53 protein-coding genes (2 of these 53 cut by a window edge) are annotated in these 57,271 nt (G+C 55.4%); 32 read left to right on the top strand and 21 right to left on the bottom strand.

The features are described from left to right. From DY252_RS16300 to DY252_RS16280, 5 genes are all read left to right on the top strand, one after another. A protein-coding gene (locus tag DY252_RS16300) for a quinone-dependent dihydroorotate dehydrogenase (RefSeq protein ID WP_064788428.1) crosses the window boundary here: on the top strand, positions 1 to 448 show its final stretch. 683 nt of this gene lie to the left of the window's left edge; only the last 448 of its 1,131 coding nucleotides appear in the window; its start codon lies off the left edge, out of view; it ends in the stop codon at positions 446 to 448. A 72-nt stretch (positions 449 to 520) separates the two neighbouring features. Next, entirely contained in the window at positions 521 to 1,402 is an 882-nt protein-coding gene (locus tag DY252_RS16295) for a TIGR01459 family HAD-type hydrolase (protein WP_064788427.1), read from the top strand. Then, positions 1,399 to 1,980, top strand: coding sequence for a hypothetical protein (locus DY252_RS16290; protein ID WP_082923423.1), 582 nt, complete (start codon positions 1,399 to 1,401; stop codon positions 1,978 to 1,980). Before DY252_RS16295 ends, DY252_RS16290 begins: the two co-directional genes overlap by 4 nt. After that, a complete protein-coding gene (locus tag DY252_RS16285; protein WP_064788425.1) occupies positions 1,961 to 2,155 on the top strand; it encodes a hypothetical protein in 195 nt (64 codons plus the stop codon). Before DY252_RS16290 ends, DY252_RS16285 begins: the two co-directional genes overlap by 20 nt. Positions 2,156 to 2,284: 129 nt before the next feature. Then, the gene (locus DY252_RS16280) at positions 2,285 to 2,758 is read left to right on the top strand and encodes a pyridoxamine 5'-phosphate oxidase family protein (RefSeq protein ID WP_064788424.1); all 474 of its coding nucleotides are present in this window, start codon (positions 2,285 to 2,287) and stop codon (positions 2,756 to 2,758) included. On the opposite strand, the gene DY252_RS16275 is transcribed toward DY252_RS16280, so the two are convergent. From DY252_RS16275 to DY252_RS16260, 4 genes are all read right to left on the bottom strand, one after another. Further along, entirely contained in the window at positions 2,755 to 3,426 is a 672-nt protein-coding gene (locus DY252_RS16275) for a hypothetical protein (RefSeq protein ID WP_129542750.1), read from the bottom strand. The two genes, DY252_RS16280 and DY252_RS16275, sit on opposite strands and share 4 nt — an antisense overlap. Continuing rightward, on the bottom strand, positions 3,398 to 4,060 hold the full coding sequence (locus tag DY252_RS16270; RefSeq protein WP_064788422.1) for a hypothetical protein: 663 nt from the start codon (positions 4,058 to 4,060) through the stop codon (positions 3,398 to 3,400). Before DY252_RS16270 ends, DY252_RS16275 begins: the two co-directional genes overlap by 29 nt. 150 nt (positions 4,061 to 4,210) lie before the next feature. Then, positions 4,211 to 5,092 (bottom strand): DMT family transporter, encoded by an 882-nt coding sequence (locus DY252_RS16265; protein WP_064788421.1) that lies wholly within the window; start codon positions 5,090 to 5,092, stop codon positions 4,211 to 4,213. A 46-nt stretch (positions 5,093 to 5,138) separates the two neighbouring features. Beyond that, on the bottom strand, positions 5,139 to 6,077 hold the full coding sequence (locus DY252_RS16260; RefSeq protein ID WP_064788420.1) for a LysR family transcriptional regulator: 939 nt from the start codon (positions 6,075 to 6,077) through the stop codon (positions 5,139 to 5,141). A gap of 97 nt (positions 6,078 to 6,174) precedes the next feature. Here DY252_RS16260 and DY252_RS16255 point away from each other — a divergent pair, with 97 nt between their 5' ends. Beyond that, a complete protein-coding gene (locus DY252_RS16255; RefSeq protein ID WP_064788419.1) occupies positions 6,175 to 7,023 on the top strand; it encodes an SDR family oxidoreductase in 849 nt (282 codons plus the stop codon). Between the two features lie 108 nt (positions 7,024 to 7,131). Here DY252_RS16255 and DY252_RS16250 read toward each other — a convergent pair whose 3' ends face one another. Beyond that, complete coding sequence (locus tag DY252_RS16250) at positions 7,132 to 7,986, bottom strand: D-amino-acid transaminase (protein WP_064788418.1); 855 nt, start codon at positions 7,984 to 7,986, stop codon at positions 7,132 to 7,134. Between the two features lie 397 nt (positions 7,987 to 8,383). On the opposite strand from DY252_RS16250, the gene DY252_RS16245 reads away from it, so the two are divergent. After that, positions 8,384 to 9,148: an arylamine N-acetyltransferase family protein gene (locus DY252_RS16245; RefSeq protein ID WP_165374916.1), complete on the top strand. Its 765-nt coding sequence runs from the start codon at positions 8,384 to 8,386 to the stop codon at positions 9,146 to 9,148. Positions 9,149 to 9,266: 118 nt separating this feature from the next. On the opposite strand, the gene DY252_RS16240 is transcribed toward DY252_RS16245, so the two are convergent. Together DY252_RS16240 and DY252_RS16235 are read right to left on the bottom strand one after the other, a co-directional pair. Continuing rightward, the gene (locus DY252_RS16240; RefSeq protein ID WP_231959682.1) at positions 9,267 to 10,067 is read right to left on the bottom strand and encodes an alpha/beta fold hydrolase; all 801 of its coding nucleotides are present in this window, start codon (positions 10,065 to 10,067) and stop codon (positions 9,267 to 9,269) included. A gap of 257 nt (positions 10,068 to 10,324) precedes the next feature. Next, positions 10,325 to 10,711: a c-type cytochrome gene (locus DY252_RS16235; protein WP_064788611.1), complete on the bottom strand. Its 387-nt coding sequence runs from the start codon at positions 10,709 to 10,711 to the stop codon at positions 10,325 to 10,327. Between the two features lie 161 nt (positions 10,712 to 10,872). Between DY252_RS16235 and DY252_RS16230 the strand changes: the two genes are divergently transcribed. The 5 genes from DY252_RS16230 (at position 10,873) to DY252_RS16215 (ending at position 16,067) form a co-directional block, all read left to right on the top strand. Further along, on the top strand, positions 10,873 to 11,460 hold the full coding sequence (locus tag DY252_RS16230; RefSeq protein WP_064788416.1) for a HupE/UreJ family protein: 588 nt from the start codon (positions 10,873 to 10,875) through the stop codon (positions 11,458 to 11,460). Positions 11,461 to 11,670: 210 nt separating this feature from the next. Further along, complete coding sequence (locus DY252_RS16225; RefSeq protein ID WP_231959681.1) at positions 11,671 to 12,198, top strand: sigma-70 family RNA polymerase sigma factor; 528 nt, start codon at positions 11,671 to 11,673, stop codon at positions 12,196 to 12,198. Then, on the top strand, positions 12,195 to 12,332 hold the full coding sequence (locus tag DY252_RS22190) for a hypothetical protein (protein WP_156518940.1): 138 nt from the start codon (positions 12,195 to 12,197) through the stop codon (positions 12,330 to 12,332). The genes DY252_RS16225 and DY252_RS22190 overlap by 4 nt, the downstream gene beginning before the upstream one ends. Positions 12,333 to 12,336: 4 nt before the next feature. Next, a complete protein-coding gene (locus tag DY252_RS16220; protein WP_064788415.1) occupies positions 12,337 to 13,437 on the top strand; it encodes a FecR family protein in 1,101 nt (366 codons plus the stop codon). A 227-nt stretch (positions 13,438 to 13,664) separates the two neighbouring features. After that, complete coding sequence (locus DY252_RS16215; protein WP_064788414.1) at positions 13,665 to 16,067, top strand: TonB-dependent siderophore receptor; 2,403 nt, start codon at positions 13,665 to 13,667, stop codon at positions 16,065 to 16,067. A 78-nt stretch (positions 16,068 to 16,145) separates the two neighbouring features. Here DY252_RS16215 and DY252_RS16210 read toward each other — a convergent pair whose 3' ends face one another. Together DY252_RS16210 and DY252_RS16205 are read right to left on the bottom strand one after the other, a co-directional pair. Continuing rightward, the gene (locus DY252_RS16210; protein WP_064788413.1) at positions 16,146 to 17,309 is read right to left on the bottom strand and encodes a hypothetical protein; all 1,164 of its coding nucleotides are present in this window, start codon (positions 17,307 to 17,309) and stop codon (positions 16,146 to 16,148) included. A 220-nt stretch (positions 17,310 to 17,529) separates the two neighbouring features. Continuing rightward, positions 17,530 to 18,201, bottom strand: coding sequence for a TetR/AcrR family transcriptional regulator (locus DY252_RS16205; RefSeq protein WP_008890172.1), 672 nt, complete (start codon positions 18,199 to 18,201; stop codon positions 17,530 to 17,532). A gap of 165 nt (positions 18,202 to 18,366) precedes the next feature. Between DY252_RS16205 and DY252_RS16200 the strand changes: the two genes are divergently transcribed. Both DY252_RS16200 and DY252_RS16195 read left to right on the top strand, forming a co-directional pair. Beyond that, complete coding sequence (locus tag DY252_RS16200) at positions 18,367 to 19,503, top strand: efflux RND transporter periplasmic adaptor subunit (protein WP_231959680.1); 1,137 nt, start codon at positions 18,367 to 18,369, stop codon at positions 19,501 to 19,503. Positions 19,504 to 19,514: 11 nt separating this feature from the next. Continuing rightward, positions 19,515 to 22,661: an efflux RND transporter permease subunit gene (locus DY252_RS16195; RefSeq protein ID WP_064788412.1), complete on the top strand. Its 3,147-nt coding sequence runs from the start codon at positions 19,515 to 19,517 to the stop codon at positions 22,659 to 22,661. 247 nt (positions 22,662 to 22,908) lie between these two features. Here DY252_RS16195 and DY252_RS16190 read toward each other — a convergent pair whose 3' ends face one another. Continuing rightward, positions 22,909 to 24,498 (bottom strand): FGGY-family carbohydrate kinase, encoded by a 1,590-nt coding sequence (locus DY252_RS16190; protein WP_064788411.1) that lies wholly within the window; start codon positions 24,496 to 24,498, stop codon positions 22,909 to 22,911. A 215-nt stretch (positions 24,499 to 24,713) separates the two neighbouring features. Here DY252_RS16190 and DY252_RS16185 point away from each other — a divergent pair, with 215 nt between their 5' ends. Continuing rightward, positions 24,714 to 25,475, top strand: coding sequence for an HAD family hydrolase (locus tag DY252_RS16185; RefSeq protein WP_082923421.1), 762 nt, complete (start codon positions 24,714 to 24,716; stop codon positions 25,473 to 25,475). Between the two features lie 6 nt (positions 25,476 to 25,481). On the opposite strand, the gene DY252_RS16180 is transcribed toward DY252_RS16185, so the two are convergent. Then, a complete protein-coding gene (locus DY252_RS16180; RefSeq protein ID WP_064788410.1) occupies positions 25,482 to 26,213 on the bottom strand; it encodes a FadR/GntR family transcriptional regulator in 732 nt (243 codons plus the stop codon). Between the two features lie 162 nt (positions 26,214 to 26,375). Here DY252_RS16180 and DY252_RS16175 point away from each other — a divergent pair, with 162 nt between their 5' ends. From DY252_RS16175 to DY252_RS16165, 3 genes are all read left to right on the top strand, one after another. Beyond that, positions 26,376 to 27,365 carry an aldose 1-epimerase gene (locus DY252_RS16175; protein ID WP_064788409.1) on the top strand — a complete coding sequence of 330 codons (990 nt, stop codon included), beginning with the start codon at positions 26,376 to 26,378 and terminating at the stop codon, positions 27,363 to 27,365. A gap of 99 nt (positions 27,366 to 27,464) precedes the next feature. Next, positions 27,465 to 28,181, top strand: coding sequence for a FadR/GntR family transcriptional regulator (locus DY252_RS16170; protein ID WP_064788408.1), 717 nt, complete (start codon positions 27,465 to 27,467; stop codon positions 28,179 to 28,181). A gap of 124 nt (positions 28,182 to 28,305) precedes the next feature. Next, on the top strand, positions 28,306 to 29,220 hold the full coding sequence (locus DY252_RS16165; protein ID WP_064788407.1) for an SMP-30/gluconolactonase/LRE family protein: 915 nt from the start codon (positions 28,306 to 28,308) through the stop codon (positions 29,218 to 29,220). 69 nt (positions 29,221 to 29,289) lie between these two features. Here the strand turns inward: DY252_RS16165 and DY252_RS16160 are convergent, their stop codons facing one another. Continuing rightward, on the bottom strand, positions 29,290 to 30,054 hold the full coding sequence (locus DY252_RS16160) for a 2-keto-4-pentenoate hydratase (RefSeq protein WP_064788406.1): 765 nt from the start codon (positions 30,052 to 30,054) through the stop codon (positions 29,290 to 29,292). 275 nt (positions 30,055 to 30,329) lie between these two features. On the opposite strand from DY252_RS16160, the gene kdgD reads away from it, so the two are divergent. The 5 genes from kdgD (at position 30,330) to DY252_RS16135 (ending at position 35,254) form a co-directional block, all read left to right on the top strand. Then, positions 30,330 to 31,256: a 5-dehydro-4-deoxyglucarate dehydratase gene (gene kdgD / locus DY252_RS16155; protein WP_064788405.1), complete on the top strand. Its 927-nt coding sequence runs from the start codon at positions 30,330 to 30,332 to the stop codon at positions 31,254 to 31,256. 246 nt (positions 31,257 to 31,502) lie between these two features. Then, positions 31,503 to 32,495 (top strand): TRAP transporter substrate-binding protein, encoded by a 993-nt coding sequence (locus tag DY252_RS16150; RefSeq protein ID WP_064788404.1) that lies wholly within the window; start codon positions 31,503 to 31,505, stop codon positions 32,493 to 32,495. Positions 32,496 to 32,591: 96 nt separating this feature from the next. After that, positions 32,592 to 33,137: a TRAP transporter small permease gene (locus tag DY252_RS16145; RefSeq protein WP_064788403.1), complete on the top strand. Its 546-nt coding sequence runs from the start codon at positions 32,592 to 32,594 to the stop codon at positions 33,135 to 33,137. Position 33,138: 1 nt separating this feature from the next. Beyond that, positions 33,139 to 34,425, top strand: a complete 1,287-nt coding sequence (locus DY252_RS16140; protein WP_064788402.1) for a TRAP transporter large permease — start codon at positions 33,139 to 33,141, stop codon at positions 34,423 to 34,425. Between the two features lie 34 nt (positions 34,426 to 34,459). Then, on the top strand, positions 34,460 to 35,254 hold the full coding sequence (locus DY252_RS16135) for an NAD-dependent epimerase/dehydratase family protein (protein ID WP_064788401.1): 795 nt from the start codon (positions 34,460 to 34,462) through the stop codon (positions 35,252 to 35,254). Between the two features lie 115 nt (positions 35,255 to 35,369). Here DY252_RS16135 and DY252_RS16130 read toward each other — a convergent pair whose 3' ends face one another. Beyond that, entirely contained in the window at positions 35,370 to 36,713 is a 1,344-nt protein-coding gene (locus DY252_RS16130; protein WP_064788400.1) for a flagellin N-terminal helical domain-containing protein, read from the bottom strand. 487 nt (positions 36,714 to 37,200) lie between these two features. Between DY252_RS16130 and DY252_RS16125 the strand changes: the two genes are divergently transcribed. From DY252_RS16125 to DY252_RS16110, 4 genes are all read left to right on the top strand, one after another. Further along, complete coding sequence (locus tag DY252_RS16125) at positions 37,201 to 37,725, top strand: RNA polymerase sigma factor (RefSeq protein WP_064788399.1); 525 nt, start codon at positions 37,201 to 37,203, stop codon at positions 37,723 to 37,725. A gap of 75 nt (positions 37,726 to 37,800) precedes the next feature. After that, entirely contained in the window at positions 37,801 to 38,865 is a 1,065-nt protein-coding gene (locus tag DY252_RS16120) for a FecR family protein (protein ID WP_064788398.1), read from the top strand. A gap of 126 nt (positions 38,866 to 38,991) precedes the next feature. Continuing rightward, the gene (locus tag DY252_RS16115) at positions 38,992 to 41,397 is read left to right on the top strand and encodes a TonB-dependent receptor (RefSeq protein WP_064788397.1); all 2,406 of its coding nucleotides are present in this window, start codon (positions 38,992 to 38,994) and stop codon (positions 41,395 to 41,397) included. A gap of 79 nt (positions 41,398 to 41,476) precedes the next feature. Further along, positions 41,477 to 41,893 (top strand): hypothetical protein, encoded by a 417-nt coding sequence (locus tag DY252_RS16110; RefSeq protein WP_064788396.1) that lies wholly within the window; start codon positions 41,477 to 41,479, stop codon positions 41,891 to 41,893. Between the two features lie 18 nt (positions 41,894 to 41,911). Here DY252_RS16110 and fhuB read toward each other — a convergent pair whose 3' ends face one another. The 4 genes from fhuB to DY252_RS16090 are packed head-to-tail and all read right to left on the bottom strand — an operon-like array spanning position 41,912 to position 46,662. Further along, entirely contained in the window at positions 41,912 to 43,933 is a 2,022-nt protein-coding gene (gene fhuB / locus DY252_RS16105) for a Fe(3+)-hydroxamate ABC transporter permease FhuB (RefSeq protein ID WP_064788395.1), read from the bottom strand. Continuing rightward, entirely contained in the window at positions 43,930 to 44,865 is a 936-nt protein-coding gene (locus tag DY252_RS16100; protein ID WP_064788394.1) for an ABC transporter substrate-binding protein, read from the bottom strand. Before DY252_RS16100 ends, fhuB begins: the two co-directional genes overlap by 4 nt. Before the next feature lie 12 nt (positions 44,866 to 44,877). Next, the gene (locus DY252_RS16095) at positions 44,878 to 45,843 is read right to left on the bottom strand and encodes an iron-siderophore ABC transporter substrate-binding protein (protein WP_064788393.1); all 966 of its coding nucleotides are present in this window, start codon (positions 45,841 to 45,843) and stop codon (positions 44,878 to 44,880) included. A 42-nt stretch (positions 45,844 to 45,885) separates the two neighbouring features. After that, the gene (locus tag DY252_RS16090) at positions 45,886 to 46,662 is read right to left on the bottom strand and encodes an ABC transporter ATP-binding protein (protein ID WP_064788392.1); all 777 of its coding nucleotides are present in this window, start codon (positions 46,660 to 46,662) and stop codon (positions 45,886 to 45,888) included. A gap of 304 nt (positions 46,663 to 46,966) precedes the next feature. Here DY252_RS16090 and DY252_RS16085 point away from each other — a divergent pair, with 304 nt between their 5' ends. Next, positions 46,967 to 47,857 (top strand): SMP-30/gluconolactonase/LRE family protein, encoded by an 891-nt coding sequence (locus DY252_RS16085; protein ID WP_064788391.1) that lies wholly within the window; start codon positions 46,967 to 46,969, stop codon positions 47,855 to 47,857. A gap of 181 nt (positions 47,858 to 48,038) precedes the next feature. Further along, positions 48,039 to 49,613, top strand: a complete 1,575-nt coding sequence (locus DY252_RS16080; protein ID WP_064788390.1) for a YbaY family lipoprotein — start codon at positions 48,039 to 48,041, stop codon at positions 49,611 to 49,613. A gap of 82 nt (positions 49,614 to 49,695) precedes the next feature. On the opposite strand, the gene DY252_RS16075 is transcribed toward DY252_RS16080, so the two are convergent. Together DY252_RS16075 and DY252_RS16070 are read right to left on the bottom strand one after the other, a co-directional pair. Then, the gene (locus DY252_RS16075) at positions 49,696 to 50,202 is read right to left on the bottom strand and encodes a GNAT family N-acetyltransferase (RefSeq protein WP_064788389.1); all 507 of its coding nucleotides are present in this window, start codon (positions 50,200 to 50,202) and stop codon (positions 49,696 to 49,698) included. Positions 50,203 to 50,225: 23 nt separating this feature from the next. Then, positions 50,226 to 51,359: a type III PLP-dependent enzyme gene (locus DY252_RS16070; protein ID WP_008890144.1), complete on the bottom strand. Its 1,134-nt coding sequence runs from the start codon at positions 51,357 to 51,359 to the stop codon at positions 50,226 to 50,228. Positions 51,360 to 51,950: 591 nt separating this feature from the next. Between DY252_RS16070 and DY252_RS16065 the strand changes: the two genes are divergently transcribed. The 3 genes from DY252_RS16065 (at position 51,951) to DY252_RS16055 (ending at position 54,295) form a co-directional block, all read left to right on the top strand. Next, on the top strand, positions 51,951 to 53,189 hold the full coding sequence (locus tag DY252_RS16065; RefSeq protein ID WP_064788388.1) for an ArsB/NhaD family transporter: 1,239 nt from the start codon (positions 51,951 to 51,953) through the stop codon (positions 53,187 to 53,189). An 8-nt stretch (positions 53,190 to 53,197) separates the two neighbouring features. Then, positions 53,198 to 53,611, top strand: coding sequence for a DUF3830 family protein (locus DY252_RS16060; RefSeq protein WP_064788387.1), 414 nt, complete (start codon positions 53,198 to 53,200; stop codon positions 53,609 to 53,611). Between the two features lie 90 nt (positions 53,612 to 53,701). After that, complete coding sequence (locus DY252_RS16055; protein WP_064788386.1) at positions 53,702 to 54,295, top strand: DedA family protein; 594 nt, start codon at positions 53,702 to 53,704, stop codon at positions 54,293 to 54,295. Positions 54,296 to 54,361: 66 nt separating this feature from the next. Here DY252_RS16055 and DY252_RS16050 read toward each other — a convergent pair whose 3' ends face one another. Together DY252_RS16050 and DY252_RS16045 are read right to left on the bottom strand one after the other, a co-directional pair. Continuing rightward, positions 54,362 to 56,008, bottom strand: coding sequence for a U32 family peptidase (locus DY252_RS16050; RefSeq protein ID WP_064788385.1), 1,647 nt, complete (start codon positions 56,006 to 56,008; stop codon positions 54,362 to 54,364). 212 nt (positions 56,009 to 56,220) lie between these two features. After that, on the bottom strand, positions 56,221 to 57,271 hold the 3' portion of the coding sequence (locus DY252_RS16045; protein ID WP_064788384.1) for an alanine/glycine:cation symporter family protein. 470 nt of this gene lie beyond the right edge of the window; only the last 1,051 of its 1,521 coding nucleotides appear in the window; its start codon lies off the right edge, out of view — the gene reads right to left on this strand; its stop codon occupies positions 56,221 to 56,223.

Raw genomic sequence — 57,271 nt, 5'->3', positions numbered from 1 at the left:
GGTGACCAAGGTCAAGCTGGATGGCATGATCGTTTCAAACACCACGATTGATCGGCCTGTCGGGCTTAATTCCTATGATCAGGATGAAAAAGGCGGCCTGTCCGGCCCGCCTTTGATGGCACCTTCGACCAAGGTTCTGGCGGACTTCTATCGCCTGACCGAGGGCAAGGTACCGCTGATCGGAGTTGGCGGCATTGCATCGGGCAAGGATGCCTATGAAAAGATCCTGAACGGCGCTTCGCTGGTGCAGCTTTATTCGTCGCTGGTCTATCACGGGGTTGAGCTCGTCGCAGACATCAAGGAAGACCTGTCGCGGCGTCTGCGCAAGGATGGCTTTGCCAATGTCGCGGATGCGGTCGGGGCGGCCTTCCCGGAAATTTCGGGCAAGAACATCCCGGTCGATGAAGCCCGTGCTGCGCGTGAGGCCGAGGCCGCCAAGAAAAATTGAGCCTGTGGTTTGTGGTTTTGCCCATGCCGATATCCCCCATGGCAATTTTTATCGTTAAACAGGAACACCCGAATGCAAACCGCCTCCTATGAAATGATCAATGGCCTGTCCGAGGTGATTGGCAAATATGATGCCGTGATCCTTGATCTGTGGGGCGTGGTGCATGACGGGGTGACACCCTATCCAAGCTCGATCGCCGCGATGACAGCGCTCAAGGAAGCCGGCATTCCGGTGGCGCTTCTGTCCAACGCACCGCGTCGGTCCTCGGTCGTGATCAAGCGCATGGAAGATATGGGCATCTCGCGTGATCTGTATGGTCCCGCAGTCGCATCGGGCGAGGTCGCCTATGCCCAGCTGGTCGCGCGCTCTGATCCCTGGTACGCCAAGCTAGGTCGCAAGGTCCTGATGGTGGGGCCGGTGCGCGACATGTCGATGTTTGAACAGCAGGATGTCGAGATCGTCACCGAGGTCGACGATGCTGACTGGGTTCTGATCACGGGTCCCAACGAGGACCATGACCCGGTGTCGAAATACGAAGACTTGCTCCATGCGCTTAAGGCCCGCGACCTGCCGGTGCTGTGCCCGAACCCCGACCGCGAAGTGATCCGTGGCGGCAACCGCATCATCTGTGCCGGGGCGATTGCCGGGCGTTATGAGGAACTCGACGGCAATGTCCGCTGGGAAGGCAAGCCACTGGCAAGCGCCTATGACTTCTGCCTGCAGGCGTTCGACAAGGGCCCGGATGCCAAATTGCTGGTGGTGGGCGACAGCATCTCGACCGACATCGCCGGATCGAACAATGCAGGTCTGGATGTCGCGCTTGTGACTGGCGGCATCCACGCCGAGGAACTGGGGGCCCCACGTGGTACTTTGCCGGAACGCGAAAAGCTTGATGCGCTTCTGGCGGCAACGGGCCGACACATCACCTATGCGATGGGGGATTTCTGCTGGTGAGCGAGTTCTACCGACCTGAGTTGGTTGAGGCTCTTAATTTGCTGGCAGAGGCATCTGATGCTGTCGCAGAGCTTGGTCATCAGAGGCCGGTACTTGTCGGTGGTGCAGCCGCAGAACTCGCAACGTTGGGAGAGCTGATTTCTGGGGATCTTGATATTGTCACACCGTGGCAGCAAGAGTTCGAGGACGCCTTGGAAGCAGCAGGGTTTGTTCGGAGTATAGGGCCGGGTTCATTTTCACGAGGATTTCAGCACCCATATCTCGATATCGGTGTGGAGGTTGTCGGGAGTACGCTGTTGGATGGTCGCGGAAGCTATGACCGTGTTTTTCTTCTGCGTCTCGAAAGTGGTCGCGCTGTTAGTGTCATTTGTATTGAGGATTTGATCGCGGACCGGATGGCTCAATACAACTCCCCACCGAACTATGATTTGCAAGCTTTGGATCAGGCAGAAAAGCTCTACCAACTTGCGTTTGACCTAGATAAAGCTTATCTTGATAAGCGAATTACCGAAGAAACAGCCGGTGATTTTGATTTGGCATTTTTGGAAAAGAAGGCTGATGCGCGAGATAACGATTAAGGAGTTGGCAGCGAAAGTCAGTCAGAAGAAAGCCGAGATGGGCTATTCTGGCGGTGGTTTCGTGCAGCCAAATTCTGGTCGTCGACGCACTGAAAGCAAGCGTGCATTACTTCGAAATATTGAGGCCGCTGCCAAGGCGCGCGGTGAAGAGCCGACTTTCAAGGCCAACTATTAAACCGTTTTAATTGCTGCTGACGTCGCTGTTGAGTGTGCCCGCTTTTCGATAGGAAAGCGGGTTTTATTTTGTTTGCGATTGGTGGGTGGTAGGGTGATCGTGCTCCCAATACCATAAAGGAAACGCCCCATGCGCCCCATGCTGACCGATGACATCCGCGACTATGCCAATCGTTCGGTATTGTGCTGGCTGGCAACAAGTTCTGAGGCCGGGCCGTCGGTCAGTCCCAAGGAAATCTTTGCCTGCTTTGGGGATGATCGGATCATCATCGCCAATATTGCTTCCCCGCAATCGGTGCAGAATATCGCGCGTGATCCGCGTGTGTGCGTGAGTTTCGTCGATGTGTTTTCACAGCGCGGCTGGCAGCTTTATGGCGACGCGACCTTGCTGCGACGCGGGAATGACGGGTTTGAAGATCGCCAAGCGATCCTGCAGGAGATGGCAGGCGAGGCGTTTCGGGTGGCGACCCTGTTTGATGTCACGGTTACCAAGGCGCAAGAAATCCTGGCGCCCAGCTATCGGTTCAAGAAGGACGTGAATGAGGCCGACATGCGCGAAAGTGCGATGCGGACCTATGGCGTCAAACCGCACGCTATCTTTTAAGATGCCGGTTCTCTAAAATAATAACTATATGAGTCAGGATCGGACGTATAGCTTGTTGACGAAAACAGGCTGAAGCCACGCTTGTCGTAGACTTCCATATCAACACGGGTACCGATGCCTCGTAATCCGATCTCGCGTTTGGTTGTCCAGATACCGTCTTGATAGCTGTTGGTAACGGTCGTGATGTCACCGTCATCTTCGATATACTTGCATTCTCCGAGTACAAATTTGCACGCCCCTGATGGGGCTGGTCTCAGATGAAATGGATCTGCTGAATAGGAATGTGAGGTGCTCTTGCCGTTGGTTCGCATACGATACGGCTTTGTGAAGGCAGATGACGAGGTTGTTTTGTAGTAATAGTATTCTCCTAGCTTATAGAGGAAATCATATGTCCATGATTTACCGTCATGTTTCATGACGCGGTAATTCTTCGGAACATCTGAAATGCTCAGCGAGATGTCATTGGCGTCCGCTGGGGAGAGGATATTACCCTTATTGGTGCTGAGAACATCTGCAAGCTTTTGATCATGGCTTGCAGAATTCTGCGGGCCTTTGGGAAGGCTGTAAGAGAAACATCCAGTCAACAAAACGGCGTTGCCAACTGTCAGCATGACCATGATCAGCAGCTGTCGGATGCATCTAGTTTGATGTTTCTTCAAGGATTTCATAATCGTAACCCTCCCTTCCGAAGCCGTATGCTGTTGAAGAATAGAGCTTTATGCCATTTTTATCTAAGATGACGTTTTGGTAAGCATAGCCGCGCGTGCCGATGACTTTCCGTTTGTTTACCCAGACGCCGTTAAGAAACTTGCGATCAAATGCGCCGTATTTTTGATCCGGTTTAGCTTTGAGCTCACAGGGGCCTAGCTCAAAAAAGCATTCGCGTCGCACATTTAGAAAGCGTCCGCTGTCTATTTCTGATTCGTAAATACGACCCTTGATCCGGAACTCGCTTGTCCGGTTTGGCGTGGCTTCGCTGCGTACCGTGAAATAGTGATAGCCATCTTCTATTCGGTTGAATTTTACTTCCGTGCGCCCACCTCTCGTCGAGAAATAAACACGGGAAAAGTCTGGCGTAATATCAGAAAGATCGATTTTGGCTACGTCTTCCGGATAGAGGATATTGCCAGCGTGCTCTTCGAGTATTCGATTGACGTGATCGGTAATGAATAGGGGCTCTTGATACTCGGGGAAAAGCTCTTCTGAGATCGAATACGGTGCTGAAAGTTCCTGCGACTGAGCGTAGCTGGCGGGAGCGGCACAAAGTACAAGAAGTAACATTTTCGCCAAACGGCCAAACATTCCTCTGCTCACTCTGCTTCGTGTGTCCTGAGAATGGTGCATCGCTGGTGCCCGCTTAATTTAAAACCAAATGGCAGCAAAGTCTTGAATATCAAAATCTATCTTTGCGTGCAATTGGTCAAGAAATGCGCGCAGTATTCGAGTTGATTCTTAGCTTTCTGCCGCCACCTTGCTTTCACGGAAGATGACGAACAGGCCGCTGGCGGTAATGATGGCTGCGCCGACAAAGGTCAGCATATCGGGCGTTTCACCCCAGAACAGCCAACCCAGCGCTGTGGCCCAGATGAGGGCTGTGTAGTCAAAGGGCGCGACAGTCGGGGCCTCGGCGAAGCGGAAGGCCTGGGTGATCATGGTGATGCCCGAGGTGCCGAAAAACGCAATTGCCAGAAACAGCCAGATGTCTTCCGCGCGTACCGGGCTCCAGACAAACATCACCGGAATGCTCGTCAGGATCGCGCTGGTCAGGCTGAGATAAAGCAACAACGTCCACATGCTTTCACGCGCGTCAACAAAGCGCGCACTTAGCATCAGAAGCGCATAGGTGAACGCGGTTGCCACGGGCAGAAGCGAAATTAGCTCAAACGTTGCCGCACCCGGCCGGACAATCACCAATACCCCAACAAAACCAACACTGACCGCAAGCCAGCGCCGCCACCCGACGCGGGCAATGAAAATGGCCGACAGGGCGGTAATAAACAGGGGGGCGACAAAGGCGAGTGCAGTGGCCTCGGCCAGACCAAGGTGATGGATGCTGGTAAAGAACATCACGGTGGCGGCAATCCAGACGACACCACGCATGAAATGCACGTGAACCCGGCTTGACCGCAAACTGCGAGAACCGCCCATTTTGAGCGCCACCAAAAAGGCAAAGGGCAGGGCGATGATGTTGCGCAGGAAGATGATCTGGATCGGGGAATAATGATCCATCAGGCTTTTGGCCAGCGCATCATTGATACACAGCGCTGCCACCCCGCCACACATCGTCATGATGCCGGCAAGGTTGTTCTGGCGTGAAGTGTTGCTGGACGTCATCGCCCCTGTCCCCGCGTTTTGATCCGGTTTTTATCATTTTTCAAAATCAGATATCCCTTTCCAGATATCCGGTTCGCAACGCAGGGTCGAGCGATTTCATCACATCGATAAAGGCGCGTAAGGGTGGGGGAACCCGCCGGTGATCCGGGTAATACAGGAAAAGCCCCGGAATTTCGGGTAACCAGTCATCGAGCACAGTGACAAGATCACCATTGGCGATGGCACGCGCGGCATAAATCTCTGAAACGTAGGCAATGCCAAGCCCCTGTCGGGCGACATCGACCATCAGATCATGACGATCGAGCGTCAGCGGGCCGGACACATCAATCGAGATTTCCTGTCCCTGCTTTTCAAAATCCCAGTGATAGATCTTGCCGCTGGGAAAGCGATGGCGGATGCAATCATGGCTGTGCAAATCATCGGGCACGATGGGGCGGGGGCGGGTTTTGAAATAATCCGGTGACGCAACCGCGACAAAGCGAAATGGCGGGCCAAAGCGCACCGCCACCATATCAAGTGGCACGGCTTCGCCCAGCCGTGCCCCGGCATCAAAACCACCTGCGACGATATCGACAAGCCGTCCCTCGGTCACCAGATCAATCGCCACATCCGGATATCGTTTGCGCATTTCCGGCACAACATGACCGGTCAAAAGGCGCGCGGCCCCATCGGATGTGTTGATGCGCACCGTGCCAGACGTCCCGCCGGTGCGAAAGCTTTCGACCGTGCCCATGGCTTCTTCAAGGGTGAGTAGTGCCGGGCGCAACCGGTCCAAAAGCTGTTCGCCCGCCTCGGTCAGGGACACACTGCGCGTGGTGCGGTGAAGCAGACGGATATCAAGGTTGCTTTCCATGTTGCGCAGTGCGTGGCTGAGCGTGGAGGGCGCAACGCCCAGCGCATCGGCGGCCTTCCGGAAACTGCGATGGTCGGCAACGGCGATGAAAAACCGCATGTCGTTTAAGGTCGGCTGGCTGATTACTGGCATATTTTCACTAACCCATCCGAATTAAGCGGGATTATTGCATCAATCATTGGTTTCTATAGTCCCCCCCATGTTCAGAGCAAGACAGAAAGGAACTGACATGGACAAGACATGGTTGATTACCGGTGCATCGTCCGGGTTTGGTCGCGGGCTTACGGAAAAGGTATTGGCGCGCGGTGATCGCGTGATCGCAACCGTGCGACGCACAGGGTCGCTTGACGATCTGGTCGCGCAATATGGCGAACGGCTCAGTGTCGCTTATCTTGATGTAAGCGAACCAGATGCGGTGCAGAGGACTGTTGACAAGGCCTTTGCCGATTGCGGACGGATTGATTTCATCGTCAGCAATGCCGGCTTTGGCATCCTGGGGGCGGCCGAAGAAACCAGCATTGATCAGATGCGCCAGATTATTGATACCAACCTTCTGGGATCAATTGTTGTGATCAAGGCTGCCTTGCCACACCTGCGCGCGCAAGGATCGGGTCGTGTCATTCAGGTATCGTCCGAAGGCGGTCAGATCGCCTATCCGGGCTTTAGCCTGTATCACGCGACCAAATGGGGCATTGAGGGCTTTGTTGAATCGCTGGCCAAGGAAGTCGCGCCATTTGAAATTGAATTCATGCTGGTCGAACCCGGTCCGTCGCGCACCGCGTTTATCGGCTCCATCATCCAGCCAGATCCGATCAGTGATTATGACGGCACCCCGGCCCATGACCTCAAGGAAGCCGCCTTTGGCGGTGGCTGGGTGATCAAGGGTGATCCGGATCGCATGACAAATGCGATGATTGCGGCGGCAGATGCACCGAAAATGCCATTTCGTTTGTTGCTGGGGTCAGATGCCTATGACGGCGTTCATGCCGCACTGACCGAAAGGCTTGCAGCGCTTGAGGCCGGAAAAGACATCACCATCTCCGCCGATTTTACCGAGGAAGAACTTGCCGCAATGTAGGATCTTTTTTCGCAGATACCCAACGCAAAAACGCCGCCCGAAAGTGGGCGGCGTTTCGCAGTTTGATCGGCTTTGAGGAGACGATCATATGGATGTATTGGCAGCCGATCAGATCGCCATCTTGCGGTTGGCGTCGATATAAATCTCGCGCAGGCGCTTGGCGACCGGGCCGGGAACACCATCGCCAATCGGCTTGTCATCAATTTCGACAACCGGGCAGACAAAGGCCGAGGCCGAGGTTGAGAACGCTTCAGCCGCATTCTGGGCTTCTTCCACGGTGAAGTGGCGTTCTTCGACCTTGAGCTGAAGCTCCTCGGCGCATTTCAGGACCGCGGCACGGGTGATGCCGTGCAGGATGTCGGTCGACAGTTCACGCGTAACGATGGTGCCGTCCTTGGTGACGATATAGGCGTTGTTGCTTGACCCTTCGGTGACATAGCCATCCAGCACCATCCAGGCATCGTCCTTGCCCTTGGCCGCCGCATCGGTCTTGAGAAGCGATGCATAAAGCAGCTGGGTGGTCTTGATGTCAGACCGGCGCCAGCGGATGTCGGGGAAGGTCACGATCTTCTGGCCGCGTTCGGCAAGGGCTGATTTGATCAGCGATTTGCTTTGGGTGAACATCACGATGGTCGGCGGCGTTTGCGGGTCGATCGCGAAATCACGATCACCGGCCGAACCACGTGAAACCTGAAGGTAGATCAGGCCTTCGGTGATGTCATTGAGCTTCACCAGTTCGCGGTGGGCTTCAAGAAGCTGATCGATATCGGGCTTGAACTGGAATTTGAGCTCGGCAAGCGAGCGTTCGAGACGCTTCATGTGACCCATGAAGTCAATCAGCTTGCCATCAAGGACCGAGGTCACTTCATACACGCCGTCGGCGAACAGGAAGGATCGGTCAAAAATCGAAATCTTTGCTTCGGTTTCGGGCAAAAACTCGCCGTTCACATAAACAGTGCGCATCGTAACTTTCCTGTCTGGCAAGCGGACCCTTCGCGATCCGTCTTGGGTGGATAAAGCGACGTTTCCAAAGGTCGGCCTTTTGATGCGATCTTGTTTTGATGCATGGCGACCATCTGTTTTAACGTTTCAAGAGTCTCAAATATCACAGGGGGACGCAATCTGTCGCGCAAAAGCTCTATATCGTGCGTGTAAAAGGTGAATTGTTGCTTGAATGGGCCGTGAACATGGGGTGAATGCTGTGAGTGTGGCCGTGATTGTCGATATTATTCGCAGATTATTCGATTTAAAATTTTTCGATTTTTTGCGTTTGACCGTAACATAGGTTGAGGTTTTATCGTCCTGCTTCATGAGATCAAACGATGATGAAAAGACATCGTCAAAGGAATGGAGCCTTGTGATGAATAGCCACCAGCCCGTCACCCATAACGCCCCGGTCGCAACAGACCATAACGTTTTGCAAAGCCGGATCAATGCCAGTTGGGCCGCCCCGATCAGCATCGATCCGGAGCGCGTCGATCAGAAGCTGATCCATGACGGGCGGGGTGGCTATTGTTTTGAGCAAAACGGCCTGTTTCGCCGGGTGTTGCGCAGCCTTGGCTTTGACGTCGAAGGTCTGGCCGGGCGGGTTTTATGGGGCTATGGCCCGAATGATTTGCCCCGTCCGCGCTGCCACATGGCCAACCGGGTGATGATTGATGGCGAAGCATGGCTGGCCGATGTTGGGTTGGGCGGCTGTGTGCCAACCGGGCCGTTATTGCTTGATATCGAAACGCCACAAGCAACCCCGCATGACACATACCGCGTGACCAAGGGCGCGCACAGCTATCGGGTTGAACTGGAACGTGATGGTGTGTGGAAGGCGGTACATGAGATCGATATCGCACCTGTTTCGGATATCGATTACGAGGTCATGAACTGGTACGCATCCGATCACCCCGAAAGCGGGTTTTGCAAGACCCTGATGGTCGCCAGATCTGCCCCGTTTGCGCGCTTTACGTTGCTGAACAACCGCCTGACCATCCGGCTGGTCACCGGTGAGGAAGAGCAACACACGCTCAGCGTTGGCGATATTCCGCAGACGCTCAAAGACATCTTTGGCATCGCGCCGGACCCGGCCTGGCGCGGCGCCTTTGCCAGACTGGTCAATCACAGTCACGGATAACCGATTGTGCGGTGTTTATCCGGCTATGAATGATCAAGGGCGGGGAGTTTTGCTCCCCGCCCGCTGATTCCGGATCTGGTTTGGGTGTCTGTCGACCGTGATGGTCTATATTCCCGGATTACTCCGGGTGGGCGGCCTCAATGATCAGGTCGGCGACTGCCTGCGGATGGGATACCATGACAACGTGCGAGGCATCATTAACCACAACTGTTTTACGTGCATCTGCCCGTTCTGCCATAAAGGTCATGGCTGCTGGCGGGATGTTTTTATCGGCAGTGCCAAAGATGTGATAGGACGGCAGATCCTTCCATGCGGCCTGCTGTGCCGGTTCATTGAGCGCAAAGTCGGTGACAGGGCGCTGGGCGGCTGCCATCAGGCGGGCCTTTTCCGCCGGTACGTCAGCAGCAAATTGCTGTCCGAATTTTGCCTGATCAATATAAAGATCATTGATCCCGTTACCGATTGCGACCGGTGCTGCCAGTGCTTCGCCCAATGTGCTGCCGGGGAACTGGCCGGCAAGTTGGGCAACGGTTTCACCGGGTTCGGCGGCAAAGGATGCCACATAGACCAGCGATTTGACATTTGCGGCCCCCGAGGCGGCAGCGCTGATGACCATGCCGCCATATGAATGGCCGACCAGAACCGTTTCACCATCGATACTGTCAATGACGGCGCGGGCATAGGCGGCATCACCGGACACACTGCGCAGCGGGTTGGCAACACTGACGACCGGATAGCCGTCGGCAAGCAGAATGTCGGTCACACCATCCCAACTGTCAGAGGCGGCAAAGGCGCCATGGATCAGAACGATGGTCGGGCGGTTTGTCGGTGCGTTGTCATCTGCAAAGGCGCCGACGGGCGCGGATAACAGACCCAGGCCAAATGCGGTGGCGGTGAGCAGTTTTTTCAGGTTGGTCATTTTCATCTCTCCTTGTACCGGCTTCGGATCGCGAAGCGCTGTAATGCTGATAGAGATGTGGATACCTTGATAAATTAAACATCGCAATAATAAATCGTGCACGATTCAATTCTGCGCGATCACATAATCGTGAGCGCCGCATCAAATGGCGGCAGTCCAGGGATCGCGGCAATGGAAACAGGTGGCAAATTACGGGCCGGTCATGTGAACGCGTCTGGACGTTGGACCCGGACCAAGGCGCCAAGATCGCAGCTTTGTTATTGGCCAACCTTTGCGTTGGCCGCGTTCGTCAGGCTTTCCATATAGCTCAGCAGATCGGCGATGCTTTGCGAGGTAAAGGAAAATTCCGGCATGGTCATGTTGTCATGCGATACCGTGATGCCTTCGGCCAGGGCTTCTTCAAGGTTTTCCAGCGGCCAGCGTTGCCCGAAACTGGCAAGGGCCGGGGCGGTGGTCACGTTTGGATCGGGCAGGGGATCGCCTTCGAATTTGGTGTGACAGCGCAGGCAGGTCTGTTCGGCAATCGATTGGCCGCGTTCGACATCGCCATAGGCCTCGCCCTTGTGCGCCATATAGTCGCTAATGCCCCACATGCCCAAGGCCACAACACCGGTCAACAGGATGACAAGGCTGGTTTTCTGCATGGCGGGCTCCCCGATGGCGTTTTTTTCGTGTCTGATGATCAATTGTATAACAAGGCAAGGTAACGAATTTCCTAAAGTTAATGTCGTTGCTTTATGATGTTGGTAAGAATAAAATTGAAAACGTCATACGATGTTAGTCGATTTCATTCAGGGGGATAGAAATGAGGAATTCACCGCTTTACGCATTTGCACTTTCGATTCTGGTCGCGACGCCTGCCTTGGCCCATACGGGGGCCGGTTCGGTTTCCGGATTTGCGTCAGGTTTTGGCCATCCTATTGGCGGTCTTGATCATTTGTTGGCAATGATTGCTGGTGGTATTCTGGCCTCCCAGCAAGGTGGCAAGTCACTCTGGCTTTTGCCGGTTTCTTTTGTGGCGATGATGGTTGTCGGGGGTGCCCTGGGAATTGCAGGCGTTGCGGTGCCGTTTGTTGAGCTGGGCATTGTGGGTTCTGTGATCGTGCTGGGTGCCGTTATCGCGCTTGGCAAGCATATGCCAACGGGCGCTGCGATGGCGTTGGTTGGGGTTCTGGCGATCTTCCATGGTCATGCGCACGGCACGGAAATGCCGGTTGATGCCAGTGGTTTTGAATATGGTCTTGGCTTTGCGCTTGCGACGGCCATGTTGCATGCGGTTGGTCTTGGCCTTGGTCTTGCTGCTCAGAAGGCGGCCGAGAAATTTGCACCTGTCGCCGTTCGGATCGGCGGCGGTGTGATCGCGGCAGCCGGTCTGGCATTGTTTGCGGCATAAGCAGCAAGAATACGCTGGGCGCGTTTCTGATGGCTGAAATTTATGAAAATGCGGGCGATGTCATGCGGCCGCATTTTTTTTGATCGATGTGGTGCCTATGACCGATGGATAGGGAGCACAATACAAAGTTGATAATCAGTATCATTTGCGCTAAGCGTGTCATCCCATGCGGGCACGGGGCTTGCCCGCCATGTGCAAAGGACATTCTGATTGGCTTCAAACGCGACATCAAATGTGACGTCATTGGCGCTGTTCATGCGCCAACGATCCGCACTTGTGAACTATGCCAGCAGCATCATCGGCAGCCGCGTGCAGGCCGAAGATCTGGTGCAGGAAGCATGGTTGCGGTTTGATGCGGCGACCAAGGGGCGGTTTCTGGATGATACCACCGGCTATCTGTACCGGATCGTGCGCAATCTGGCACTTGATAGCAAACGCCAGATTGCCCGTGAAAGCAGTCTGACGGCGGCATCTGATTATGACGTTGCCGTGCAAACGCGCGCATCCGACAGCCCGGACCCGGAAACGGTTGCGGTGTACAAGGATGAATACGCGATTTTGATGCAAGCACTTTCCGAACTGCCCGAACGCACGCGCATTGCGTGTGAAATGCATCGAGTGGGTGGCGCAAAGCTGCGCGAGATTGCCGATTATCTCGATATTTCAGTGCCGCTTGCGCATAAGCTTGTATCTGAGGGCATTGATCATTGCCGTGAACGGCTGGGTGGCTGGCCATGAGGATCATTCATTGCCCAACCAAACAGTTTGGCCTTGCAGAAATTTGCGCCATAACCCGCACAGATGGTGACGCGTTGCGTGATATCGGCTATATCGCCCTGATCGCACCAGGCGGTGCAACGGGGGCGCAATAGGGTGATGGCAGAGATAACCGATCCAGTTCAAAAACAGGCGGGCAAGGCCGCGACCGAATGGTTGATCCGCCTGCAGGAAGATCCGGAAAACCTGGAACTGCAAGCACGGTTTGCCGACTGGTGTGCCGAGGATCCAGCCCATCTTGATGCCTGGAACGCCACGCAAAAGACCGCCGATCTGATGGCAAATGCCAAGCCGTCTGGGACGGCCGATTGGCAGGCGTTCCTTGATGCGCGCCGTGAGGCTGGCGACAAAGGCGGTGCCCACGGCCAACAGAATGACGCGGTCGCGGCGCTTTTGAATATTGATTACGAAAAGGCTGTTGCCGAGGGCAAGGTCATCTCGGCGCAAACCCAGTTTCAAAAGCGCGGCAATATGTCCTGGCGCGGGATCGGGCTTGGCGGGGTGGCGGTGGCTGCATCACTTGTGGCCGCCATCATCGGGCCGGATATCGCCACCCATATGCAGGCCGATCATGTGACATCGACCGGTGAGATGCGCACCATCACGCTTTCTGATAACAGCACGGTGACCCTTGCGCCGGAAAGCGCGATTACGGTGCATTTTGACGGGTCAACACGCTTTGTCGAATTGCTCGATGGGGAGGCGTTCTTTGATGTCACCCCGGACCCGCAAAAGCCGTTTCGCGTCGGCGCGGATGAGGTGATGGTCACGGTGCTTGGCACTGGGTTTGATGTTTCCGAAGGCAATGCGGTCTCCATGGTTGGCGTCGAACATGGGCGGGTTCAGGTCGAAAATGCCGCCAATGTTCCGGCGGTTTTTGAAATTCTTGAAGCCGGGCAGAATGTCCGGGTCGGGCAGGACGGCACGGTGATCCGTCATCCTTCGCCGACCAGCCAGATCGGCGCCTGGCGCAAGAACCAACTGATCGCACAGGATCAACCATTATCCGAAGTTGTCGATCAGCTCCGGTGCTATTTCAAGGGCACCATCCTGATCACCGATGAGGTCCTGGCCGCCCAGACGGTTACAGGCGTTTATCGCCTTGATGATCCGGTAACGGCCTTGCGCGGTATGGCGCGGGCGCAAAAGGCAACGGTGCGTGAGATCACCCCGTGGGTTCTGGTCGTCTCGAAGTCCTGATGGCGGTGGGGGGCCGGATTTCGGCACCCGTTTATAGTCACCTGCCAGAAAAAATAATGCCTTTCAAATCCGCAGAATTTTGCGGGTTTGGGGCCATCCTGATGATTTCCCATAAAAATTTTTGAAAAAACAGAACCGGCATCCGTTTTGTCTTTTATGCGAAATTGAGAAGCGTTTGCATTCTCAATTTGTTTCAGGCATAGGACATGAAACGGAGATAGAAGAAAATGATGAATGGGGGTGCAGCCCGGCTGCAAAATCGTGGTCGTGTTGTGGTAATTGCCAGTGCCTTGATGATGACAAGTGCCTTGGCACCGGTCGTGTTTGTATCGACTGCCAGCGCACAGGTCAGTGCCAGCGGGATCGACGCAGAACATGCGTTTGACATTCCGGCACAATCACTGACCAGTGCCTTGGCCCAGTTTGGCGTGCAGGCCAGTGTGCAGGTCACCGTCGATGGTGCGCTGGTACGTGGGCATGAAGCGCCGACCATTAATGGCACGATGCGCGCAAGCACAGCCCTTGAAGCGCTTCTGCGTGGTTCGGGTCTTGATTACGACGTCACCAGTGATGGCACGGTTGTGATCGAGGCCGTGACCAGCAGTGCCGGCGAGGAAGTCCTTGATACGCTGCGCGTTGAGGCCAATGCGGCAGAGGCCGCCGATCCGACCAAGGCCATCACCGACAGTTTTGTTGCGAACCGCACGCGGACGGCATCAAAAACCAATACGGCAATCATTGATGATCCGGCCTCTGTTTCCGTGATCACCCAGAAAGAGATGGAAACGCGTAATGTCCAACGTGTTGCCGAGGCACTGGGCTACACATCCGGTGTGACGGTCGATGAGTACGGGTCGGATCAACGCTCCGATTTTGTCCGCATCCGCGGGTTCTATCAATCAACGCTTGGCTATTATCGCGATGGCCTGCCGATGCGGGTGTATAACTTCACCAATGGCCGAATGGAACCTTATGGCCTGCAGCAGATTGATATCCTGAAGGGATCAACATCGAGCCTGTTTGGCTTGAACGGCCCGGGTGGTCTGGTCAATGCGACGACCAAGCGTCCGCAGGACGAAGCCCATGGTGAGGTCTTTACGACCTTTGGTGAAGACCATCTGACGGGTGGCGGAGATGTTGGTGGCAAGGTTGCGGAGGACAGCAACTGGAGCTACCGCTTGACTGCGTTGTGGCAGGATGCGGCGAATAGTCAGGATTACTCACAAGATGATCGTCTCTATATTGCCCCGGCCTTTACCTTTAAGCCCAAGGCAGGCACGGAATTGACGATCCTGACCAACTACAACAACCGCAAAAGCACGCCGGGTTACGGCTTTCCGCGCGGTGTAGATGTTGATCCGGACACGTTCCTGGGTGAGCCCGGCTTCCATACCTTCAATACCGAAGAAACCAATGTCGGGTATGAGTTTTCGCACGCGCTTAACGATAATCTCGAGTTTCGCCAGAACGCGCGCTACAACCATGTCGATCTAACCTATCAGCATCTTTATTCGACTGGTGATCCGACGAGCTCACGTACCGGCACGGATACCCGTGGGGAGCTCAACCGGTTTTCTGTCGACAACCAGGTCGAATACGATACGTCCTGGGATCGCTTTGACAGCAAGTCGCTGGTCGGGTTCGATTACACCTATGGTTATAATGATGAGCGGGCCTATACCGCATCAGCACCGGGCATAAGTGTGACAAATCCAAGCTATTGTGGTGTGTCTTGCGTCAGTCTGAGCTTCAATACGGATGCTCAGACCGAACAGAATAGCTATGGCCTGTACGCGCAAGAGCAGCTTACCATCGATGATGACTGGATTCTGACGTTTGGCGGTCGATATGATTATGTTCAAACCGACCTAGACTCTTTGGGAACGAGTGGCCTGACCACGATCGAGCGTAACGATGAAGCCTTCACCTCGCGTCTTGGTCTGACCTACAAGGTTACTGATGGCTTGTCTGTTTATGGTAACTATTCTGAATCGTTCCAGCCGATTTATTCGGATGCCGGTTACTATGATAACGGCCCGGAACCACAGGAAGGCGAGCAGTATGAGGTTGGTGTCAAATACCAGCCCGAAGCCTTCGATGCCCTGTTCACCGCAGCCCTTTTCGATCTGACCCAAACAAATGTTGTGCAGTGGATTTCACAGACCGAACGCAATCAGGTGGGTGAAGTCAATTCGCGCGGGCTGGAGCTTGAAGGCAAGTTTCAGCTCTTTGACAACATGAATGCGACGCTGGCCTACACCTATATGGATGCCGAGGTCACCAAGGACGCGACTGAGTCCAACATCGGCAAGCGCCCGGCATCGGTTCCCGATCAGGTGGCATCTGCCTGGCTTGATTACACCATCCCGGGGCAGGACTCGGTTGGGGATCTGACCTTTGGGGCTGGTGTTCGGTACGTCGGCGGGACCTATGCGGATAACGGCAATACACTGCCGATGAGCGCATATGCGGTTAGCGATGCCATGATCAATTACATGGTCACCGACAATGTCAGCCTTGCTGTCAATGTCTCCAACCTGTTTGACCGTGAGTATGTCGCCTATTCCTACAGCGAAGATTACTATGGCCCAGGCCGAACCGTCCTCGGGACGCTCAAATATAGTTGGTAACTGCATAACGACTTAAAGAAACGGCCGCCTGTTGTGACGACTGGCGGCCGCTTTGTTGTGTCAGGGCGGGGGTAAAGGCTAGCTGCCATCGGCTGTACGAAAGACCGTCAGGCCGTTGACCACAACCCGCCCATCGGGCAGCAACTGACCATCATATTCGGTGGTGCCTTGTGGGCCCGGGCGTCCGGCGGCAAGGCCGTTTACGGCAAAGGGTACAAGCGCGCCAAGGATGGTTGGGTTATCCGGCGTTCCCAATAGATCGACCAGCTTTTCTTGCCCCAGAAGTCTGAAATCAAAATCGCCGATGAAGCCATAACGTGCCGCGGCCTGGGCCAGGAATTCGCCAGAACCCAGCGCCTCAAGCCCGCGGGATTCAATATAGAACTCGTCAACCTTGACCGGGGCGCCATTCTGGGCGGCCTTTTTCCACAGTGCATCGCCAATCTGGCGGCGGGCAAAGCGCGGGGCGGTGCCGGTCAGGATATCGTGGAAACCCTTTTCGATAATGGGCTGGGCATCCGACCAGGGCAGGCCGGCACTGCTGGTTTTCACCCGCACCGTGCGCGGCTGGATCAGGCTTGGCAGCCACAAACCATCATGGGAATAATCCAGATGGGTCGCGCCATCGTCGTCGGGATAAAGCGTGAAGTTCGCCGATTTGATCGAGCCGCGTTTTTCGCGGTTGGGGCCGGTCCATTCGGCTGCCTGCCAGGCGATCTTGGCCATTTCGGGCAACCATTGAATGATCAGGCCATTGATCAGCCAGTGCTTGCGCGAAACCGGTTCGTCGCCCACCAGGAAATCGGCAAAGCCGTCAAAGGTAACCGGAACATTGCGCGCGGTATCCCAACGCAGATAACCCCCGGCATTGCGCAGCGTCAGGTCACGCTGATCGCTGGTTGCCTCGGCCAGCATTTTTGCCTGTTCGGGCAGTTTGACATCAAGGTCAACCTGACTGGCCGTATCGGTATCGCGCACGGTTACCAGAACGTCATCCATCGCCAGCTGGCGCGGGGTCGAATAGCCGCTGAGATCAAGGGAAACCGCGTCAAAAACCAGTTCGACCGCATCGCCATCTATCATGCGGGCATCGACCTCGGTCGCGGAAATGCCCGATTGCATCAGGATCGCATCAACGGCCGTCCGGGCATCTTCAACGGAAATAGCGTCGGCACGTGTGGTCAGGCCGGCAATCGAAATTGCCAGAACGCCAAAGCCGGTAAGTGCCTTTCGCAACTGCATGACGGGATCCTTTTGCTTGCCAGAAGGGGGAAATACACCCTCTGTTGGTAACGCACGCCAGAGTTTACCCCAAATTTGGTAATGTTAGGGCAACGTAATTCAGATGTAATGCAGATCACCCGCCACCCATCGGGAATTTTCGCCACGATGGGTCACACCTGACAGGATGCTGTCAGGAGGGGCTGGCTATAAAGCCGGTCATTGACGACGGACGGGGAGGTTATGTGTTCGCGCAGTCGAACGTGTCACGCGCTTGCGGTGTTGCGACACCACACAGGAAAGTTTCAACCGCACGTGAAACGCGTTCGTTAATTTGCTGGTCGGTCATGGGCGGGCGCGGATTGTGTTTCATGATCCGCGACAGCCAGTCGCCAATGACCATGGATTCAAACATTTCGGCCGAATGATCTGCGTCTTCGATTGTTATATTGCCAAGCTTTTGCTGCCGCGACAGGTAATCGGCAAGGTGTTTGCGTGTGCTGTCGGGGCCAACTTCAAAGAATTTTTCGATCAAGGGTAGAAAATGTTGGCCCTCGGAATACTGAATCTGGGTGAAGCGGGCGACTTCCTCGGTTACAATCTTTTGGGCCAGTTTTGTGCCGAAGTCCGTCAGGGCATCACGGGGAGGGAGATCGGTTTCCAGTGAAATATGCAGTTCGGCTGAGAATTCTTTGCATTGCTCGGTCATCACCGCTGCGAGCAAGCCATCCTTTCCGCCAAACGCTTCGTAAAGGGTCGTACGCGACCCGCCAGATTTTGAAATCACGTCATTGAGGGTCACGCCAGCAAAGCCACGTTCAAGCAATAACGCCCATGCAGCATCCATCATTGCACGACGGCGTGCAGTGCCGCGAGAATGTTGTTTTTCAAGCTTTTCGGGCGTTTCACTCATCTTTCTTGGCTCTGCTGTTTTTGGCTCTTGATCGTGCAGCGCACAATGTGTACTGTACCGTACAGTATTTATAAAAGCAATGGCAAAGCGCACACCACACGGCTTTGCGCGGACTTAGAAGGAATAAGCATTTTGTCCATGCGATCTTGTTTGAAATTCGCTGGTATGGCAGCGCTTGTCGTGCTTGTAGCCGCCTGCAGCGAGCAGAGCGAAGGCGACCAACAGGCAGCCGCCCAGCAACAGCCACAGGCGACCCCGGTCGGTACCGTGACGCTGAACGCGCAGACTGTTGGCCTGGTCGAGGAAATGCCCGGTCGTACCGTTGCCTTCCGTCAGGCAGACATCCGCCCGCAGGTCGATGGCATTATCAAGGAACGCAACTTCACCGAGGGTGCGTTTGTTGAAGCCGGTCAGCAGCTTTATATGATTGATCAGGAAGTTTACCTGGCGCGCGTTGATGCCGCACAGGCCGAACTGACCCGTCAGCGCGCAACCCTTGATCAGACGACCAAGACGCGTTCGCGCTATGACCCGCTGATCAAGTCGCAGGCCGTCAGCCAGCAAACCTATGACGATGCCGTCGCCGCCGAAGCACAGGCAAAGGCAGCGGTTGCCGCGGCGCGTGCCGAGCTTGAACAGGCGCGGATCGATCTGGCCTATACTACGGTCACCGCACCGATTTCCGGTCAGATCAGCTCGTCGGATTATTCCGAAGGTTCGCTTGTGACCGCCAATCAGTCGGCAAAGCTGACCACCATCACCCAGCTTGATCCGATCTATGTCGATGTGACGCAGGCCGGTGGCCGGTTGCTGAAAATCAAGGAAGCCATTCGCAATGGCCGCATCAAGGGTGTTGAGAACGGCCAGATCGAGGTTGCCCTGATCGTTGATGCTACCGGTGAGGAATATCCGCACAAGGGAACCTTGCAGTTTTCGGATGTGACGGTGAACGAAACCACCGGGACTGTGCGTTTGCGTGTGGTCTTCCCGAACCCGGATGGTACGCTTCTGCCTGGTATGTTTGTCCGTGGACAGGTCCGTCAGGGCCAGCTTGAGGACGCCTTCCTTGTGCCGCAGAAAGCGGTGATGCGCCGTCCGGATGGCTCGGCTTATGCCTATGTCGTCGAGGATGGCAAGGTTGCCTCCAAGGATTTGACGATCGAGCAGTCGCAGGGACAGGATTGGCTGGTGACGGCCGGTATCGAGGATGGCGCGCAAGTCATTGTCGATGGCATCCAGCGAATCGGACCGGATGCGCCAGTGACGCCGCAGCCCGTTGAAACCGCCAAAGCCGCCGAATAAGGACTTATTCAATGGCAAAATTCTTTATTGATCGCCCCGTCTTCGCCTGGGTTATTGCCCTGGTGATCATGCTGGCGGGGGGCTTGTCGCTTTGGCAGTTGCCCATCGAACAGTATCCGTCGATTGCACCACCATCTGTCGAGATCGGGGCAACTTATCCCGGTGCCTCGGCGCAAACTGTTGAAAACACGGTCACCCAGGTGATCGAACAGCAGATGAACGGCCTTGATTACCTGCGCTATATGTCCTCGACCTCGTCGGGGAACGGGCAGGCATCGATTACGCTGACCTTTGAACCCGAAGCTGATCCGGATATCGCCCAGGTGCAGGTGCAGAACAAGCTGCAGGCTGCCATGTCATCGCTTCCGACCGAAGTGCAGGAGCAGGGGGTGACCGTCAGCAAATCATCGGGATCGTTCCTGATGGTTGTCGGCTTTGTGTCGGCTGACGGGTCGATGAATGCCCAGGACCTTGCGGACTTTGTGGTATCATCGGTCGAAGATCCGATTGCGCGTGTGAACGGTGTTGGCTCGGTCCAGGTGTTTGGGGCCCAGCATGCGATGCGCATCTGGCTCGATCCGAACAAGATGCTGTCCTATAACCTGACGGTGATGGATGTTAACAATGCCATCGAGGCACAAAACACCGAAGTCACTGCCGGTCAAATCGGCGGAGCACCGTCGGTTTCGGGCCAGCAGATCAACGCAACCATCACCGCCCAAAGCAAACTGCAAACCGTTGACGAGTTCGCCAACATCTTGCTTAAGGTCGAAACCGATGGTGCGCAGGTGCGCCTTGGCGATGTGGCCCGTATCGAAATCGGTGGCGAAAGCTATGAAGTTGTTGCGCGCTACAATGCGCAGGCTGCAACCGGTATCGGGATCAACCTTGCAACCGGTTCCAACGCGCTTGATACCGCAGATGCGGTTAAATCCCGTCTTGCGGAACTCAAACCGTTCTTCCCGCAAGGGATCGAGATTGTCTATCCCTATGACACGACACCGTTCGTTGAGGTGTCGATCGAAGAGGTGGTCTATACCCTGTTCGAGGCGATTGTCCTCGTGTTCCTGGTGATGTTCCTGTTCCTGCAGAACTGGCGGGCAACGCTTATTCCGACGATTGCAGTGCCGGTTGTTTTGCTCGGCACCTTCGGAATTCTTGCGGCATTTGGCTATTCGATCAACACGCTCACCATGTTTGCCATGGTTCTGGCCATCGGCCTTTTGGTCGATGACGCGATTGTTGTGGTCGAAAACGTCGAACGTGTAATGGAAGAAGACGGTCTTCCGCCGCGTGAAGCAACGCGAAAATCCATGGGACAGATCACCGGTGCCCTGATTGGTATTGCGCTTGTGCTTTCGGCGGTGTTTGTGCCGATGGCCTTCTTTGCCGGGTCGACAGGGGCGATTTATCGCCAGTTCTCGATCACGATCGTCTCGGCAATGGTGCTGTCGGTTGTTGTCGCGATTGTTCTGACACCGGCGCTTTGTGCGACGATGCTCAAACCCGGCCACACCGATCCGACCAAGAAGAAAGGCCCGTTTGGCTGGTTTAACCGAGGCTTTGAACGGACCAACAACTTCTATCAAGGCAGCGTTGGCCACGTTGTGAACCGCAAATGGCGCTATTTGTTCGTCTATGCGATTCTTGTTGGTGGCCTTGCAGCTTTGTTTGGCCGACTGCCGGGCTCCTTCCTGCCGGAAGAAGACCAGGGCATCATGTTTGCCATGGTGCAGTTGCCTGCTGGGGCATCGCAGGAACGCACGGTCGATGTTCTCAAGAAGCTTGAAAAACACTTCATGGAGAACGAGGCGGAAAATATCGATGGTCTGTTCACGGTTGCCGGCTTTTCGTTCGCCGGGAGTGGGCAGAACGCCGGTATTGCCTTCGTGAACCTCAAGGACTGGTCGGAACGTACCCGCCCGGATCAAGCGGTTGATGCGGTGATTGGTCGTGCCTATGGCGCGTTTGCCCAGATCCGCGAAGCCATGATCTTTGCCTTTGCGCCGCCTGCGATTATCGAACTTGGTACCGCGAACGGTTTTGACCTTCAACTTGTTGACCGCGGTGGCAATGGTCACGACGCCCTGATCGCGGCCCGTAACCAGCTTTTGGGCATGGCATCACAGGACCCGCGTCTTGTTGGTGTGCGCCCCAACGGCCTGAATGATACGCCGCAGTTCAATGTCAATATTGATCAGGAAAAGGCCAGCGCCCTTGGCGTCAACCTTGCCGAAATCAACCAGACACTGGCGGCTGCCTGGGGGTCAAGCTATGTCAATGACTTCATCGAAAACGGCCGTGTTAAACGGGTTTACATGCAGGCAGACGCCAAATACCGCATGATGCCCGAAGACATGGATTACTGGTATGTCCGTAACAATCTGGGTGAAATGGTGCCGATTTCGGCTGTTTCTACCAGTGAATGGACCTATGGTTCTCCACGTCTGGAACGCTTTAACGGTCTGTCGTCGCTTAATATTCAGGGGTCTGCGGCACCGGGTGTCGCATCCGGGGATGCCATGGCTGCGATGGAACAGCTTGTCTCGCAGCTTCCGGGCGATATCGGCCTTGAATGGCAGGGGCTGTCCTATGAGGAACGCGAAGCGGGCGAGCAGGGACCGGCATTGTATGCCCTGTCGATGATCGTCGTCTTCCTGTGTCTGGCAGCGCTTTATGAAAGCTGGGCCATTCCGATTTCGGTGATGATGGTCGTACCGCTGGGTGTCCTTGGTGCTGTGATCGCAGCGATGCTGCGTGGTCTGCCCGATGACGTTTACTTCCAGGTGGCGATCCTGACCACGATTGGTTTGTCGGCCAAGAACGCCATCCTGATTGTCGAGTTCGCCCGCGAACTTTACGACGAGGGCATGGGGCTTCTTGAGGCAACTGTCGAAGCAGCGCGCCAGCGTCTGCGTCCGATCATCATGACGTCGATGGCCTTTACCCTTGGTGTCGTGCCGCTGGCGATTTCGACCGGTGCCGGTGCCGGGGCCCGCGTGGCCGTGGGTACCGGTGTGATGGGCGGGATGATTGCCGCAACCGTGCTTGCGATCTTCTTTGTGCCTTTGTTCTTTGTTCTGATTGTTGGCACCTTTGCCAAGAACCGGAAGAAAAAGGGCGAAGTCCAGGCTGCCCACGAACATCCGGCTGAATAAAATTTAAGGCCAGCCTTATCAAAAAGGCTGGCCTTAAACGGCATCGCGCCGTGACGGTGCAGAATTTGATTTTCTGCATGATCCCCCGACCCCGCCGTTGCGCGTGCGAAAGAAAGGGCCGATGCGTTTGCATCGGCCCTTTTGTTTTGACCGCAACCCCCAATAAGGTCAAGCGCCTTTTGGATAGGGTGTGCCGCACCAAACCCGCACGAACGGCGCAGATATCACACTTTTGAGCGGGCAAAAATCAGGATTTGCTCATGCCATCAAGGGACTGCCGATGGGCGTGCATCTGATGGAAAATCGCGTATCTGCGGTCATGATCCGCTTTCGCCGATGGATCGGGCGCGTGGGCGGTTTCCTTGCCTGCCATCTGGCGTGCGGCCCGGGCAAGACCGCCTTTTGCATCAAGCGCACCTGCGGCCAGCATCGCCGATCCCAGCAGCACCGGCTCCTCGCAATCAGACATCACGACCGTGCATCCGGTGACATCGGCATAGAGTTTCACCAGTACCTTGCTGGCGGTGTGCCCGCCGCTCAGATGGATGTGGGTGATGTCATAGCCGGTATCATTCATCGCATCGATGATATGGCGCGTGCCATAGGCAATCGCGCACGCAGTCGCCCAATAAAGCTTCAGGAAGCTTTCCTCGCTTTGATCAAGTGTCAGACCGGAAATAACGCCAAGCGCCTCGGGATCGGCCAGCGGTGATCGGTTGCCATGGAAATCAGGCAGAACATGCAGGCGCGGCGCCAGATCGGTTTTTTCTGCCATCATCGGCATCAGTTTTTCCCCGGCAAGCTTGTGGGCATCACGGCCCATGTCATGGGAAAACGGATGCATGGCAACGATATGATCCAGCAACGCACCGGTCGCGGATTGCCCGCCTTCATTAAGCCAAAGGTTCGGGGCAATCGCCCCGAAATAGGGACCCCAGACGCCTTTGATAAAGCGCGGTTCCTTTGACAGCGCCATGTGACAGGTCGATGTCCCCGCGATCATGGCAAAATGCTGATCAAGGTTGCCGTCCAGATATTCACCAAGTGTGCCCAGCGCCCCGGCATGGGCATCAATCAGCCCCGCACCCACCACACAATCTGTGGTCAGGCCAAGATCAGCTGCCCCCTGTTCGGAAAGGGATCCGATCAGTTCGCCAACTGCAAGCGCACTGTCATGCATGTTGATCTTGTCATTGAGGTCTTCCATGTCGATCGCGTTTAAGAAATCGCGATCCCATGGTTCATCCTGATGGGCAAGATAGGTCCATTTGCATGTCACCGTGCAGCAGGACCGGGCGTTGCTGCCGGTTGCGCGGAATGACAGGAAATCGGCCAGATCATACGCCGCGCCCATTTTCTGCCAGGCGGCATTGTGATGGCGTTTCAGCCACATCAATTTGGGGATTTCCATTTCGGGCGACATGGTGCCGCCAATATATTCCAGCACCTTGGCGCCGGTGGCGGTGCATTCCTCGGCCTCGCGCACGGCCCGGTGATCCATCCAGACAATCACATCCCAGTTGTCCGCACCATTGGGCGTGACGCCCAGCGGTTTGTTATCCTGATCGCGGATCACGAGCGAGCATGTGGCATCAAACCCGATGGCGGCGACCTTTTGTGCAGGGACCCCGGATTTGGCCATGGCATCCCGCACCGACTGACAGACCGACTGCCAGATATTTTCAGAATCCTGTTCGACGAAATCGGGTTTCGGGCGGTTCATCGCAATCGCGTGTGCAGCACTGCCAAGCAATTTGCCATTGGCGTCAAACACGCCGGCGCGTGCACTTCCGGTGCCGACATCGACACCGACAAAACAGGGGTAAGTGGGACTCATGATCGGGTACTCCTCCGCATATCCCCTAGCTTTTCGGGATTTCTCCGATGCCGGGTGATCTTTTGTTTGGGCTGTTGTTTCGTCTGTTTTGGGCTCAATTTTGCCTGAGTTGATCAAAAGTTCATTAATTGGTCAAATGTTCATTTTTGTTGACGCTGAACTTATCTCTTAGCTACGCTGTAGCGATAACATAAATCACACAAGCCAGGTTCAACATGGCCCGAGGAAACAATGTCCAAGGCCCGACCGATGATGTCGGGGCCGGTATCGTAACGTCAGCATCAGAGATCCAAGGTCTGTTTGACGCCTGTCGTGTTGTCCTGTTTGACTGTGACGGCGTTCTGGTCAATAGCGAACCGATCTCGCTGGCAACCCTTGTCGATGTGCTGGATCATTTTAACGCGCCGCTCAGTCTGCGCGACGTATCGGACCGATTTACCGGACGATCAAGTTCCGCACCGATTGAATATATCAAAACCCAGACGGGGCGCGATGTCAGTGCGGAATTCAAACCGTATTACTATAAAATGCTGTTTGACCGCTATGACCGCGACCTGACCAAGATTGACGGGATCGAAACCGTCCTGACTGTTCTTCAGGCACGGGATATTGCTTTTTGCATTTCATCAAGCAGTTCTGTCGAACGGCTTGAAAAAACCATGCAGGTCACGGGCCTTGGTCCTTGGTTTGACGGGCGTGTTTATAGTGCGGATTTCGTTGAAAACGGCAAACCGGCCCCGGATCTTTTCCTGCATGCGGCCGATGCCATGGGATATGCCCAGGGTGATGCCATCGTGATCGAGGATTCTGTTGCCGGGGTGACGGCGGCGCGGGCGGCAGGCATGAAATGCATCGGCTTTGTCGGCGGCGGGCATTATGCCGATGACCGTGAAGGGGCCAGCCAACGACTTTATGAAGCAGGCGCCGATATTGTTATTTCCGACATGTCGATGTTGGCACAGGCGATTGCGGTTTAGTGCCGCCTACCGCTGGGTCAGAAGTTTCTGATAGCGGGTCTGGCTTTGGCTGAGGTGATCGCGCATCGCCTTGCGGGCAGTATCTTCGTCACGCGCGGCAATCGCATCATAAATCCGGCGATGTTCGCCGGTGATCATCTGCATATAGGCCTTCTGGTCTTCGGCCTCGGGCGGGCGGCGACGCAATTGCGCACGCGGGATGGTTTTATCGCCCAGATGTTCGAGGAACTCGGCAAAGCGGCGATTGTTGGTGGCGGATGCAATCGCGCTGTGAAATTCGAAATCGGCCTGTTCGGTTGGCTCGCCCTTTTCAAGGGCGCGTTCCATTCTGGCCATCGCCTCGTAAATCTTGGTTTGCTGTGCGACAGAGCTTCGGATGCAGGCAAGTCCGGCCGCCTCGATCTCGACCGCCATGCGCAGTTCAAGAATTTCCAGAACGTCGGACACTTGCGCGTAATCAACCGCAAAGATCGATTTATCATTGGCCCGCGTTTGCGGTGACAGAACAAACACTCCGGCCCCCTGACGCGGCTCCAGCAACCCGTCGGCCTTAAGGGCGGCAATTGCTTCGCGGATCACGGTGCGGCTGACGCCAAACTGTTCGGTCAGAACCGGTTCGGTCGGCAATTTGCTTCCGGGTTCGCGTTGCCCGCTTTCGATCTCTTGGCGCAGGCTGGCAATGACTTTTTCGGTCAGCGATACTTTGCGCGGGGCGGCTGACACACGTGGCTTGTTCATTTTGCGTATCCGATAATTCCGGTGTAAAACAACCGGATATAAAAATGGCAGGTTGGCGTTAATCTTTGTTTGCGTCATTACAGTTACCATCTTCAATTAATCGAACGATAGTGGTTCTGTAAAGTCATCATATGATTTTGGTTGGATTTGAGGCACACAGGAATGGCCAAAAAAGGCGAACCTGAATACCGTTGGAACAGTGGTCCTTTTCAGATCGGGATTGTCCCAGACGGCGGGGCAATATCGCGGATTGACTGGATCCGCCCGGATGGCAAGGGCATTATCAATTTGTTGCGTCCGGTCACCCCGGAGGCGATTGCATCGGGCAATCCGTCAAATTTGGGCTGTTTTCCGATGGTGCCGTTTGCCAACCGACTGGCCTTTGCCGAGTTCGAGTTTGATGGCCGCATCGTCAAGGTCCCGGCCAACCGCCCGCCCAGCCCGCATGCCATTCACGGCTTTGGCCGGTCTTCGGAATGGCAGATCGAACGTCCGACTGTTGATACGCTGCGCTTCAATCACAAGCATGACGACCCGCAAAGCGGCTTTGTTTATGTCGCCTGGCAGGAAATCAAGGTTACCGAGGGGGATGTGACCATCGAAATTGGTGTGCGTCATCTGGGCCGAACACCGATGCCCTATGGCATTGGCCTGCACCCCTGGTTCCCGGGCGGCGAAGACGTTTCGGTCGCCTTTATCGCGTCTGACAGTTTCGCCACGGACGAGGATATGCTACCAACCGCGCGCACGGTTATTGATCTGGGCCGCGATTTTTCCGATGGTCGCATGATCCGCCATAACTTGGCACTTGATGCCCATTATGCCGGTTGGCACCTTGAAGCCGACATGGTCTGGCAGGATGCCGGTTACAGTGTGAAGATGCTGGCAAGCGACAGCCTGTCAAACGTGCAATTCTATATCCCGGAAGATGGCAAGACATTCTGTGTCGAGCCGGTCTCCCACGTGCCAAACGTTCATAACCGTCCGGAATTCAAGGAGCTCGGCGATCTTGTCGTGCTTGATAACAACCAGACGCTGACCGGGACCATGACGCTGATCCCGACCTTGCTTGAGACACCCGATAACGACTTGGTCGACGAGGATGAGGTTTTCGGCAAACCGGGCAACCGCGACTATTCGCTGGTGGATTGATCCGAAACGGCGGGCAGATCGGCAAAGGCTTTACCGACCAGAAGTTTATCGATAAAAACTTACAAGTAAGTTTTACAAGATAACAAGTCCGGGGGACGGATGTCGGAATTGCTTTTAAGGGTTCAGAAGCGCGAAAAGCTTGCCGATCAGCTTTATGGTCAGATCCTTGAACAGATCATCTCGGGCAACCTTGCCGAAGGTGCCAAGCTGCCCTCGGAAAATGAAATCTGTGCGTCCTTTGGCGTGTCGCGTCCGGTTGTGCGCGAAGCTTTGCGCAAACTGCAATCTGATGGACTGGTCTATGCCCGCCAGGGTGTTGGGTCGTTTGTAAAAAAACGCCCGCCACAAGGTTTGATCGAGTTTGGCGGAGTCAGTGATGTCGCGGGGCTTCTGCGCTGCTTTGAAGCACGTTCCGCGATCGAGGGCACAACGGCCCGCATGGCTGCCGAACGCTCCAGCCCCCGCCATCATCGCGAAATTGAAAATGCGCTCAAGATGCTCGAAGACGGGGTATCGGCCGGTGATATTGCCGATAAGGCCGATCTGGCCTTTCACATGGCAATTGCACGCGCCAGCGGCAACGAGATTTTCGTTACCATCCTTAACTCCCTGCATGAAGTGATGTCCAAATCCATGCGCGTGGCGCTTAATATCACGCGCGGTGGCTCGGCCGAGCGTGCGCAAAAGGTGCTTTCCGAACACCGCCAGATCTATGATGCGATCCTTGGCCATGACGGCAATAGTGCCGAACTGATGATGCGCTATCACCTGCATCAGGCCCGCCAACGCGTCACCGATCACGCCCGCGACAAGTAAACAAATGTGCTGCCTGGCCTGACGGATACGGGGACGGGCGGGCACAAATCCTGTTGACGAACAGGGCCCCGGACTGGCAAACCAGACACAACAAAAATTAATCATATGAATTTGGGAGTGTGCGATGACCGGTGGTGTAATGTATCAGCCGGAAATTCTCAGTGATGAGACTTTCACTTTGGCGGAATGCCCCAATTGGGATGCGGCCAACAATCGGCTTTACTGGACAGACATCCTTAATTGCAAACTGCACGCGCTTGATGTTGCCACGGGCCTGCGCAAAACATGGACCTTTGACAGCGAGCTTGGCTGTTTCGGGCTGACCGACCAGGGCCGCATTATCGTGGCCCTGCGCAAGGATATCCTTTTCCTTGATCCGAAAACCGACGCGCGCGCCCCGCTGTGTCGCATTGAAGACGGGATCAACAGCCGCACCAATGATGGCAAGATCGGCCCGGATGGCGCGTTCTGGGTCGGCACCATGGATGACAATCCTGAAAAGATGCCTATTGCCTCGCTCTATCGAATTACGGCTGATGGCAAGATCGAGGAAAAGGCAACCGGTTTCAAAATTTCCAACGGCATTGCCTGGTCCGCTGACGGGGCGAAAATGTATCACTCGGACTCACGCGGGCCGTGGGTCAATCGCTGGGATTTTGATGTTGCCACGGGCAATATTTCCAACTGCACGCGTTACCTTGATCTCGATGATCGGCTTGGCCGTCCCGATGGTGGCGCTGTGGATGCCGAAGGATGCTATTGGTCGGCGGGGGTGTCGGCGGGCAACCTTAATCGCTTTGCCCCGGATGGGACGCTTTTGAAATCGATCCCGATGCCAATGCCCAATCCGACCATGCCGTGTTTCGGCGGGCCGGACATGAAGACGCTGTATGTCACCAGCCATCAGGAAGGCTATAGCCCGGAAAAACGCGCCGAATTCCCGCATGCCGGGAAGCTGGTCAAGCTGCGCGTTGAAGTGCCCGGTGTGCCGGTGACCAAGTTCCGCGAAAATAGCGAGCGCCGTGCGTACCCCCGCTAGTAGGCCCACTAAAACCAAAAAGGCCATGCAGGGAAATCTGCATGGCCTTTTTCTTTGGGATCAGTTTGATCAGACCTTTTTGATTTCAGCCGTGACGGTGCCAAGCCCCTCAAAGATCGCCTCGATCTTGCCATGCGGGGTAATGGTCGGAAGCGCGCAGGCGCCGGTGGTGATCACGTCACCTGCCTTCAGGCTTTTGCCGCGCTTGGCAAGGAACCCGACCAGATATTCCAGCCCGCCAAAAATCTCTGGCCAGGCGTCTGGATCATCATTGCTGGCAAGGACTTCACCGTCACTTTTGGTGGTGACTTTGCCGCCGATAAAACCAAGATCGCGCCAGCCGTCAATTTCAGCACCCAGGATGAAGTGGCTGGTCGAATTCAGGTCGGCCAGTGTCTGGATCGGGTCCTGTTTTTCATGATAGCGGCGGTCGGCAATCTCGATTGCCAGATGCATGCTTTTGATATGATCAAGGATATCGCTTGATGTCGCATCCGGGGCAGGGGTGCTGTCCATGACAACCGCAATTTCCGCCTCGATATTGGGAAAATGGATGTCGTCGGTGGTCAGTGTCGCGCCATCGCCAAGAATACGCCCATCCAGCAACGGCCCCACCAGCGGGCCATCGGCACCGATCTTTTCCTGTGCCGCACGGGTCGCAACTGCAAGCTTCCAGCCCGCCTGCGCAATGCCGACCGCGGCAAGGGTGGCGTCCTGAATGGCATAGGCCTCCTCAAAGGTTTTGGGCGCAATGTCAGCAGGCAGGGGATCAATCAGGGTGTGGGTGGTAAAGGCATCGGCAAGGATGCGGCTGGCGGCGGTGATATCAGTCATTCCCGGTCTTCTTGTTTGTGGCAATTGATTTGGTCGCCAGAGCCTAGCGGGCTTTGTTGGCAAAGTCATCATACCAATTGCCGCGATTCGGTGAAATCGACCAGATCTTCCTGATTCATTCCAAAGTCGTAAATTGTCGGAATGCCCTAGAAACCCATATTTTCCGGTGTTTCTGGCGATTCTAAAAAGTTTGAGTATTATGTTTGACAAAGTGATATGATGAATTTATAGAATCGTCATAGTTATTTGACGTATTCAGACATTAGGGACGCTTGATGCACTATCTAGAGATGAAAAAGGCGATTGGCGCCGGGTTGCTTTCTTTTCCGGTGACGCCTTTTGATGCCGAAGGCGCGCTTGATCTTGCGACCTATCGCACGCATGTCGGCTGGCTGTCGCAATATCCGGCAACCGCCCTTTTTGCAGCCGGTGGTACCGGGGAATTCTTTTCCCTGACCCCGGCCGAGGTGGTCGAAACCGTGCGTGCGGCCAAGGAAGTTGCGGGCGACACCCCGATCATCGCCGGGTGCGGGTATGGCACGGCCATGGCGGTTGAACTTGCCAAGGCCTGCGAGGAGGCCGGTGCGGATGGTCTTTTGCTGTTGCCGCAATATCTGGTTGGTGCCGAACAGGAAGGTCTGTTTGCCCGCGTGAAGGCGGTGTGTGATGCGGTCGATATCGGCGTGATTGTCTATAACCGCGACAATTCGATTATTACGGCTGAAACACTTGCCAAGCTGTGTGATGTCTGCCCGAACCTGGTCGGGTTCAAGGATGGTCATGGCAATATCGAAATGGTCACCAAGGTTTGCACCGTGATCGGGGATCGGCTGTCCTATATCGGCGGCATGCCGACAGCCGAGGTCTTTGCCAAGGCATACAAGGCAGCTGGTGTGACAACCTATTCATCGGCGATCTTCAACTTCCTGCCGCAACAGGCGCTTGATTTCTATGATGCGCTTGGCCGCGATGACGACGCCGCGATGAGCCGCGCACTGACCGAATTTTTCTATCCGTACCTTGATATCCGCAATCGTGGAAAGGGCTACGCCGTTTCCATCGTCAAGGCGGGCATGCGGGTGATCGGGCGCGATACCGGCCCGGTGCGCAGTCCGCTGACCGATTTGACCGATGCGGAACATGACATGCTGGCCGATGTGATCCGCAAGGCTTATGGCGACGCGGCCCTTCGCGCTGCCTGATGGCGGGTCGCCAACGCGACATATGACTTGTTATTTCCCGGCGGGTTCGCCTGCCGGGGCGGCAGAATGGGACACTAAAACTGCAATCGGTTATCGGAAATTTGATACCGTTCGCAACTTAGTTGTTAACAAATCTTACAGTTATGTTTACAAGTGCTGGATTGTAGGATTAAATGATAAGAACAAGACCCAAAAGGGCAAAATGCTTCAATGAAATAGACAACAGATTGTCTGGGAGGACCTAAAATGAACAAGTTTATCAAAACCACAACGCTGACGATTGCGGCGGCTGCCGTCTCGGTGGCGCTGGCATCCGGTGCGCAGGCCGCCGAATGGCGCGGCTGGAACATTCATCCGCCGGAATACCCGGTTTCGACCGGCATGGAAGAATTCGCCAAGCTGATCAATGAAAAGTCCGGCGGCGATCTGGAAGCCAAGGTTTATCACGGCGGCGTTCTGGGCGATCAGCCTGATGCGATCCAGCAGGTCCGTCTGGGCGGTCTGGACTGGGCTGTTTTCAACCTCGGCCCGCTGGGTGAAGTCGCCCCCGAAGCCAACGTTGTGTCGCTGCCTTTCATCTTCAAAAGCGTCGATGCCATGCATGACGTCATGGATGGCCCGGCTGGTCAGCAGATCGCCGATGGCCTGATCGAAGCTGGCTTGCAGCCGCTTGGCTGGTATGACTCTGGTGCGCGTTCGTTCTATAACTCCAAGCGTCCGATCAATACCCCGGCGGACCTTGACGGTTTGAAATTCCGCGTCATGAGCAACGATCTTTATGTTCAGATGGTTGATGCGCTGGGCGGTAACGCGACCCCGATGGCCTATAGCTCGGTCTATCAGTCGCTGAAAACCGGCGTGATTGACGGTGCGGAAAACAACTACCCGTCTTATGACAGCTCCGGGCATTTTGAGGCGGCGAAATACTATTCCGTCACCCAGCACCTGATCCTTCCGGAATGCCTGTGCATGAACAAGGCGCTTTATGACAGCCTGTCGGACGAGGAAAAGAAAATCGTCCACGAAGCAGCTGAAGCATCTGTCACCGTACAGCGTGCCGCATGGGCCGATCGTGCAGAGCAGTCCAAGGAAAAAGTCATTGCCGCGGGCATCGAAGTCAACGAGATCGCCGATAAGCAGGCTTTCCAGGATGCCATGCAGCCGGTCTATGACAACTTCCTGAAAGCCAACCCGGATCTTGCCGATCTGGTCAAGGCGATCCAGGACGCGCAGAAATAATGCCTTAAATATCTGAAGGGCGGCGATAATATCGTCGCCCTTCTTTTTGGCTGCGCTTAGTATATTCGTCGTTTATCTGTTTCTGGTAGCGCGTAGATGTTTTCTCGTTTTGTTAATGTGATTGATCGCTTGGGCGGTGGGATTGCCGGGGTGCTGAACCTGATTGGTGGTTTGGCCCTTGTCGCACTGATCCCGAGTTTCGCCTGGCTGGTGTTCGGGCGTTATGTCCTCAATGAAACACCGACCTGGGTCGAACAGGTTTCGCTTATTCTGATTGTGCTGATTACCTTTCCGGTAGCAGCTGCGGGCATCCGCGACAACAGCCACCTTTCCGTTTCCTTTTTCCGCGATGCATTGCCGCCGAAAATGGCCGCCATTGTTGCGGCCATCGGATATGGCGCGTCGGCCTGGTTTGGCTATTGGATGCTGATCGGGGCGATGGATCTGGTTGCGTTTAACTGGGCCAAGACCATGCCGATCATTCATATTTCAGATGGCTTGCGGTCCGTTCCGATGGCAGTGTGCGGTGCGGGGATCATGTTTTACAGCGTGGTTCATATCCTCAAGATCGCGGTGCGGTGGAAAACCATTTCCCAGGCCCGCATTTACCATGATGATCTTTTGAATGAGGACGTGAAATAACATGGGCATGACCATTCTTCTGGGCGTGTTTGCCATTGGTATTCTGATCGGCATGCCCGTTGCCATTGCACTTGGCATTGCCGCCCTTGGCGCGTTCTTTGTCGAAGGCCTTCCGACCCTGATTGCGTTTCAGCGCATCGGATCGGGGATCTCGGCCTTTTCGCTTCTGGCCATTCCGTTCTTTATTTTTGCCGGTGAATTGATGCTTCACGGCGGGATTGCGACGAGGCTTGTGCAATTTGCGACCGCCTTGGTCGGCAGCCGTCGCGGCGGCCTTGGCATTGTGAATGTGTTTTCATCGATGCTGTTTGGCGGCATTTCCGGTTCTGCTGTGGCCGATACGTCGGCCCTTGGCTCGATCCTGATCCCGGTGATGAAAAAGGAAGGCTACCGCGCGGATTATGCGGTCAACGTTACGGTGACCTCATCGATTGCCGGCATCATGATCCCGCCCAGCCACAACATGATCCTGTATGCGGTGGCGGCCGGTGGCGGCATTTCGATCTCCAAACTTTTCATGGCCGGTGTGGTGCCGGGCATTATCATGTGCCTGTTGCTCGGGCTTGCAACCTGGCTGGTTGCGATCAAGCACGGCTATCCGGCGGAACCGTTCCCGGGTTGGGCAGTGGTTTGGCGTACGGCGGTTCGCGCAGTTCCGGGCTTCTTTACCGCAGTCATTATTGTCGGCGGGGTCCTGAGCGGTGTGTTCACCGTAACCGAATCAGGGGCGATTGGTGTGGCCTATGCCCTGATCATTACCGGGCTGGTCTATCGTGAACTGAGCTGGGCCGGTTTTATCGCCGCGGTCAAACAATCGGCCAAGACGACGGCCCTTGTGATGCTGCTGGTGGGTTGCGCGTCAGCCTATGGTTACATGCTGGCGTTTTATCAGGTGCCGGATGCACTGGCCGATGCGATCACCGGCATTACCGACAATCCGATCATGGTGTTGTTGCTGATCAATGTCATGTTGCTGGTTGCCGGGATGATCATGGATATGGCAGCCCTTATCCTGATTTGCACGCCGATCTTCCTGCCGCTTGCCATGCAGTTCGGCATGGACCCGATCCAGTTCGGCATGGTTTTGATGATGAATTTGGGTCTTGGCCTGTGTACACCGCCTGTTGGGTCGTGCCTGTTTGTCGGCTGCGCGATTGGCGGGGTGAAAATCGAAAAGGCCGTTCAGACGATCTGGCCGTTTTATCTGGCGATCCTGACCGCACTTTTGCTGACAACCTATATTCCTGCGATTTCATTGACGCTTCCGAACCTTGTGTTTGGCAGTTAATCGTGGGCAGAGAGTGATACCAAAGAGGATAATTATGAAACGTTTGCTGATCACCGGTGCCGGTGGAAACCTTGGCAAGATCTGCCGCGAAGGGCTTAAGGGCTATGCCGATGTCATTCGCCTGTCTGATATTTCCCCAATGGATCCGGCTGGCCCAAACGAAGAAGTCGTGCAATGTGATCTGTCGGATCGTGCAGCCGTCATTGAACTGACCAAGGATGTTGATGGCATCATCCATCTTGGCGGCATTTCAATCGAGGCCGCTTTTGATGATCTGCTTCAGGCCAATCTTGCGGGCACCTATAACCTTTATGAAGGTGCGCGTCAGAACGGCGTTAAGCGCATCATGTTTGCCAGCTCCAACCATGCGATTGGTTTTCACAAACGCACGACCAAGCTGGATGACACATCCGAACAGCGCCCCGATAGCCTTTATGGCGTGACCAAATGTTACGGCGAGGCGATGGCAAGCTACTATTTCGACAAGTTCGATGTTGAAACCGTCTCGGTGCGCATTGGCTCGTGCTTTGAGAAGCCAAAGGATCGCCGGATGCTGTCCACCTGGATGAGCCCTCGTGATTTTATCTCGTTGATGAAGGCGATCTTTAACGCCCCGATGACCGGCCATCTCGTGATGTATGGCGTCTCAGACAACACATCGAAATGGTGGAGCAATGATCACGCGGACTTCCTGGGCTGGAAACCGCAAGACAGCTCCGAACAGTTCCGTGCTGAGATCGAGGCTGCGTTCCCGCCAGAAGATCGTCATGACCCGGCCGTGATTTATCAGGGTGGTGGTTTTGCCGCCAAGGGCCATTTTGAAGACTGATCCAAGGATCGTCTTTCGATCTCAGTGCTACCTAAAATCAATGGCCCGAACGAAACTCGCTCGGGCCATTGTTGCAACAGGTAGGCACGTCAAAACGTTTGTCAGATGTGGTCCATTAGCCTTGCAGCAACCGCAGCAGGTTTTGCGGCATCTGGTTGGCTTGGGCCAGCATGGCGACACCGGACTGAACCAGAATCTGTTTTGAGGTAAAGGCCGTCATTTCGGCGGCAACATCCAGATCAAGCAGGGTGGAACGCGCCGATTCCGTATTTTCCTGCGTCGATGCAAGGTTCTGGGCGGCAAAGTCCAGACGGTTCTGGGAGGTGCCAACCGCAGCACGGGCGCGCTGCAAGTCGTCGATCGCACGGGTCACAACTTCAACAGCATTCTGTGCACCAGCGGCTGTCGAGATGGCGTTCGTACCAAGGTCTTCAAGAGACTCCTGACCGAGACCAGATGATCCCAGTACCGCAGAGTCAACTGCGCTCAGGTTAATCGAAAGACGATCATTGGCGGTGTTGCCGCCACCGACCTGGAACTCAATTGTGTCGGAGAGCTGCTGGCCCTTGTCCTCTTCCATGAAAAAGAACTGTCCACCGGATGTATCTATGCCAGATCCCATGAAATCGGTGTTAGCCGAGTTGAAGCCAAAATTGTTGGCTGCACTGACGGCAACATAATCGACTGTGTCAGAGAAGTTTGTGTTGATCTGAATTGACAGGCCCAACTCATCAAAGTTCAAAATTGCATTTTTGCCGGGATCAATGGCCTGTGACCCACCTGTAGCAGCAAAATCCGTGACGTCGATCGACTGGGTCCGGTCTAGAGTGCCATCTATCGCAGTCAGAACGGTCATAATCACCTGGCCGTCGGCCATTCGGCCAATTCTGACTTCTATGCCGTTATCGTCGACACCATCTTCAGCCGCGTCCTGTGCCCAGTAATTGTTGTCCGTGATAGCGAACCGGTCAAAGCCGAAAGCGGGCGTCAGCGCTTCATTGGCGGTGGCAGGTGTGAGATTAATTGCAACATCACCCCCATCGCCAAGCAGTTGAATGCCATTGAAGTTGGTCGAGGATGCGATTCGGTCGATTTCGTCACGCAGTTGGACGAATTCGTCATTGAGGAAACCGCGTTCGGTATCGGACAGGTTGCCAGAGGACGCCTGGACAGCCAGCGTTTTCATACGAACGAGAACGTCATCGATGGTTGCCATACCGCCATCGGCGATCTGGAGCATCGAGTTGGCCTGACCAACGTTAACGCTTGCTGTTTTGAGAGCCTGGGTGGTTGCGTTCAAACGCGCACCGATGGCCATGGAGGCGGCATCGTCACGTGCAGAAACAACACGGGTACCAGAAGACAGTTTCGATAGCGAACGGGTCGCCATCTCGTCAGAAGCAGACAAGTTGCGATGCGCAACATTTGCCGCATAGTTGGATATAATGTTGAGTGCCATTGGATTTCCTACCTGGAAAGTGGCGATGGTTTACTACGTGTAAAGTTCGCAATTAGCGATAAAGCTATAGTAACAACTATAAGTAAAATATCCTCTTGTCGAGCGAAATCTAATTTATACGACAGATAAACAGGGTTGACCTATTCGTTAGGATATTTTTGGGCGGCTGTTTCCGATGAATAGAGTGCGAAGCAATGCCGCTCTGAGACCGCATGTGGGGTTTCTGTGACGGGACTCGCGCCGTCTGGCGGTTTCGCATTCTGTCATTGAAACAGCTCCGCCACAGAGTTGGGGCTTAAATCGGCAGTTGTTGTTTGGGGAACGCAGCAAGATCTTCGTATCGCGATGCCGGCTTTCAAACTCGGACTTTCCCACGGGGAATTGTCGAAGAGGCCTATGCTTTTTGAATTGACGCATGGTCAGGATTGCTTATAAGCGTAAACGATAATGATAACGGTTATCATTATCGAATTCTGGATGTATAGCTATGGCGGTCTGTGACCGTTCTTGGGATAATCTTTATCAGCAATATCATGACCGTTTGTTGCGACAGGTGCAGAAATATCTGCCCACCCGCGACGAAAGCCAGGACGTGTTGCAGGATCTTTATGTGCAACTGCGCCATCGCAAAATCGATCCGGCTGACATTGCCAATCCTCCGGCCTTTTTGATGCGCATGGCGACCAATCTGGCAATTGATGCCTTGCGTCGCAACAATCGCAATCCGGTTGAATTCACCGACCCGACCGAAATCAGCGAGATGGATGGTGCAGGCAGCCAGTCCGCCACTCCAGAACAGATCAGTTCTGATCGCCAGCGTCTTGAGATCATCCGACGTGCGATTGATGATCTGCCGCCGCGCTGCCGCGAGGTGTTCTTGCTGTGCAAACGCGATCATCTGAGTACCGTGGAAGTGGCCGAACAACTTGGCATCAGTCGCAATATGGTGGAAAAGCATTTGCGTCAGGCGCTTGGACATTGCAAACAGGTGCTGGCGCGCCATGAAAATTAAACATCCTCTTTTGCGCGGCTTGTTCGTCACATATACAACAGCCCCCTCCGTCAGAAGCCGGGTAACGACACTACCATGACCGAATTCCGCTATCCCGACGACTGCCAGAGCAATGACGACATTGCCGATTACTGGGCTGTGCGCCTTGATGATGTGCAACTCAGTGCCGCTGAAGAAATCGCCTTTGAACACTGGCAGGCGGCTGATGCGAAAAACCCTGCACGCCTGATCCGGGCGCGTCAGACATGGCAGGGCATGGAAATCGCTGCTGCCGAATTTTCAGACGATGAAGACCATTCGATCAGGTCGCGCAAACCAGTTCATGACAGCGGCTTTGATAGCGAAGCCGTCCGGCGTGACCTTGAACGATTAGGTGCGCTTGAAGGCGGCAACAGTCGCCTGCCGGGCATGCGATCCGCCAAGCGCCGCGCCCGGCCGATGTTGGCGATTTTCACCATTCTGGTGCTTCTGGGACTGTGGGGCTATTCCGCGTTTCAACCTGATGCCGATCTGATTGCGGAAAGCAATCCGGATGTTGTCGGTGAAGTTCATGAACTTGCCGACGGATCGCGCATCTGGATGGAGCCAGGCACGCGCGTTGCCTTGGCCTATGACGATCAGTATCGCGACCTTACTGTTCTTGAAGGCGGTGTATTCATCGAAGTCGCCAAGGACAGTACACGACCGCTTCGCATCCATCTTAACAAACTGACGGCAACGGCGGTCGGTACGGCATTCAGCGCCTCGAAATGGGGTGGCCATGTCCGGGTCGAGGTTTCCGAAGGCACGGTCGATCTTGAAAGCCGCACGGCAAAATTCGCCCGTCTGACTGCCGGTCGGGCATCCTGGCAGGATGCGGATGGCGACATGCATTACGGTATGGTGGCACTGGATCGGGTTGGCGCGTGGCGCGATGGGCGCTGGGTGGTCAATGACATGCCGATTGACGAGTTGTTTGCCCGTCTTTCGCCTTTGATGGACGGTATCAGCTTCGTGCGCGATCCGCGCTTGGGCGATATCACGGTTTCGGGCAGTTTCGATCTGACCAAACCGGACGGGGCTTATGGTGCTATTCTGGCGGCCTATGGCCTGACGGACCGCGCTGTTCCGGGCGGGTTCAGAATAATTTCAAAAAAATAGAAAATTTCACCTCCTCATTTCGCAGCGGTGTTCGTCATGAAGGTAATAGTGATTTGCATTATTATTCTCATGCGAAGGGGTTCGAACTTGAATATCGTGACTTTTGGGGAAACCAGAAAATTCGGAATGTCCCGCCTTTTGGGCAGCACGGCACTTGTTGCGACACTGATGATCGCATCGGTCCCGCAAGGCTTGGCGCAAACCGCAACTGACACCGCACAGCCGGTAACGGTCGCCGCCGGGGATCTGCGCGCAGCCCTTGATCAAATTGCCGATCAGTTCGGCTTGCAGCTTGTTGTGCAGGGTGATCTTTCGGGCATCGAAAGTGGTGCGCTGACCGCTGACATGTCCGCCCGCGAGGCCCTGCAAAACCTTCTGTCAGGCAGTGGTTACGGGTTTGAATTTGTCTCTGATGACAGCGTCATCATCAAACCGGTTACGATCACGACCGGCGATGCGCAGGGCCAGGTGATCCTGCCCGAAGTCGTCGTGACTGCCACCCGTTCGCGCAGATCGATTGCCACCATGTCGCCGTCGGTTGTGGTGATCGGCCCTGATCAGATCGAAGCCCAGTCGGCCAAAAGCAGCGACATCACCAATGTTATTCGAAATAATGTGCCGGGCTTCATGTTTGATGATCAAAGCCTGATCTCCAGCACCGAAACCTTCCGTGGTCGAGATGTGCAGGTCCTTGTTGACGGGATCGCCCGCAACACGCCGCTACGCAACAGCAGCCGCATTCTTTCAATGATCGACATCCAGCAAGTCGAAAGCATCGAAGTCATTCCGGGCTCGAACGCGATGAATGGCGATGGCGCGACCGGGGCGACGATTAACATCATCACCAAGACCGGTGAAGTCGGCAAAAACGTCTTTGTCGTTGATGGCCATGCCAAAAGCTACACGGATGATATCGGCGACAGTTTCTCGCCCTCGTTGACCCTTTCGGGCAGCGGTGGCGTTGGTGCGGTGGATCTTGCTGCCAGTGTTACGGCCTCGAAAACCGGCAACGCCTATGACGGCTATGGTAATCAGGTACCATCGGACGCGATGCTGGGGCAGGGCGGGTTCGATAACGCCGAGGACCTTAATGTCTTTGGCAAGGCCGGTGTCACGCTTGCCGAGGGTCATCGCCTGTTTTTATCCTCGGAAGTCGTGCGGTTCCGTCAGGATATCGACTATTATGCCGACCTTTCGACCGACCCGGTGTCGGTCAATTATGACAGCCCCTATCTGGCGCAACCGCTTGAAGATGAAAGCCAGTATTTCACTGCCGGATACGAGTTTGATTTTGGCAAGATCGGTGTTGGTGATCTGAAGCTGTTTTACAATGACAGCTACAAACAGGCCGCACGTGCCGAATACCACGCCACCTATAACCCTGCTCTGGTTTCGCTCGCCAGCAATGGGGCGATTGAAGATCCGCTTGGCCAATCGGTCATTGATGCTGTCAAATATGGTATGAAGCTCTCGACTGATACCAGTCTTGATGCGGCCTATAAGGGGCTGACCCTGACCTGGGGTGGGGATCTGACCTTTGATGATGTCAAATATGAAACCGTCAGCGGGCGTGATATTGGCGCCCCGATGGAACAGGATGGCAAGGCGGTCTTTGCCCAGCTTTCAGCTCCGGTGACAAAATATGTCGATTTGTCCGGTGGTGTGCGCTACGAAAAATACGACCTGACGGTCAAGGATTTTACCCGTCCGAGCTACATGCGGTACAACGGCGGAACTCCGCAGCAAATCCTGCTGCCAGCGGCGTTCACCGGCGGGGAAACGACCTATGATGCCGTGACTTACAATGCCTCGGCCGTGGTTCACTGGACAGAACGTTTCGATACATCGCTCAGCTATAGCGAAGGCTTTTCTGTTCCCGACGTTGGGGCATATACGCGCCGGGCAGGACAAACCGGCACGTCTGTTCCGCTTAATTTCAATGACATCGATGTCGAGGCATCCAAGGTCAAAACCTATGAACTTGCCGCGCGCTATGACGGAACAGATTTCCGCACCACCGGTGCGGTTTATATGAGCACCAATGATCGTGGCGATAACTATGACAGCTCGACCAACAAGCTCAGTCAGGAAAAGGAACGCATCATAGGGGCAGAACTGACCGGCGAGTATGATATTTCTGACGATACCTATATTGGCGCGTTGGCATCCTATGTCGAAGGTCGCTATGACACCAACGAAGACGGTGATCTAGATAGCTGGCTGCCCAATAACCGTATTCCGTCACCTTTCCGCTTTACCGGTTATGTCGACAGCTACGTCTGGGGCGATCTGAACATGCGCTTTGACGGGACATACACCGCTGCGCGCACCAAGATCGAAGATGCCAAAATCAAGCCGAGCCTTGTTTTCAACCTGTCGGGCAATTATCCGCTGCTGGGCGGCACGGCGCGCTTCGGGATCGAGAACATCTTTGATACCAGTTATGAAAATCCGGCGGCAACTGCCCTTCGTGGCTATTCGGTTGCCGGTCATGGTCGCACTTTATTGATCGGCTATCGTCGCGAATTCTGATGACGGCACCTGCATCGGATTGAACCATCCAACGGCCCGGCGGTTTCCCGCCGGGCTCTTGCGCGTAAAGGAAACCAGTATGTTTCGATCAAGCAACCCGGCCCGGGATATCGTCCTGTTTGAAATGATTGACCAGCAAAGCGCAGCGGATGGCACGGCCTATATCGCTGCACTTGATGCTTTGGCCAAACGCAGCGAACCGGCCATACTGATTTTCCGCGTGGCAGGGTTTGTCAATCAGGATCACGATGTTCGCAAGCAGGCCGCCGCATGGTTCAAACGCAACCGGGGTCGGCTGGATGTCTTTGCCAAGGGCTTGATCCGTGTCGATGAAGGCCATCATCATGGCGATGGTGACCACGATCATGACGATGGACATGAAGACGCAGAGGACAGCAACTTCGCCCGTATGCTGCCCTTCGCGGTCAAACGTACCGACAGCCTTGATCATGCCCTTGATCTGGCGTGCAATTGGGCATCGGTTTCAAAGGGCTAAGGCGGCGTTTTGTCCGACCTATCTTTTTCTGGACGCGAGGATCAGGAAATATCCCGTACCGATCAGGGCGGCGATCAGACCGGTCGGCAATTGCGCCGGATAGATCATGTTGCGTGCCAGCCATTCGGCGACCATCATGACATTGACCCCGATTAAGACCGCGCCCAGCAAGTGCCCGCCGGCAAGGCGATAGCCCGCCACCCGCGCCAGATGCGGCGCCATCAGCCCAACGAAACTCAGCGGCCCGACCAGAAGGGTCGCACTGGCGGCTAGAACAGCAGCAAGCAGCATCATGGCAAACTGGAACCCCGAAATCCCAAGACCCAATGATACGGATTGATCCGTGCCAAGCGATGCCAGTTCCAGGGGACGACGAAGCGCAATCGCCACCACCAGAAGCAAGCCTGTGATACCGGCAACAATCATTACCTCGTCCATATTGGTGAAATAGGTCGTCCCGGCCAGCCATGACATCAGCATGGATGTTTGTGTGCCGCCGCGGGTCAGGACAATGCGGACAATCGCGCCCAAAATGGCGGTCATCGCAAGACCATTCAGCAACATGTAATGCGGTGCATGGGTGAATTTGCGACAAAGGGCGAGCAACACCAGAAGCGACGCAATCCCGCCCGCGGCCCCGATCACCATCAATTCCGCACGTTGACCAAAGCCGAAAATCGCCAGTGCCATGATCATGGCAAGGGCCGTTGCCGAACTGACCCCGGTGATTTCCGGACTGGCCAGCGGGTTGCGCCCGACACGCTGAATAAGCGTGCCCGAAACCGCCAGTGCCGCGCCGCAAATCATCGCGGCAAAGGTGCGTTCAGAACGCCCGATCAGGATATCAATGCTGCTGTCTTTCCAGCCCAAAACGACAAAACCATGTCCATCCAGCGAGACGAACAATGAAAACACCACACCGATGACAAGGCTTAAGGTCAAGGCAATCGAAAGGGCTGTTTTGGAGACGATCAGTTGATCGCTGTGCTGATCGTCGCTTTGACTGCCGGGCATGATGCGCGCCTTGCGCAACATGAAAATGATGAACGGTGCGCCAAAGAGCGCGGTGGCCGCCCCAGTCGGTAAGGGATCGCCGCCAAATTCGTTAAACTGGCGCACCAGAAAATCAATCACGACAAGGGCAAAGCCGCCGGTGAAAACCGAATAGATCATCAAATCGCGCGACCGCGACAGCCCGGCAATCCGCAGGGCCGCCGGGATGGCCAAGCCCACAAACCCGATCATGCCAGCTGCCGATATCACCGAGGCAGTGATAAACACCGCCAACCCAAGGATCAGAAGGCGCAGAACCGTTACCTTAGCGCCCAGCGAACTTGCCGTGTCATCGCCAAGGGCCAGAAGATCAAGCGGGCGCGACAGGGCCAGAATGGCGATCATGCCAATCAGCACACGCGGCCAGACAAACTGCGTATCTTCCCAGCCATTCTGGGCCAGATCACCAGCCCCCCACATGAAGATCGATTGCAGATATTGCTCGTTAAACAGCAAGATGATCTGCGATCCCGACTGCAACAGCAGATTAACGATCATCCCGGCGAGAATGAGCCAAAGCGTCGCATTACCGCGATTGGCGGCAATCAGATAAACCACCGCCAGCGCAATCAAACCCCCGGCAAGGGCAAAGGCCTCCTGAAACATGGCAAGTGATGCCGGAGCCAGCAGGACAAACAGGGTCAGGGCAAATTCAACACCGGCCCCGACGCCAAGGGTTGTCGGCGATGCCAGCGGATTGCGCAACACCGTCTGGATTGCCGCACCGGCGAGTGCGAGCCCCGCGCCACACAGAAACGCCATCGCAAGACGGGGCTGGGTGCTGTAATGAAACAGGATCTGATCAAAATCGGTTTCATCCGGGCTGAACATGGCTTGTGGGACCTGTCCATTGCCAAGATACGGCCAGAAATCAATTATCAGCACGGCAAGGGTCAACAGCCCCAGAATGCCTGTCAGGATCGCCGGAATGGACAGTGTATCGAGAAAGCCGGATTTGACTGAGCCGTGAAGTGCCGTATTGCTCATTGTTGCGGGCCGTTTTCAATGGTCTCGGTCAGGAGTTTGGCAAAACGAAGCCCGGACGGTACCCCGCCATAAGCCCACACCACCGGCAATTCATAAACCCGGTTGTTTCGCGTGAAATCCATCACCTTCCAGATCGGGGAATCCAGAAGTTTATCCAGCACAATTTCGGGCACCGGATTGGTATAGACCAGCGTTTCCTTGGCATAGGGGGCAAGAATCTCCAGCCCGCCGCGGCCAAAGCCCCACTTGTTAACCTCCCCGTCATAGGCGACCGGCACGCCCATTGCCGTCATCACCGAACCGGGCAGCGAGATATCGGCAAAGATCCCGACATTGCTTTCATCAAAGAAGAACACAACATTGATTGTCTGATCGGGGCCGATGGCTGTTTTGATGCGGTCGCCATACCTGACCAATTCCTGATCAATATCGGCAAGATATGCTTTGGCCTCTGCCTCGCGCCCGGTGGCCTTGGCGATTTTGCCAAACACTTCGCGCGCGGTTTCAAACGCGGGGCGCTTGCCATCAAACAACTGCAGTTCCAGAACCGGCGCAATCTCGGCCAGCTTTTCGTATGACATTCCGAGATCCGGAACCGAAATGATCAGATCCGGCTTCGCCGCACGGAGCGCCTCCATATTGGGCGATGAACGCTGGCCAAGGTCAACGAAGCTGTCTGGAAGGTCAGGCTTGGCAACCCATTCGACATAATCTTGCGGGTCGGCAATGGCGACCGGATCAAGGCCAAGGGCAATGATGCTTTCGGTAAAGGCCCAGTTGATGGTCGCCACCCGCGTGGCCGGGCTATCAAGGCGCAAAGTGCCGCGTTCATGTTCGATCTCGATCGGATCGGCGATGGCGGTTGACGCATCTGCACCGATCAGGGCAACACACAGCAAAACCGGCCAGACAAGCGCGCGAAGGATGTTCATGCCAGATGTCCCTTACGAACCGCTTGCGGCGGTGTCAGTATTCGTAACCGCGTCGGCCAGCAATTCGGCAAAGCGTGCTGCGGACAATACCCCGCCAAAGGTCCAGCTTGCCGGGATGGCATGGACATGGTCGTTGCGCGCAAACGGCATGGCTTTCCAGATCACGGAATTAAACAGGGTTTCGCGCGTGGTCGGTGCGATCGGCTCGACATAGGCGAACTGCACATCGCCCATCTTTGCCAGATCTGACACATCGCCATTATGAAACGCCCAGCCATTCACATCCCCGCCCCATGCGTTGGCAAAACCCATGCGGCCAAGCACGGAGCCAAACAGCGATGTCTTGCCATGAATGCGGAAATGCGACTCATCAAGAATGCGAACAACGGCGAATTTCGCATCGTCGCCGACATGATCGCGGATGCGCTTGGCGGCGGCTTCGATCCGGGCATTGACCGATGCAATGACGTCCTCGGCGGCGTCCGGTTTACCGGCCAGTTTGGCGATATTGCGCAACAGGGTTTCGGCCCGGTCAATCGCGGGTTCGTCATTGCCGGTATTATAGATCGAATAGACAAATGTCGGTGCATAGCCAGACAGTTTTTCATGGGCCATGGCGACATCGGTGCTGATCAGGATGGCATCCGGCTTGGCATCGCGCAGGGCTTCAAAGTTTGGTTCGCGGCGGGTGCCGAGATCGGTGAAGCTTTCGGGCAGTTTGGGTTCCACCACCCAGGCGCGGTATCCTTCGGCCTCCGGGATCGCCACCGGATCAATGCCCAGCGCGATCAGGCTTTCTGTCAGGGCCCAGTTGGAAACCGCAAAGCGGGTCGGGTGGGTATCAAGCGTGACGTCACCCAGTTCATGGGTAAAGGTTTCCTCGGCCATCGCGGGCTGTGTCGTAACAAATGCACCAAGCGTTCCGGCGACAAGTAAAAGGCGCGCTGCAACGCTGCCAATCCAAGGTTTTGATGTCATGATTTCCCTGATCCCTGTTGATGTGGAGCCGTGCGCAAGCAGCTAGGCGACATAGCTTATGAAGCGGTCCGGATTGCTGAGTTTGATGACGTTGATATCGGTCTGGAAAATGTCGCGCAGCGTATCGCCATTCATGAAATCGTGCGGCGTGCCCTGCCAGCAGGTCCGCCCGCCGCGCAGCGCCAGAATGTGATCGGCAAAACGCCCGACCATGTCGATGTCATGCAAGACGGCAATCACGGTCAGATTGTTCTGGTCCTTAAGGTTGGCGACCAGTTGCAAAATGTCGCGCTGATGACCGACATCAAGGGCCGAGGTCGGCTCATCAAGCAGCAAAACCGGCGCATCCTGAGCCAGCAACATCGCAAGCCAGACCCGTTGGCGTTCCCCACCCGAAAGGCTTGCGACCAGCCGGTCGGAAAACTCCGTCACGTGGGTTAGTTCCATCGCCCGATCGATCTTGGCGTGGTCTTCGTCGCGATAGCGGCCAAACGCGCCGCGCCATGGATAGCGGCCAAAGGCCACCAGTTCGCGGACACTCAAATGCGGCGGGACAACCGGGTTTTGCGGAAGGTAGGCCACCTTGCGGGCGAAATCGCGCGTGCCATGATCGGCAAGGTCCTGCCCGTCGAGTGCGATGGCCCCGGATGCCGGTTTGTTTTTGCGCGCCAGAAGCTTGATCAGCGTGCTTTTGCCCGATCCGTTATGGCCGACAATCGCGCTGAACGCCCCGGTCGGAAAGCCGACCGTGATGTTCTCAAGCAGCGTCTTTGGCTTTTTGCCATCACTTTTGAACGCGACGTCTTTCAGGTCGAACATGGACGGAAACTCATGCGCCGGGAAATGGAAACTGCGCCATCGCCGGATCGTGGCAAGCAGGCGCGCTGTAAGATCTGAGAATGCTTATCAATTACTTTCTCTAAATGCAACCGAGTTGCGATTGCAGCCCGCGGAAAATTAAAGCGGCTCATCCAATCATCATATAAAATTACTTTTCAGCGGGCACCATTCCGGTTAGCAATGAAAGCTTATAATTTTGATCGCAACGCGCGGTTTGCCGCGATAAGAATGATCATACAATTACAAGGCGCCAAAACAGACGCGCCGCGATCAGGGAGAACCCATGTCTAACGTAAAAACCGTTTTGCCAAATCTGCGATGCACACTGGGGGAAGGCCCGCATTGGGACGCCGACGATGGCGTTCTGTACTGGGTCGATATCGTCGGAAAGACGGCCTATGCGCTCCGCCCTGATGATGGCGGATCGCGCAGCTGGGTATTTGATCAGCCGGTTGCTGCCATCGTGCCGCGGCAAAAGGGCGGGCTTCTGGTAGCCCTTGCCGACGGGTTGGCCTTTCTTGATCCCGACAGTGGCAAAACCACCCCGTTTGTCGCCCCCGATGGCGATCACCCGGGCAACCGATCAAATGAAAGCCGGGTCGATCCGATGGGCCGGTTCTGGATCGGGACCATGCAAAACAATATCGGGCCGAATGGCGAAGACCTGCCGGTCACCATTTCCACCGGGACGCTGAACTGTGTCACGGCGGACGGCGAGACATCGCGTTTTGGCGAAAATATCGGGATTTCCAACACGCTGTTGTGGTCGGCCGATGGCACAAAGATGTTCTTTGGCGATACCATCACCAACACGCTCAATGTCTATGACTTTGATATGAAAACCGGCGTGCCATCCAATCCCAAGGTTTTCTTTGGCCCGCAGGATCGCGGCAATATGGATGGCTCGGCGATGGATGCCGATGGCTATATCTGGAATGCACGGTGGGGCGGGGGATGCCTTATCCGCTTTGCGCCGGATGGCAGTGTTGATCGCATCATCGAACTGCCACTAACCCAACCGACCAGTTGCGTGTTTGGTGGTCCGGACCTCAAGACGCTTTATATCACCTCGGCCGCGGTCGGGTTGGACGGCAATGGCAATGACCTTGAAGGCGCGCTGCTGTCGATCCGCACAGAGGTTGCCGGCCAATTGTGCCACCCGTTTGCCGGCTAGGCTTTTTTCGTCAGGATTGCATCGCCTTACACGCAAATCGCGCCAAACAGCCCCTTGGGTGCCCTAAATCGGGAAATTGGCGCGATTTGCCCATTTTTGGCCTTGGTTTTCAGTATGTTTGGCGTCACCATTATGTGGTGGCAGAACACATCACCAAAAATACGAGCAAGCCGGGGTTAAAATGAAACCTGTTACCGCCGCAACCATGTGGGCAAGGGCGCTTATTGCCTTTGGCATGGTCGCAATATTGTCGGGCTGTGCCGCCCTGCAATCACCAAGCAACAGCGTCACCGGATCGGTCAGTTACCGTGAACGGATCGCACTTTCGCCGGATAATACTTTCCTTGTCGTGCGGTTGCTTGATGTCTCGCGCGCTGACGCGCCATCGGTGGAAATCGCATCGCTGCGCCAGCCGGTGGCAAACCCGCCGATGGTTTTCATCCTGCCCTATGATCTTGATGATATCGATCCCAAGCACAGCTATGCGTTGGAAGCCAAAATCGTCAATGCCAATGGCGATCTTCTGTTTCGCAATGATCAAAGCTACCCGGTCCTGACCCGTGGTGCGCCAAGTGACGTTGATATCGTCGTTCGCCAGGTGCCGCGCGTTCAGGGTGACGGTGCGCGTAACGGCGATGGGTCGGATGTGCCTGACGACATCGCAGCGATCGAGGCCAAACTGGCCGACATGCGCGTTATTCCCGGCCAGTATTCGGCATCCGACCACACCGTGACCTATAAGGCCTATGTCACGACGGATGGCGAACCGCTTCTGGTTGATGAACATCGCGATCTTGGTGATTACGGATCAAGCGACGTCAAGCTCTATTACCGCAATGGCCAACTGCTGCGCTTTGCCGAGGACGCCAAACGGGTCAATTACGGCGGGGCAGAAAGCGACGCACCGCTGCATTACACCCTGACACTTGATTTCGCCCAGGGGCGCTTTTCAAGTGGCACCAAAACTGTAAACGGCACATCCAGTCAGCCCGATGAACATGAAATCAGCGGCGCATTATCACAAAGCAAGGTGGCGCTCAGCCGGATCGAGGCGATGTTAAGCCAGCTTAACAGCACCCCGGATCCGATGACTGGCCCGGAATTGTTTATCTGCGATGATCAAAGCCGGTTTGCCGTGACATTTGATCATGGCGCGGAACGCGCCATTGTCGAAATGCGCGGCCGCGAACCGATCAGTCTGGCACAGATGCCGACCGGTTCGGGTTATGGCTATGGCAATGACATATATGAATTGCGGGGCAAGGGGGCTGATGCAATCTGGACAACGCCGTCGGGCGATTTCCATTGCGCCGTTTCATCCATGCCGGTCGAGGCCGCGAGCCTTGCCCTTGCGCCGGGCGATTTCCCGGTGGTCTCGGTTGCCGAGCTCAAAAGACAGGGCGATGGCGTCTGGACGCGCTATTTCGATGACATGATGCCCGCCATCACGGCCTGCCTTGCCAAAAATCCCGGTGATCTGGTGTCGGTGCTGAAAGCTTGGCCGATGGATCATGGCATGGTCGGTGTCCGGACCATCAATGGCAATGGTGGTCGTTATGACTGTCTCGTCACTTCCGATGGTATGGGCACCGCCCATACCGAACAGGTCGAAACCACGACCAACATTCTGCCCGGCGAAGACGTTGTGCGCTACACCCCGGCAACTAGCGCCTATCCCGGCGGCGAATGCTTTGCCCATGAACGCCTTGAACAGGATGGCGTGTTTATTGGCTGGTTGTCGGAAAAGGCCTGCTGATCTGATCGGCGGAAACCCACAAACAAAAATCCCGGCCGGGGAAACCCGGGCCGGGATTTTTTTGTCGTATCGCTTTGATGTCTTAGTGGATCATGGCCCCGGTTGCACTTAGCATTCCGGTTGAACCACTCAAGCCATCGCCGTTGCCAAGATGGACCGCCTGGAACCGGTGACGGTCAAAATGGCCGGGCATCAAAAGCCCGCTTGCGGGGGCCGCATGGAAGCCAAAGCGCGCGTAATAGTCCGGATCCCCCACCAGAAGAACCGAACGGTGACCGGCTGCTTGTGCCGCATTAAGGGCGGCATAAACCAGACCGGCACCCACGCCGGACCCGCTATAGATCTTGTCGACGGCAAGCGGGCCGAGCAGCAATGCATCCCCTGCATCGCCAGCATTGACATTCCACAACCGGACGGTGCCGATCATTTGTTTGCCGTCGTGGGCGACAAACGCAAGACCGTCCGCCGGAAGCCGATTACGGCGCAGGATTTCAGACGATTTCTGAAACCGCGCCTGACCCATGACGCGATCAAGCAGCTTTTCGCGTTCAATGTGCGAATATGCGCCTTCGCGATCAATTGTGATCATTGGCCTATCTTTCCCGAATGGGGTCAGATGATATAGGCGGCAAGCGGCGAGAAGCCGTTGAACGCCACAGATGCATAGGTGGTGGTGTAGGCACCGGTTGCCTCGATCAGAACCTCGTCACCGATGGTCAAAGAGACCGGCAGGTCATACGGGGTCTTTTCATACAGCACGTCAGCCGAATCACAGGTCGGACCAGCCAGAACGCACGGGGCAACTTCGCCGCCATCATGGATCGTGGTGATCGGATAACGAATGGCTTCGTCCATGGTTTCGGCAAGGCCACCGAATTTACCGATATCAAGGTAAACCCAGCGCACCGGATCGTCGGCATGTTTGCGCGAAATCAGAACAACCTCGGCTTTGATCACGCCGGCATCACCCACCATGCCACGGCCCGGTTCGATAATGGTTTCGGGCATATGATTGCCAAAGTGGTTGTGAAGCGCATCAACAATCGCCGCACCGTATGCTTCGGTTGCCGGAATGTCGCGCAGGTAACGGGTCGGGAAGCCCCCACCCATATTGACCATGCGAAGGTGAATGCCTTTTTCCGCCAAGGTACGGAAGATCGAGGATGCTTCCGAAAGGGCAGTGTCCCAGGCGTCAAGGTTGCACTGCTGCGACCCGACATGGAACGACACGCCATAGGCATCCAGACCCATGTGATGGGCATGCTGAAGAACTTCGAGCGCCATGGACGGCGCGCAACCGAATTTGCGCGACAGCGGCCATTCTGCGCCAACGCCGTCGGTCAGAATGCGGCAGAAAACCTGCGCACCCGGTGCGACACGGGCAATTTTTTCGACTTCTTCGACGCAATCAACCGCATAGAGGCGCACACCGAGTTCAAAAGCGCGCGCAATGTCGCGTTCTTTTTTGATGGTGTTACCAAACGAAATGCGGTCAGGGCTTGCACCAGCGGCCATCGCCATTTCAATTTCCGGGACGGATGCGGTGTCAAAGTTGCTGCCAAGATCGGCAAGCAGGCTCAGAACTTCCGGTGCCGGGTTTGCTTTGACGGCATAGAAAATGCGCGAGCTCGGAAGCGCACGGGTAAAGGTCTCGTAGTTGCGCTGAACAACGTCGAGGTCAACAACAAGGCACGGGCCTTCCGGGCGGTTCTGTGCGAGAAAATCAATAATACGCTGAGTTGCCATTGGGGCGTTCTCCCATTCCACGATATGGCAGCGTGCATGTACCTGATGCGTGTGCGCGGTGGAGGCGCAATGACGCGGACTACTTGCGTGCTGTTTAGCCCCGGGGCCAACCGGAACTGCGAAGTTAAGTCTGCCTCGCTATGGAATGGGGAGTTCCCGTTCCGCACGTGGGCAATGATGGTGTGCCTCTTTAGTGTCGGTGGATTTGGACGCCACCTGAGACCAAAAAAGCCCTACACCGTCGTTGCTTTAAGTAAGTCCTACGGGTTCCAGTAAGCAGGACCACCACAGGCACGTGCGACTTTGGGCAAGTCCGCATTTACGCCCGTTGCTTTTTCCGCGCAAGTGAAATTTTCACCCGTTTTGTCATGAAACAATCGCAGGATCGTCGAAGAACGCGTGATGCGGCGCACAAAATGGCTCAAATGGCCGCGTTCAGGCTATGCAAGAATTTCAGTTGGCGCATTTCGGTATGGGGCATTGCAATTTGCGCATAACCCGAACGTGAATATCAAGCCGATTGACCGTTTCCCGGCGGCGCTGTAGCCATTATCCGAAACCCGGCAGTCGCCGTGGTCATGGGGGCATTTTATGAATTGGCTGATCGCCGTTGTTTTTGTTCTGGTCTATATCGGCATGGCGCTGGGGCGGTGGCCGTGGCTTGCGATCAACCGCACCGGCATTGCCGTGTTCGGCGCGGTGATCTTGCTGATCAGCGGGGCGGTTGACCGCGATGGCGCGCTGGCCTCGATTGATTTTGCCACCCTTGCGGTGTTGCTGACATTGATGGTGTTATCATCACAATATGCGGCAAGCGGCTTTTTTGACTGGATCGGGCATCGGATCACCGCGCTCAAATGCGGGCCGGGTGGGCTACTGGCCGGGGTGATCGTGATGTGCGGGGTGCTGTCGGCCTTTCTGACCAATGATGTTGTGGTTTGGGCGGTGACGCCTGTTTTGATCACAGGTGTGATGGCGCGCGGGCTTGATCCCAAACCCTATGTGATTGCGGTGGCGTGTGCGGCCAATGCCGGATCGGCAGCCACCCTGATCGGTAATCCGCAAAACCTGATGATTGCAGAGTTTGGCAATCTTGATTTTATCGGCTTTGTTCTGGCCTGTGCAGTGCCCGCACTCCTGGCACTTGGCGTGGTCTATGTCGTGATTTTGCGAAGCCCGATGATGCGCGGGCAAACAAGTGTTGCAGGGGCAGGTGCAAACGCAAATGCGCGATCAGTTGATCAACCGGTTCGCCCGCTTGATAAAACCATCCTGATCAAGGCGGTTTTGGCGACCATCGCCGTGATCGCGATTTTTGTCTTTGTCGAAGACCGTGCGCTTTGGTCGCTTCTGGTGGTGGGGGCCTTGCTGCTCAGCCGTCGTCTCTCGACCGATCAGGTTCTGGGGCGGGTTGACTGGCATTTGCTGGCGCTGTTTTGCGGGTTGTTTATCGTCACCGGCGCGATGGCGCAAAATGACGTGATCGCCAGCCTGTTTCGCGATGTTCTGATCACGTTGCAAATCCATCATCCGGGTGTTCTGGCCGGTGTATCGCTGGCCGGGTCAAATACGATTGGCAATGTGCCGCTGGTGATGATGTTGCTCTCACTCGGTCCGGAATGGAGCACGGAAATGTTGCACGCGCTGGCGATTTTTTCGACATTGTCGGGCAACTTCCTGATTGTTGGCTCGGTTGCCAATATCATTGCCGTTGAACAGGCCGCAAAGGCCGGAACGGTGATTTCATTTATCGATTATGCGCGCCTTGGCGTGCCCGTTACATTGATCAGTCTGGCGCTGTCGCTGGGGTGGGTCATCCTGATTTCATAGGAAACATCATGTCCAATATCAAAATTACCGCTGGTCCCTTCACCTTTGATGCGGTGCTCGAAATCGAAAAGGCGCCGCATACCTGCAAGGCGTTCCTCGATCGCATGCCGTTTGAAAGCAAGGCGGTGCATGTCCGCTGGAGCGGCGAGGGTGTTTGGATGCCACTCGGCGATTATCAGTTCGGTGTTGATTATGAAAACCACACCAGCTTCCCGGCCCCGGGCCAGATCATCCTCTATCCCGGCGGGATCAGCGAAACCGAAATCCTGCTGGCCTATGGCGGGGTGCATTTCGCCTCCAAGGTCGGCCAGCTTGCCGGCAACCATTTCATCACCATCACCAGCAATCTCGAAGACCTTGAAAAGCTTGGCAAGATGACGTTGTGGGAAGGCGCGCAGTCGATCCGGTTTGAACTGGCGTAATCAACGCAACTGTGATCGGGCACACTTTCAAGTGTGTCCGGTTTGGCCTAGAAGGCGAACCACCATCCAATAAGTGCAGGCGGACGTGCCGTGTTTGAGACGATTAATCTGTGGATTCAGGATCATCAGGATCTGGTCTATATCCTGATCTTCACCTATTGCGTCAGCAAATCCAGCATCCTGCCGGTATTTGCCGGCATGCTGGTGGCGGCCGAAAGCCTGATGATTGTACCGGCGGTTACATCAATGATCGCCGGCGGTCTTGTCGGCGATGTGCTGCGCTTTGGCCTTGCGCGCAAATACGGCGATGCGATTGTCCGCAAGCTGCCCAAATCCCTGTCAGACTGGATGAGCAAGACCCTGCGATTGTTTGAGCATTACGGTGTCGCCTATATCCTGCTGTGCCGCTATCCGCATGGGGTGCGATCGTTTGGGGTGTTCCCGGTTGGCATGAGTTCGATGTCATTTATCCGCTTCCTGCCGCTTAGCATCGCGTCAGTCCTGCTTTGGGTCGGGCTTTACTATGGGCTTGGCCATAGTCTGGGGGCCGGGATGTCCGAACTGGTTGAACAAAACCTTGCGATGCTAAGCCCGATCTTGCTGATTGTGTTTCTTGTGCTGGGCTGGTTTGCGCTCCGCCGGATTGACCGGCTGGAGCAACAGGCCGAACGCGCCATCAAATAATCCAATAAAAAACGGCAGCATCGAAATCGAATGCTGCCGTTTTTGTATTTGTAATGGACGGGCTGCTTATTCCGCAGCAATCGTCTTGCCGTCTTTTTCCAGCATCTCGCCCTGTTTGCGTTTGGCAAGAATTTCGCGCGCCTTGGCGTAGCTTTCATCGTGCCAGAAGATCAGGCAACCATTACAGCCACGGCCACAGCACCCCTTGGTGCCAACACGTGGTGTGCGGAAAGAACGTTCTTTCTGGCGATCATCAAGGGCGGTCTGAAGCGCTTCGCGTTTCGCGTCATAGCGATCTTCGTTGCCTTTGCCCATCTCGATCTTATGGCCTTCCTGATCAAGTTTCAGGCGCTGCCATTCGTCTTCGGAAAGCGCCTTTTCCTTGCGCACGATGGTCATCGGCAGGATTTCACGACGCAGGAATTCCGGGTCTTCCTGTTCAAACAAGCTGAACGGCAATCGAATAAACGGCTGGGTGTTGGCGTGTACCGCTTCGCCAACCTTGCCGGTTTTGGCATCGATGAATTCATACATGCGGATGAAAATCGTCTGGCGCGAACGCGGCGGGACGATTTCGATCACATCGCCCGGCAGCATGCGGTTCTTGACCGACATGATAAAGGCGTCGTCTTCGACCTCGACGATCTGACCGGCATATTCCCAGTCCGACACGTTGGTGTTGCTGTCATAGCCGTGTGCGTAATTGGTCAGGCGCCCGTCATGGAAGGCCAGCGTGTAACCCCGGTTCGGGATGGTTGCCAGTTCCTTCATATATTCTTCGGCCGACCAGTTTTCCGGGTCTTCATACCAGTCATCAATCGCCATGCGGTACGCACGAGCAACGAGACCGGCGTAATACGGGCTTTTGCCACGGCCTTCGACCTTGAGGCTGTCGACACCGATTTTGAGGTAATCCTCAAGTTTCGGCATGATGCAAAGATCACGTGAATTCAGGATGTATGACCCGCGCTCGTCCTCCTGAATTTCCATCAGCTCGCCCGGACGCATGTCTTCTTCAAGGAAGAAGTCAAACATTTCCAAGTTTTCCTCGGTCAGTTTGAGTTCCTTGACCGTGCCGTCCTTAAGCTTCATGTGGACTTTGTATTTCCAGCGGCAGCTGTTGGCACAGGCGCCCTGGTTGGCACCTCGTTCGGCCATGAAGTTTGACAGCAGGCAACGACCGGAATAGGTCATGCACATCGAACCATGCACAAAGGCCTCAATCTTAATGTCCTGGCATTTTTCGCGGATTTCGGTCAGTTCCTCATAGGAAACCTCGCGCCCCAGAACGACCAGCTTGGCACCGATGCTTTGCCAGAATTTGGCACTCTGCCAGGAACATACGTTTGCCTGTGTCGAGACATGCAAATCAAGTTCCGGCGCATGTTCGCGGACAAACATGAAAACACCTGGATCGGCCACGATCAGGCCATCCGGGCGAACCTTGCGCACGGTATCGACATATTCCGGCAGCTTGTCGATGTCCTTGTTATGCGAAAACAGGTTCAGTGTGAGGTAAACACGCACACCGTGGCTGTGGGCAAAATCGATGCCCTCGACCACGTCATCGAGTGACATCTGGCTTTTAACACGCAGCGACAGGTCCGGCGTGCCCATGTAAACGGCGTCTGCGCCATAGAGCACAGCAACTTTCAGCTTTTCGAGCGAGCCTGCGGGCATCAGCAATTCGGAACGGCGCGATTGATTACTCATCACTTGCGGGTCTTTTCTATTTGGTCGTCTGCGGGAAATCTCTCTGGCGCGGCTTCTAACACAGCCTGCTGCCTGTGCCGATTAAAATCGCATATTTCGCAGGCCTTGCATAGCTATGGCCGTGATGAGCTGCCATGCCGGACTTGCAGGGCGCCAACCAAAACACCCCCGCCAAGGGGCAGGGGTGTTTGGAATCGTTTCAAAGTTTTGGCTTACTTGACCTTTTTGATCTCGCCGCTTTCGATTTTGGCCCAGTATTGCTTGATCTCCCCGCGCACCACCGGCATCAGGAAATAAAGGCCGATAATGTTGGGGATTGCCATGGCAAAGATCATGGAGTCCGAGAAATCAATCACGGGACCGAGGCTCATGGATGCGCCGACGATCACGCACAGGCAGAAGAACAGCTTGAAAATGATCTCCTTGCCTTTGCCTTCACCGACCAGATAGGTCCAGCTTTTCAGCCCGTAATAGGACCATGACAGCATGGTCGAAAAGGCAAACAGCACAACAGCCAGTGCAAGGATCAGCGGGAACCACGTAAAGGCCGATGCAAACGCGGCCGAGGTCAGCTCAACCCCGGTCAGGCCGGAATTCAACTCGCCACTAATCGTGATCACAAGGGCTGTCATGGTGCAGATCACCACCGTATCAATGAACGGTTCAAGAAGGGCAACATAGCCCTCTGTGACCGGTTCCTTGGTGCGGACGGCTGCGTGGGCGATGGCGGCTGAGCCAATACCCGCCTCGTTCGAAAACGCTGCACGTTTGAAGCCCTGGATCAGCGCACCGATCACACCACCGGCAACACCGGCACCGGTAAAGGCACCGACAAAGATCTGGGCAAAGGCATCACCAACCATGGTGATGTTGGACAAGATAATGATCATGCCGGCGGTGACGTAAATCACCGCCATAAGCGGGACGATCTTTTCGGTCACCTTGGCGATGGATTTGATGCCGCCAATGATCACAACGCCAACAATGATTGCCATGATCAAGCCAAACAGCCAGCCCGATCCGGCCAAAAAGCTGTTTTCACCGCCGGTGACATTGACCACCTGCTGGAAGGCCTGATTGGCCTGAAACATATTGCCGCCGCCAACAGCGCCACCAATACAGCAGATCGAAAAGACGATAGCCAAGACCTTGCCCAATCCGGGTTTGCCTTTTTCAGCCATGCCCTTGGACAGGTAATACATCGGGCCACCAGAAACGCGGCCGTCTTCATATTCGTTACGGTATTTAACGCCCAGCGTACAT

The organism is Thalassospira indica (assembly GCF_003403095.1).
Classification (GTDB): Bacteria; Pseudomonadota; Alphaproteobacteria; order Rhodospirillales; family Thalassospiraceae; genus Thalassospira; species Thalassospira indica.
The sequence above is the reverse complement of the archived record's forward strand: the minus strand, read 5'-3'. Positions and strand labels throughout refer to the sequence as shown.

What these genes read in the sequence shown, in the direction of transcription:
- DY252_RS16060 (WP_064788387.1), top strand. Translation starts at nt 53,198, where the DNA reads ATGTCCAATATCAAAATTACCGCTGGTCCCTTCACCTTTGATGCGGTG.
- DY252_RS16255 (WP_064788419.1), top strand. Translation starts at nt 6,175, where the DNA reads ATGGACAAGACATGGTTGATTACCGGTGCATCGTCCGGGTTTGGTCGC.
- fhuB (WP_064788395.1), bottom strand. Translation starts at nt 43,933, where the DNA reads ATGAGCAATACGGCACTTCACGGCTCAGTCAAATCCGGCTTTCTCGAT.
- DY252_RS16185 (WP_082923421.1), top strand. Translation starts at nt 24,714, where the DNA reads ATGGCCCGAGGAAACAATGTCCAAGGCCCGACCGATGATGTCGGGGCC.
- DY252_RS16075 (WP_064788389.1), bottom strand. Translation starts at nt 50,202, where the DNA reads ATGATCACAATTGATCGCGAAGGCGCATATTCGCACATTGAACGCGAA.
- DY252_RS16080 (WP_064788390.1), top strand. Translation starts at nt 48,039, where the DNA reads ATGAAACCTGTTACCGCCGCAACCATGTGGGCAAGGGCGCTTATTGCC.
- DY252_RS16205 (WP_008890172.1), bottom strand. Translation starts at nt 18,201, where the DNA reads ATGAGTGAAACGCCCGAAAAGCTTGAAAAACAACATTCTCGCGGCACT.
- DY252_RS16285 (WP_064788425.1), top strand. Translation starts at nt 1,961, where the DNA reads ATGCGCGAGATAACGATTAAGGAGTTGGCAGCGAAAGTCAGTCAGAAG.
- DY252_RS16190 (WP_064788411.1), bottom strand. Translation starts at nt 24,498, where the DNA reads ATGAGTCCCACTTACCCCTGTTTTGTCGGTGTCGATGTCGGCACCGGA.
- DY252_RS16175 (WP_064788409.1), top strand. Translation starts at nt 26,376, where the DNA reads ATGGCCAAAAAAGGCGAACCTGAATACCGTTGGAACAGTGGTCCTTTT.
- DY252_RS16295 (WP_064788427.1), top strand. Translation starts at nt 521, where the DNA reads ATGCAAACCGCCTCCTATGAAATGATCAATGGCCTGTCCGAGGTGATT.
- DY252_RS16180 (WP_064788410.1), bottom strand. Translation starts at nt 26,213, where the DNA reads ATGAACAAGCCACGTGTGTCAGCCGCCCCGCGCAAAGTATCGCTGACC.
- DY252_RS16090 (WP_064788392.1), bottom strand. Translation starts at nt 46,662, where the DNA reads ATGTTCGACCTGAAAGACGTCGCGTTCAAAAGTGATGGCAAAAAGCCA.
- DY252_RS16150 (WP_064788404.1), top strand. Translation starts at nt 31,503, where the DNA reads ATGAACAAGTTTATCAAAACCACAACGCTGACGATTGCGGCGGCTGCC.
- DY252_RS16260 (WP_064788420.1), bottom strand. Translation starts at nt 6,077, where the DNA reads ATGCCAGTAATCAGCCAGCCGACCTTAAACGACATGCGGTTTTTCATC.
- kdgD (WP_064788405.1), top strand. Translation starts at nt 30,330, where the DNA reads ATGCACTATCTAGAGATGAAAAAGGCGATTGGCGCCGGGTTGCTTTCT.
- DY252_RS16215 (WP_064788414.1), top strand. Translation starts at nt 13,665, where the DNA reads ATGATGAATGGGGGTGCAGCCCGGCTGCAAAATCGTGGTCGTGTTGTG.
- DY252_RS16170 (WP_064788408.1), top strand. Translation starts at nt 27,465, where the DNA reads ATGTCGGAATTGCTTTTAAGGGTTCAGAAGCGCGAAAAGCTTGCCGAT.
- DY252_RS16250 (WP_064788418.1), bottom strand. Translation starts at nt 7,986, where the DNA reads ATGCGCACTGTTTATGTGAACGGCGAGTTTTTGCCCGAAACCGAAGCA.
- DY252_RS16050 (WP_064788385.1), bottom strand. Translation starts at nt 56,008, where the DNA reads ATGAGTAATCAATCGCGCCGTTCCGAATTGCTGATGCCCGCAGGCTCG.
- DY252_RS16130 (WP_064788400.1), bottom strand. Translation starts at nt 36,713, where the DNA reads ATGGCACTCAACATTATATCCAACTATGCGGCAAATGTTGCGCATCGC.
- DY252_RS16140 (WP_064788402.1), top strand. Translation starts at nt 33,139, where the DNA reads ATGGGCATGACCATTCTTCTGGGCGTGTTTGCCATTGGTATTCTGATC.
- DY252_RS16165 (WP_064788407.1), top strand. Translation starts at nt 28,306, where the DNA reads ATGACCGGTGGTGTAATGTATCAGCCGGAAATTCTCAGTGATGAGACT.
- DY252_RS16070 (WP_008890144.1), bottom strand. Translation starts at nt 51,359, where the DNA reads ATGGCAACTCAGCGTATTATTGATTTTCTCGCACAGAACCGCCCGGAA.
- DY252_RS16115 (WP_064788397.1), top strand. Translation starts at nt 38,992, where the DNA reads ATGTCCCGCCTTTTGGGCAGCACGGCACTTGTTGCGACACTGATGATC.
- DY252_RS16220 (WP_064788415.1), top strand. Translation starts at nt 12,337, where the DNA reads ATGGCAGAGATAACCGATCCAGTTCAAAAACAGGCGGGCAAGGCCGCG.
- DY252_RS16135 (WP_064788401.1), top strand. Translation starts at nt 34,460, where the DNA reads ATGAAACGTTTGCTGATCACCGGTGCCGGTGGAAACCTTGGCAAGATC.
- DY252_RS16265 (WP_064788421.1), bottom strand. Translation starts at nt 5,092, where the DNA reads ATGACGTCCAGCAACACTTCACGCCAGAACAACCTTGCCGGCATCATG.
- DY252_RS16160 (WP_064788406.1), bottom strand. Translation starts at nt 30,054, where the DNA reads ATGACTGATATCACCGCCGCCAGCCGCATCCTTGCCGATGCCTTTACC.
- DY252_RS16110 (WP_064788396.1), top strand. Translation starts at nt 41,477, where the DNA reads ATGTTTCGATCAAGCAACCCGGCCCGGGATATCGTCCTGTTTGAAATG.
- DY252_RS16280 (WP_064788424.1), top strand. Translation starts at nt 2,285, where the DNA reads ATGCGCCCCATGCTGACCGATGACATCCGCGACTATGCCAATCGTTCG.
- DY252_RS16195 (WP_064788412.1), top strand. Translation starts at nt 19,515, where the DNA reads ATGGCAAAATTCTTTATTGATCGCCCCGTCTTCGCCTGGGTTATTGCC.
- DY252_RS16145 (WP_064788403.1), top strand. Translation starts at nt 32,592, where the DNA reads ATGTTTTCTCGTTTTGTTAATGTGATTGATCGCTTGGGCGGTGGGATT.
- DY252_RS16240 (WP_231959682.1), bottom strand. Translation starts at nt 10,067, where the DNA reads ATGACCAACCTGAAAAAACTGCTCACCGCCACCGCATTTGGCCTGGGT.
- DY252_RS22190 (WP_156518940.1), top strand. Translation starts at nt 12,195, where the DNA reads ATGAGGATCATTCATTGCCCAACCAAACAGTTTGGCCTTGCAGAAATT.
- DY252_RS16270 (WP_064788422.1), bottom strand. Translation starts at nt 4,060, where the DNA reads ATGTTTGGCCGTTTGGCGAAAATGTTACTTCTTGTACTTTGTGCCGCT.
- DY252_RS16085 (WP_064788391.1), top strand. Translation starts at nt 46,967, where the DNA reads ATGTCTAACGTAAAAACCGTTTTGCCAAATCTGCGATGCACACTGGGG.
- DY252_RS16235 (WP_064788611.1), bottom strand. Translation starts at nt 10,711, where the DNA reads ATGCAGAAAACCAGCCTTGTCATCCTGTTGACCGGTGTTGTGGCCTTG.
- DY252_RS16095 (WP_064788393.1), bottom strand. Translation starts at nt 45,843, where the DNA reads ATGACATCAAAACCTTGGATTGGCAGCGTTGCAGCGCGCCTTTTACTT.
- DY252_RS16210 (WP_064788413.1), bottom strand. Translation starts at nt 17,309, where the DNA reads ATGCAGTTGCGAAAGGCACTTACCGGCTTTGGCGTTCTGGCAATTTCG.
- DY252_RS16065 (WP_064788388.1), top strand. Translation starts at nt 51,951, where the DNA reads ATGAATTGGCTGATCGCCGTTGTTTTTGTTCTGGTCTATATCGGCATG.
- DY252_RS16125 (WP_064788399.1), top strand. Translation starts at nt 37,201, where the DNA reads ATGGCGGTCTGTGACCGTTCTTGGGATAATCTTTATCAGCAATATCAT.
- DY252_RS16100 (WP_064788394.1), bottom strand. Translation starts at nt 44,865, where the DNA reads ATGAACATCCTTCGCGCGCTTGTCTGGCCGGTTTTGCTGTGTGTTGCC.
- DY252_RS16120 (WP_064788398.1), top strand. Translation starts at nt 37,801, where the DNA reads ATGACCGAATTCCGCTATCCCGACGACTGCCAGAGCAATGACGACATT.
- DY252_RS16245 (WP_165374916.1), top strand. Translation starts at nt 8,384, where the DNA reads ATGAATAGCCACCAGCCCGTCACCCATAACGCCCCGGTCGCAACAGAC.
- DY252_RS16200 (WP_231959680.1), top strand. Translation starts at nt 18,367, where the DNA reads ATGGCAGCGCTTGTCGTGCTTGTAGCCGCCTGCAGCGAGCAGAGCGAA.
- DY252_RS16230 (WP_064788416.1), top strand. Translation starts at nt 10,873, where the DNA reads ATGAGGAATTCACCGCTTTACGCATTTGCACTTTCGATTCTGGTCGCG.
- DY252_RS16275 (WP_129542750.1), bottom strand. Translation starts at nt 3,426, where the DNA reads ATGAAATCCTTGAAGAAACATCAAACTAGATGCATCCGACAGCTGCTG.